Consider the following 57,671-nt stretch of genomic DNA (forward strand, 5'->3'; position numbering starts at 1 on the left):
GGCCCGTCAGGACCTGGCCGCGCACCACGAGCGGCACGGCCTGGCGCTGGCGAAGCTGGGGCGCCTGGCCGAGGCGCGCACGCGGCTGGAGTCCGCGGTGGCGCTGGCCGGCGCCGGGCGGCTCCCGCTGTCGGAGCGGGTGCTGGGCTGGGCGCGCACCGGACTGCACGTGGACGCGCGCCGCATCACGCTGGAGCAGGACCGTCACGCCTACTGGGTCGTCCGTCCCGACACCGTTCGTCCCGACATCGCCGTCGCACTTCCTCCCGTCGCCGCACCCTTGGGGTAGACCATGCCGAAAGCAGGGAAGATCCTCGCGGATCTCAACATCTCCGACTTCATCCGGGACATGGGGCTCGCCATCGCCGAGGCCCAGACCAAGCTGGACACCAACAGCGTGGATCAGACGCTGCGCATGGGGCAGACCGTCCTGCCGGGCATGACGCAGAACCTGCTGGCCCTGGGGTTGCGGCCGGCCTTCTACCACTTCCAGTACGCCGACCTGGAGGTGAACCTCAACGTCTACTACTCGACCACCATCGACGTGGGCGCCAACTTCAACTACGACAACGAGAACGAGTCGAGTGAGTACAGCCTCGAGACGTCCTCCGCCAGCGGCAGCGCCACCCTCACGGTGCAGGACGGCGAGGGCATTCCCCCCTACGCCTGTCTGGCGTTGGTGGCCAACGCGCCGGGCCACCTCACGGTGGGCACCACCAGCTACGCGCTGGACGGCGGCGTGGGCCCCAACAGCAGCGGCCTGCCCGTCACGCGCCAGGACACGCTGTGGGAGACGGCGCAGGAGCTGCTCGTGGCCCTGCGCAACAACTCCGTCTGGACCAACCAGGCCGCGGGGGACCTGCAGGGCGTCTTCATGGACTGGGAGATGCAGTCGGGCGTCACCGCCAGCACCAACCGCCCGGACCTCTACGCCATCAACCGCTCGGTCATCACCGTGCGGACCTCGCCGCAGGCGGCGCCCGGCGACAACCTGGTCATCGCGCGGCTGGGCAGCGTGACGCCCGCGCCCGCGCTGCTGCTGCCGGCCACCAACGGCACGCGCTACACCAGCACCGCGGCGACGGTGGGCGCGGCGCTGGCGGACATCGGGCAGCAGGTGGACCCGGCCGCCTTCGTCGTCGTCTCCGGCGCTGACTGCAACCGGGCCATCTACTTCGACACCGACGTCCACGACGTGCCCACCACCACCTACGGCACGGACCGCGAGCCCTCCGCCATCCTCGACGCGGTGGCGGCGCTGCTGGCGGAGCACCCGTCCGCCTCGCTGGACCTGGAGGGTTGGGCGGATCAGCGCACGCCGCCGGCCCCCGGCTACAACCAGCGCCTGTCGCAGCGGCGCGCGGACTTCGTCCTGCGGGCGCTGACGTCGCGGGGCGTGGCGGCCAGCAGGCTCAAGGCCCGGGGCATGGGCGCGACGGTCAGCTTCAGCAGCTCCGACCTGGCGGCCAACCGGCGCGTCGTCTTCCAGTTCTCCGGCGTGCCCGCGTCGCTGGTGGCCCGCACCGGTGCGGCCACGGCCGCCTTCGACCCCACGGGGACGGACCGGGAGGCCCGCATCGTGCCGCGCACGCGCGCCGCCGCGAACGCGCCCACCACGGCCGTCGTCACCTTCCGCGGCACGGACTTCACCCAGGGCACCGCGTCCCAGGGCACCACCTTCGCGGTGGGCGCCACCGCGGAGTCCACCGCCGCCAACCTGGCCCGCGCCATCCGCGACGCCAACGCCAACACCGCCTTCGGCGCCTTCGCGCGCGGGGACCGCGTCTACCTGTACGGCACCGGTGACCACGCCCTGTTCACCCTGTTCGCGCGCACGCCCACCGCGCCGGCCCTGTCCGCGGCGGGCTCCATCCGCGTGGCCCGCCGCTTCGGTGACGGCCGCCCGCCGGCCTCGCCCCAGCCGCGCGACACCGTCGTCATCGACAACGTGCAGTTGGTGGCCGTGGAGGCAGGCGTCGCCCCGCAGCCGGGGCAGTTCACGCTGGGGGTGACGGCCGCGGACACGGCGCGCAACCTGGCCGCCGCCATCACGGCGGGCTCCAGCTCCGGCGTGCTGGCCGCGGGCCTCCAGGCCCAGTCCGCGGGCAACATCGTCACCGTCTCCGGCCCCTCCGGCACCATGCTGGGCACCAGCAACCCCGCCGCCTTCCTGCTGTCGGCCAACCGCATCGCCGGCAAGCCGTCCGCGGACCGCGAGGAGAGCTCCGAGCGCGAGCTGCGCGCCCTCAACGTGGATGCGCACGCTTCGGTGAAGTACGAGATGAGCGTGTCCGGCAGCTCGACCATCAAGGCCCGCCTGGTGGCGGTGCCCGCGCCGCCCCAGTTCCTCCAGGCCATCGGCGACTACCTCGAACGCTGGTACCCGTAAGGAGTCCCCATGCCCGGAAACAACACCACGCAGGGCCAGCGCGCGATGATGACGGTGCTGGACGCGCCGCTGCCCGAGCTCATCGAGCGGCTCGGGCGCGCGGTGGCGGACGCGCAGCACGCGCTGGACGTCAACTCGCTGGACATCGCCAAGCGCATGTCCGAGCGCACCGTGGACCTGGGCGACGGGCAGTTGTGGAGCCTGCTCGCGCTCGGCTTCACGCCCACGTTCTACGCCTTCGCCGAGGCCACGCTCGAGGCGAAGCTCACCTTCACCATCCGCGAGTCCACGGAGTTCTCCGTGGGCGGCGGCGCGACGGGCGGCATGGCCGGCATCTTCTCCGTGACGGTCAACGCCGAGTACAGCCGCAAGTACGGCTTCGAGGTGCAGGGCGCCAGCTCCATCGCCGCGCGGCTGGTGTCGCTGCCTCCGCCCGCGCGCCTGCACCAGTTGCTCAACGAGATCGCCGCCCAGCCGCCGCTCCCCGCGGCCTCCACCAATACCTCCGCCTGAAGCGCGCAAGGACCCAGACACCATGCCCAACGTCGGTCAGGAACTGCTGAACGTCCCCATGGGGGACATGATTCGTGAGATGGCGACCGCCATCGCGGAGGCGCAGCTCGAGCTGGACAAGAGCGGGATGCTCGTCGCGGAGATGATGAGCGGCGAGGCGCTGCTGCGGGACGCCGACGGGAACATCCAGCTCGACGGCTCCGGCAAGCCCATCCGGGTGGACACCAAGGTGTCCTTCGCGGGCACGCCCTCGTCCATGATGGAGCTGGGCTTCGCGCCCAATTTCTACCAGTTCGTGGACACCATCATCGAGGTGAAGATCGCCATCAAGATGACGGAGAGCACGGAGAGCAAGGTGGCGACGCAGAGCACCTCGCGGACGGCCGGCGGGCTGCGCCTCTTCAAGCGCGGCGGCGCGCCCCAGGCCGTGGTGACGACCGTGGACGCCAGCTACACGCGCAAGTACGACTACAGCGTGGAGGGCTCCAGCCTGCTGCGCACCAAGCTGGTGCCGGTGCCTCCGCCGGCCCTCTTCGAGGAGCGGGTGCGCGCGCTCATCGCGTCCAGGGCCGGCACCACGCCCACCACGAAGTAGCCCGGGAGAGCGCGCACCATGCCTACCAACTCCATTGGTCAGGATCTGCTCAACGTCCCCTTCGGGGAGATGGTCCGCAACCTGGGCAACGCCATCGCGGATGCCCAGTACGCCCTGGACAGCTCCTCGCTGAAGATCGCCCAGCTCATGGCGGGCTACCGCATCGACGACAGCGGCAACGCCGTGCGGGACGGGGCCGGCTTCGTGAAGCTGGGCACCACCGAGTACCCGCTGCTCCTGCTCGGCTTCACGCCCACGTTCTACCAGTTCGTGGAGACCATCATCGAAGTGAAGATGGAGATCTCCATGCACGAGTCCACCGATGACTCGACCCAGACGCGCGACCGCAAGGTGGACCGCGACAAGGGCATCCTCACCACGCTGGTGAAGGGCCACAAGAGCCACGTCACCACCGTCACGGCCAAGCACTCGCAGAAGTACAGCTATTCCGCCGAGGGCTCGAGCCTCATCCGCACCAAGCTGGTGCCCATTCCCCCTCCGGCGGCGCTCCAGCAGATCTGCGCGGAGATCGCCAAGGGCCTCAAGGGCACCGCGGAGGGCGAGGCCGTCAGCGGGAAGATCGACACCGCCGTGGGCAACGTCACCTGACGCAGAGGGGCGCCGCGCATGTCACACGTCCGTTGGGAAGACCTGCTGGAGGAGGACGCCGCCGGGGCCTCCGACGCCGCTGGCGCGGCCGCTCCTGCTCCGGGAGCGGACACGCCCGTGCCGTCGCTGGAGCAGGTGGCCGCCAGCGACCCGGAGCTGGCGGCGCTGCTGAAGGAGCGCCGGCAGCTCGAAGACACGATGAAGGCGCTGAGCGGCGTGCAGGAGGCGCCCGTGGACGAGCGGCTGGCGAAGCAGTTCCCCGTCGTCCAGCACACGCCGGAGTCGCGCATCGCGGAGCGCAAGCAGCACGAGCGGGACACCGCGCGGCGGCTGCTGGAGCAGAAGCTGTACGCCCGGCGCCGGACGGAGGCGGAGGAGGCCGAGCGGGTGGAGGAGCTGCGCCGCGAGCGCCTGCAGGCGGGGAAGGCGGCCCGGCGTCAGGCGCAGAAGCAGCAGACGCTGCGCCAGCAGTGGGCGCGCAAGGCGCGTGAGCGCGCGAAGCTGGCCACGCGGCTGGCGGAGCGCGCCCTGGAGTCCCCGGGCCGGGGCCGCATGAAGCTGGGGGAGCTGGGGTCCGCGACCCGGCGGCTGGCGGACGCGGCGGAGGAGGCGCGCTCGGTGGCGCGCAGGCCCCTCGCGCTGGAGAAGGGCCAGACGCTGCCCTCGCTCGGGCAGGTGGGACGGGCCCTGGGGGGGCGCGGCGGGCTCACGATAGGGAAGGTGGAGAAGGGGGTGGCGGTGGCGCGCGAGCTTCGGGGGATGGATCCCCGCTCGCTGGACACCGAGGCCCTGATGATGCGCGGACTGGCGATGGCCGGCATGGACATGGAGTCCATGGAGCAGCAGATGGACATGGAGATGGAGCGCGCCGGCATGGGCATGGACGACATGGACGCGCGCGACACGGCACGTGACGCGCGGCGGGAACGCGGGCGCCAGGGAGCGCGGGATGAGTGACACGACACAGCAGGCGCAGGAGTTGTTCGGCACGCTGGACGAGTACCTGCTCGAGCTGGCCGACGGCCTGGCGAAGGCCCAGCAGGAGCTGGGAGGCATCTCCGCGGCGGGCGCGCCCGGCCGGCAGTTCACCTACTACGTGCCGAAGCTGGAGTTCGAGCTGCGGATGGACCTGCGGGTGGAGACGTCCACCACCACCACCGGACCGGTGGCCAACGGGAAGATATTGAAGATGCGGCCCGTGCGGCTGGCGGACGTGGCCTCTTCGCAGACGAAGACGGAGATCGTCAGCGTGATCCGCGGCAGCTTCGTCGCGGTGCCGGCCAACGAGGGCCTGCCTCCGGTGGTGCTCGACGCCCGCTGCGTCATCGGCGACGGGGGCGTGCCGGGCGTGGTGGTGCGCGTGCGCAACGCCGCGGGCGAGGCCCTGCCGGGCGTGGAGGTGGAGTTCAACCTGGACCGCAGGACGACGCAGTCGCTGTCCGGCGTGGCGCCGCTGGCGGGCACGGACGTGGTGCTCGCGGTGGTGAGGACGGACGCGGCGGGGGAGGCGCGGACGACGCTGCGCGTGGCGGCCGGCGAGCAGGCCCGCATCCTGGCGCTCACGGTGGACGCCGCGTCGCGGACGCTGGCGCTGTCCTGTGAGGTGGCTCGATGAAGGTCCGGGCCGTGTTCCACAAGGCCACGGGAGTCCCCGTGGCGGGAATGAAGGTGGCGTGGTGGGTCCCCGCGAAGACGGGCACCTTCGAGCTGCGCGACACCGGGGTGACGAACGAGGCGGGCGTGCTGGAGATGGAGGTCAGCAGCGCCACCTTCGGCTCCCACCTCCGGCTGGGCTCCGCCGGGGTGGCCACCTTCCCGGTGAAGATGAGCAGCACCCTCATCGACTACGGGACGATGGTCGTCCTGGAGCCCGCGAGGGAGGACGTGCGCGCCGTGTCCTCCGCCGCGGTGGAGCCCACCCAGGAGCCCGCCCTGGAGCAGGGCACGTCCCTGGTGCTGTCCGACAAGCTGAAGTCGGCGGGCCAGCAGATCGAAGCGGTGCGCGCGTCGCTGACGACGGTGCGGTTGAGCACCGTCCGCGTGCGGTGGATGGAGACGACGCCCGAGGGCGTGACGGAGGCGGAGGCCCAGTTCGTGGAGCAGTCGCCCGCCGCGCCCGAGACGGGCGACGCGCCGGCCCGCGAGGTGCCGGACTTCCGGGGGCTGACGGCCTCGGCGGCCCGGCGGCGCGCGGCGGAGGCGGGGCTGCGGGTGGACCCGATGCCGCTCTTCGTCAAGGAGCCCGGGCAGTGGGGCCGCGTGCTGCGGCAGGTGCCGGAGCCGGGCAAGCCGCTCGCTTCGGGCCCCGTGCAGTTGATCATTGGCCAGGCGATGGAGGGCTGAACCATGGCGGATTCGAATGACGTCCCGCAGTTGGAGGCGCTGAGCGCGCCGCTGGGCGCGTTGATCTCCTCGGTGGGCCGCGGCGTGGCGGAGGCGCAGCGGGAGCTGGACGCGGCGACCATCGAGCGGATCCGCGAGCTCTACGCCTCGGACGAGGACCTGGCGGTGGAGCTGCAGCGCATCGGCTACCGGCCGACCTGGTACCACATCCCCGAGGCCGAGGTGGAGATCGCCGTGGCGCTGTCCATCACCTCGGAGGAGCGGACGCAGGGGCGCACGCGCCTGAAGATGTACGGCGCGCCCCTGGACGCCAGCTACACCAACCGCTTCGCCTACAGCCTGACGGCGCAGTCGCGGCTGAAGTTCCGCGTGGTGCCGGTGCCGCCCTCGCCCCAGGCGGAGGCGCTGGTGGTGGTGCCGGCGGTGGTGGGGAAGACGGTGGGGGACGCGCGGGCGCTGCTGTCCGCCATCGGCGTGCCCCACCGGTTCCCCAGCGGCGCGGCGGACGCCGCCCTGGTCCTCTCGGCCTCGGCCGAGCCGGGGACGCTGCTGCCGCGCGGCACCGAGCTGGTGCTCACCGTGCAGACGACCGGCGGAGGGAAGCTCCCGCCCACCGGAGTCCTCACCCGCTCGCCCGTCCTGGAGACCGTGGCCGCCGAGCCCTTGAAGTGAACGGACGGTCCGTGCCGCGATGGAGGCCCCTGGCGCGATGAGTGACGCCATCGACCTGGAGGCCCTGCTGATGGACCTGCGTGAGTCGCTCGCGCGGGTCCAGGCGCGGCTCGGCGCCGGCCCCATCGTGCTGGGGCCGGTGGAGCTGGAGCTGCACGGCGCGGTCACCGCGGACGGGACGGGGATGCACTTCACCCCCGGAGGCCCCGGCGAGGTGCGGGCCGTGTTCGTCCAGCAGGGCCCCGAGGCGGCACCGCCTTCCGCGCCGGAGCTGCTGGGCCTGACGCGGAGCGCCGCCGTGCGCAAGGCCCGCCTGGCCGGAGCCTCGCTGGAGGTGACGGACGTGCCCTGCCTGTCGCCGGAGCAGGCGGGGCGGGTGTGCTGGCAGCGCCCCGCGGCCGGAGCGCCCCTGACGGAGGGTCACATCGCGGTGGGACTGTACGTTACCGGCTGAGCCGCGCGATTTTTCACGGAGCCCCGGCGCCAACCCCTAGAGTCGGGCCCGATGAGTGCCTCCGCCGACACCCGCGCCCCGCTCGCCGCCCTGCTGCCCAAGCCCGGCGAGCCCCCACTCGACGCCGACGAGATCCTCAACCGCTTCGTGAGCTACGTGGCCACGAACGGCTTGAGCCTGTACTCCGCCCAGGAGGAGGCCATCCTGGAGCTCCTGAGCGACAAGCACCTGTTCCTCAAGACGCCCACGGGCTCCGGCAAGTCGCTGGTGGCCATGGCGCTCCACTTCAAGGCCATGGCCGAGGGCAAGGTGTCGTTCTACACGTGCCCCATCAAGGCGCTGGTGAACGAGAAGTTCTTCGCGCTCTCCAAGGCCTTCGGCCCGGAGAACGTGGGCATGCTGACGGGCGACGCGTCCATCAACCGCGAGGCGCCCATCCTCTGCTGCACGGCGGAGATCCTGTCGAACCTCGCGCTGCGTGACGCGTCCGCGCGCGTGGACGCGGTGGTGATGGACGAGTTCCACTACTACTCCGACAAGGAGCGCGGGGTGGCCTGGCAGATCCCGCTGCTGGCGCTGCCCAAGACGCAGTTCCTGCTGATGTCCGCCACGCTGGGCGACACGCACGTCATCGAGCAGAGCCTGGAGAAGCTCACCGGCCGAGAGGTGGCCACGGTGCGCAGCTCCGAGCGCCCCGTGCCGCTGGACTTCGACTACCGCGAGGTGCCGCTGCACGAGACCATCCAGGACCTCATCGCGCGCGGGAAGTACCCCGTCTACCTGGTGAACTTCACGCAGCGGGCCGCGGCCGAGCAGGCGCAGAACCTGATGTCCGTGGACTTCAACACCAAGGAAGAGAAGGAGGAGATCCGCCAGGCGCTGCTGGACGCCCCCTTCGATACGCCCTACGGCAAGGACTTCCAGCGCTTCCTGCGCCACGGCATCGGCATGCACCACGCGGGCCTGCTGCCCAAGTACCGCCTGCTGGTGGAGAAGCTGGCGCAGCAGGGCCTGCTCAAGGTCATCAGCGGCACGGACACGCTGGGCGTGGGCGTGAACATCCCCATCCGCACGGTGCTCTTCACGCAGTTGTTCAAGTTCAACGGCGAGAAGCTGGCGACCTTGAGCGTGCGCGACTTCAAGCAGATCGCCGGCCGTGCGGGCCGCAAGGGCTTCGACACCGAGGGCAGCGTGGTGGCGCAGGCCCCGGAGTACATGATTGAGAACATCCGCCAGGCGGCGAAGGAGGCCGCGGGCAAGAAGAAGTCCCCCAAGGCGAAGCCGCCGCAGAAGGGCTTCGTGCAGTACGACAAGAGCACCTTCGAGCGGCTCCAGAACGGCCTGCCGGAGCCGCTGGAGTCGCGCTTCGACGTGACCCACGGCCTGCTGCTCAACCTGCTCCAGAGCGACAAGACGGAGGGCAGCGGCGGCTACCGGCGGCTGGTGCAGTTGGTGATGCGCTCGCACAGCTCCGACTACACGAAGAAGAAGATCCTGAAGGACGCGGCGATGTACTTCCGCACGCTGCGCGAAGCGGGCATCGTCAAGGTGGTGCAGTGGGAGAAGCACTCGGCGACGGTGGAGGTGGCGGAGGACCTGCAGCGCGACTTCAGCCTCAACCACACGCTGTCCCTGTACCTGCACGAGACGCTGGAGCTGTTGGACCCCACGCTGGACACGTACGCGCTGGACGTCGTCACGCTGGTGGAGTCCATCCTGGAGAACCCGGAGGTGGTGCTGTACGCGCAGTTGCACCAGTTGAAGGGGGAGAAGATCCAGGAGATGAAGGCGCGGGGCGTGGAGTACGACGACCGCATGGAGGAGCTGGAGAAGCTGGAGTGGCCCAAGCCCAACCGTGAGTTCATCTACGGCACCTTCAACGCCTTCGCGAAGAAGCACCCGTGGGTGGGCGAGGAGAACATCCGGCCCAAGTCCATCGTCCGGGACATGTTCGAGCGCTTCATGTCCTTCCACGACTACGTGCGCGAGTACGGCCTCCAGCGCAGCGAGGGCGTGCTGCTGCGCTACGTGGGGGACGTCTACAAGTCGCTGGTGCAGACGGTGCCGGAGAAGTTCCGCAACGAGGACCTGGACGACATCATCGACCACCTGCGCGCGACGCTGCGTCAGGTGGACTCCAGCCTCCTGGACGAGTGGGAGCGGATGCGCAACCCGGAGGCCCCCATCGAAGTGAAGCCGGTGGTGGACCTCAAGCCCAAGGAGCTCACGGAGGACCCCAAGGCCTTCGCCGCGCGCGTGCGCGAGGAGCTGCACCGGCTGCTGCGCGCGCTGGGCCAGCGCCGCTACCTGGACGCGCTGGGCATGCTGGACAACGCGCTGGGCGAGTGGACCGCGCCGAAGCTCGAGCAGGCCATGGCGCCGTACTTCGAGGAGCACAAGCTGGTGGTGCTCACGCCCCAGGCGCGCAAGCCGGCGAACACGCAGCTCAAGGAGTCCGGTACGCGCCAGTGGGAGGCCCAGCAGCGCATCATGGACCCCGAGGGCCATGGGGACTGGGTCATCGACTGTGAGATTGACCTGCGCGGCCGGCGCATGGACGACGGCCCCATCCTGATGCTGCGCCGCATTGGCGGCATGGCCGCCTGGTCGTAGGGCGTATCAGGCGGGCGGCGGCTTGGTGATTCCGGAGCCTTGGGCCGCCTCGCGCACGGTGCGGGCGGCGACCTCCACCTCCGCGAGGATGCGGCGCGCGTGCTGGAGCAGGGCCTCGCCGGTGGGCAGCAGGCGCATGCCCTTGGGGACGCGCTCGAAGAGGGGCGTGCCCAGCTCATCCTCCAGGGCGAGGATGTGACGGCTGAGCGGCGGCTGGGTGAGGTGCAGCCGGCGCGCGGCCCGGCCCACGTGGCCCTCTTCCGCCACCGCGACGAAGGACTGGAGGTGCGTGATGCTCACGCGCGGGAGGCTAGCGCGAGTCGTGCGCGCCGTGCACGCGGGCCGCGTGATGCCAGAACAGCATTGGACGTTCCGGACGGGCGGGTGCCACCTTGCCCGGCATGGGCATCCCTCTCTTCAAGGGCAGTGAAGTGGAACGGCTGCGGCTGGCGGGCCGCGCGGCGGCGGGCACACTGGAGCACGTGGCCTCCCGGCTCCAGCCGGGCGTGACGACGGCGGACATCGACACCTGGGTTCGCGAGGACACGGCCCGGCGCGGAGGCACCCCGAGCCAACTGGGCTACAAGGGCTATCCGGCCACGGTGTGCACCAGCCGCAACCACGTGGTGTGCCATGGCGTCCCGCGCGCGGATGAGGTGCTGAAGCCCGGCGACATCGTCAACGTGGACGTGACGACGCACCTGGACGGCTTCCACGGCGACACGTCCGCCACGTTCATGATTGGCGAGGTCTCCGCGGACGCGAAGCACGTCGTGGACGTGGCGCGGCGCTGCCGGGACGTGGGCGTGTCCGTGGTGCGGCACGGCGCGCGGCTGGGGGACATTGGCGCGGCGGTGATGGCGCTGGCGAAGGCGGAGGGGTGCAGCGTGGTGGAGGAGTTCGGGGGCCACGGCATCGGCAGGCAGATGCATGGGGAGCCGCACGTGCCGCACGTGGCCAGGGCGGGCACGGGCATCACGCTGAAGTCGGGGATGGTCATCACCATCGAGCCGATGATCAACCTGGGGCGGCCGGACATCCGGATGATGCCGGACGGGTGGACCGTCGTGACCGCGGACGGCAGCCTGTCCGCGCAGTTCGAGCACACCGTGCTCGTCACCCGCGACGGCTGCGAGATCCTCACCCCCAGCGAGCTGTCCCTGCACATCCCCGTGAGCCATCCGAAAAGCTGATGGCTCATCGCTTCTGACATCTGGTGTCCGCAGGCAGCCAGGCGCATCTCCTGGCGAATGGAAACGCCTCCACCGCTCCCTGTTGTCCGTCCCCGGGCCTGGACGGCAGGGCATGTCGTGATGCCGCTCGGCGCGGCGCTCTGCCTGCTGCCTTCCGTCTCCACCGGAGTGGCGCTGCTCGCGGGGCTGTGCGTGGCCCTGACCGTGGGGAATCCGTTCGCGGGGAAGACGCGAGCCCTGACGCCCCGGCTGTTGTCCCTGGCGGTGGTGGGGCTGGGCGCGGGCATGGACCTGCGCACGGTGCTCGCCGCGGGGCGTGAGGGGCTGGGCTACACGGTGGTGGGCATCGCGCTGTGTTTGACGCTGGGCGTGGGGCTCGCCCGGCTGCTGGGCGTGCCTCGCGTGACGGGGCTGCTCATCAGCGTGGGCACGGCCATCTGCGGTGGGAGCGCCATCGCGGCGGTGGTGCCGGTGCTGCGGCCCCAGGAGCATGAGACGTCGGTGGCCCTGGGGACGGTGTTCCTGCTCAATGCCGTGGCGCTGTTCGTCTTCCCCGTCGTGGGGCACGCGGTGGGGCTGACGCCGCACCAGTTCGGACTGTGGTGCGCGATGGCCATCCACGACACCAGCTCCGTGGTGGGCGCGGCGTTGCGCTACGGCCCGGAGGCGCTGGCGGTGGCCACGCCCGTGAAGCTGGCGCGGGCCCTGTGGATCCTCCCGCTGACGGTGGGCCTGGCCGCGTGGCGGCGGCGCGAGGGCCACACGGTGACGGGCCGGGTGCGCCGGCCGTGGTTCATCGCCGGGTTCCTCGGCGCGGCGGCGATCGTGACGGTGTTCCCGTCGCTCGCACCGGTGGGGCAGGGCGTGGCGGCCGTCGCCCGGCAGGTGCTCGTGGTGACGCTGTTCCTGCTGGGAGCGGGGCTGACGCGCGAGACGTTGAAGGCCGTGGGCCTCCGTCCGCTCGCGCAGGCGGTGGTGCTGTGGCTGATCGTGGCGGGCCTGTGCCTGGGCGCGCTGCTCCTGGGCTGGGCGTGAGCCTCCGGCTCAGGGCAGCAGCACGGGGGGCGTGGCGCGGGCATGGCGCAGGAAGCGGCCCGCGGCTCCGGATGGCTCGGCCACGGGCAGGGCCCAGGAGAAGGCTCGCGGGATTCGCAGCCCCGGGACGGGCAGCACCTGGAAGCGGCCCTGGGACAGCTCGCCGTCGATGCTCCAGCGGGACAACAGCGCCACGCCCAGGCCCAGGGACACGGCCCGCTTGATCGCCTCGGTGCTGCCCAACTGGAGGTCGCCGCGTCGCGGCCCCTTGCGCACGCCCGCCTTGCGCAGGGCCCTATCCAACACGGCGCGCGTGCCGGAGCCCTGCTCCCGCCACAAGAGCGGCACCTCCCGCAGCGCCTCCATGGTGCGGATCCGCGACCACTCGGCCGGCCCCTGGGACGAGACGACCGGCACCAGCTCGTCATCCAGGTAGCGCTCCAGCCGGATGCCGGGCGCCCTCGCGTGGCCCTCCACCAGCCCGAGCGGTACCCGGCCCTCCGACAGCCACGTCAGCACGTCGCGCGTATTGCCTACTTCCAGACGGACCTGGAGCTCGCGGTGCGTCCGCAGGAAGGACGCCAGCAGGCCCGGCACGATGGCGTTGGCCACGGTGGTGCTCGCCGCCAGCGCCAGCTCTCCCGTGAGCGTCTCCCCCGCCGCGATGGCGAGCGCCGCCTCGTCCAGCAGGCCGTGGATGCGCTGGGCATAGTCGAAGAGCACGCGCCCCGCCGCGTTCAGCCGCACCCCGCGTGCCGTGCGCACGAGGAGCGGTTGGCCGCAGTCCGCCTCCAGTTGCCGGACCTGCGCGGTGACCGCGGGCTGCGACAGGTGGAGCAGGCGCGAGGCGGCGGAGATCTGCCCGGTCGAGGCGACGACGCGGAAGGTTTCGAGCCTGCGGGGGTCGACGAACAAGGCCGTCATCCTAGACGAGACGCGAAAGAGGGGGCGCCCGCATCGCTGGGTGTTGAGAAGGGGGCGCTTGCGTCCGCCTGCCCGGCCGGGCAGGCGGTGGTTCTCGTTGGAAGCGTCAGGGCCTTTGATAGGTTGCCGCCCCATGAAGAAGATTTTGGTCGCGCTCCTCGTGCTCATCGTCCTGGCGGTCGCGGGTGCAGGCGGCGTGTTCATGCACTTCCAGAACGCCACCACCGCGCCGCACGCGGCGGCGGATCCGGCGCCCAGGGAGTTCGTGGTGAAGAAGGGCGCGTCCGCGCGCTCGCTGGGCCAGCAGCTCCAGGCCCAGGGCTTCCTGGACGACCCCAACGTCTGGCGCTTCCACCTGTGGCGCCGGGGCAGCCTCAACGTGAAGGCCGGCCGCTTCATGCTCAGCCCCACCGCCTCCGTGGCGGAGCTCGCCAACGCCCTGGAAGGCCAGCCGCTGCCGGAGGACGTGCCCTTCGCGATGATCGAAGGCTGGCGCCTGCGCGACACCGACCAGGTGCTCGCCGCCCAGGGGCTCATCAAGCCCGGGGAGTACATCGCCGCGGCCAGCCAGCCGGGCCGCTTCGCCGCGCCGTTCCCGCTGCCCACGCGCAGCCTGGAGGGCTACCTCTACCCGGAGACGTACGGAATCATCGCGGCCAACTTCAAGGTGGAGTCCTTCATCCAGCGGCAGATCGACACCTTCCGCGCGCGCTTCTACGACGAGCACAAGGAGGAGATCGCCAAGAGCGGCCGGTCGCTGCACGACATCGTCGTGATGGCTTCCATGCTGGAGCGCGAGGAGCCCGTGCCCTCCCAGCGCGCGCTCGTCGCGGGCATCCTCTGGAAGCGCGTGGACAAGGGCTTCCCGCTGGGCGTGGACGCCACCAGCCGCTACGAGCTGGCGGAGTGGAACGACCGCAAGGCGTTCCTCAAGCGGCTGCGGGACAACTCGGATCCGTGGAACTCGCGCACCCGCGCGGGCCTGCCGCCGGGCCCCATTGGCGCGCCCACGGTGGACTCGCTGCTCGCCGCGCTGCGGCCGGTGAAGAGCGACTACTGGTACTACCTGCACGACGCGCAGAAGGTCCTGCACCCGTCGCGCAACGCGCAGGAGCACGAGGCGCTCCGCGCCAAGTACAACGTGTACTGAGGCGCCACCATGACGTCCCCCCTCCTGGACCCGAGCCGCGTCTCCACGCCCCCCGCCGGCGCGGAGGCCGGCTTGCGAGAGGAGGTGGCCTTCCTGCGTCAGGAGACCGAGCGGCTGCGCCGGCTGCTGGAGACCGCGGCGCAGGTCACCTGGTCGACGGACCCCGCCAGGGAGGCGCTGACGCCCGTCTCCGCCTCGTGGACGGCCTTCACCGGCCAGACGCCGGAGCAGATGCGCGACCAGGGGTGGCTCCTCGCCCTGCACCCGGATGACCGGGCCGGGGCGCTGGCGGCGTGGGAGCGGGCCAGGGCGGGGCCGTCGCTCTTCTCCACGCGCTACCGGCTGCGGCGCGCGGATGGCGCGTACGTGTGGATGCTCGTCCGGGCCACGCCCATACCGGGGCCGGATGGCGCCGTGAGTGAATGGGTGGGCACCTGCGTCGACATCCAGGCGCAGGTCCTGGGCGAGCAGCGCTCCGCGTTCCTCGCGCGGGCCAGCGAGCTGTTCGCGTCGTCGCTGGAGGCCTCCGCCACGCTGGCGTCGCTGGCGAACCTGTCGGTGTCGGCGCTCGCGGACTGGTGCATCGTGGACGTGCTGCACCCGGACGGCCACTTCGAGCGCGCCCAGGTGGTGACGGCGGACCCCTCCCAGGCGCAGCTCGCGGCCGCCGTGCAGCGGCTGGCGCCGGTGCCCCAGGAGCCGCCCGTCTATCCTCCCGCGGTGGCGCTGGCGACGGGCCAGTCCACCCTGGTGCCGGAGGTCACGGAGGCGGTGATGCGCTCCGTGGCGCAGGACGCGGACCACCTGGAGACGATGCGCCGGGTGGGCATCCGCTCGCTGCTCACCGTGCCGCTCCTGGCCCGCGGCCACATCCTGGGCGCGCTGTCCTTCCTGGTCACCACCTCCAGCCGCCGGTATGGCGACGAGGATCTGCGCTTCGCCCAGGAGCTGGCGAACGTGGCCGCGCTCGCGGTGGACAACGCGCGGCTGCTCCAGGGCGCGCGCGAGGCCATCCGCCTGCGCGACGAGTTCCTCTCCATCGCGAGCCACGAGCTGAAGACGCCGCTCACGCCGCTGAGCCTGAAGCTCCAGGCGCTGTCGCGCGCGGTGAAGTCGCATCCGGACTCGCCGCTGGCCCCGGTCATCCAGGCCCACGTGGAGACGGGACACCGCCAGGTCCGCCGGCTCACGGAGCTGATGAACGACCTGCTGGACGTGTCCCGCATCAGCGCCGGCACCTTCCGTTTGCAGCGCGAGGACGTGGACGTCGCGGAGGTGGTGCGCGAGGTGGCCGCGAGCTTCGCGCCCCGGTTCGCCCTGGAGCACTGCGACTTCCAGGTGGAGGCCCCGGAGTCGGTGCGCGGCAGCTTCGACCGGGCGCGGCTGGCGCAGGTGTTGGATCACCTGCTGGACAACGCCCTCAAGTACGGCGCCGGGACGCCGGTGTCCGTGCGGCTGGTGGCGGACGGGCCCGTGGCGCGGCTCACGGTGCGGGACGGGGGCATCGGCGTCCCGCCGGAGCAGCGGCCCCGCCTCTTCGAGCGCTACGGCCGCGCGGTGTCCGAGCGCCACTATGGCGGCCTGGGACTGGGGCTCTACCTCACCCGCACCATCGTGGAGGCCGAGGGCGGGTGCGTGTCCCTGGAGAGCCGCCTGGGCGAGGGCGCGGCGTTCACGGTGGAGCTGCCGCTCACGCGGTCCTGAGCCGCTACGGCGCGCTCGTGCCGGGCGGCTCGGGCGACGTCTGGAACATGCCCGCGAGGATGCGCTCGGCCGCGTCCGCGAGCAGGTCCCGGGCCATGCGCGTCTCCTCGCCGAAGATGCCGCGCGACGTGTTCGCGTCCAGCACGTGCGTGGCCAGCAGCGCGAACGCGGAGGGCTCGTCGAACGTCGCCTCCGACGACAGCACGCGCTTGCCGGGCTGTTGATCCTCTTCGTGGAAGCGCCCCTCCCACGTGTCGCCCAGGGTGATGGAGAAGTACTGCGCCGCCACGTTGCCGGGCCGCGACATGTGCGACGCGGCCACCACGGCGCGCAACTGGCCGCGCTCGTCCCCGGTCATCTCGCGTTTCCACGCCTCGACCGAGGCGTGCATGGTGTCGATCTGATCCCTCGCCGCGTCCTCGGCGTTCTTCAGGAGGTCCGGCACCCGGGCGTGGATGAACTCGGAGAGCTCCGCCTGCGTCACCCGGTCCGCCGCCAGCACGCCGTCCACGAGCGCGAGCGACGCGTCGAGCAGGCGCTGCTGCCGCGCCAGCGCCTCGGCCGGAAGCCCCCGGCCCTCCAGGCTCGCGCGGGAGGCGGTGATGAGGCCGCGCAGGGTGAGGAGCCGCGTGCGCGTGTCGTCATCGAGCGCGCCCTTGCCGGCGAGCAGGACGTGGAGCGCGAGCGGCACGTGGGTGACGGCCTTGTACACGTGGTAGCGGCGCGTGCGCGCGGGCGCCTCGAAGCGCTGGCCGCCCTTGCGAAGGATGAGCACGTCGTCGATCTGCGCGATGACGGGCCCCATGCGGGACAGCACGGCGTCACGGCGCGCGGCGTACGCGTCGCGGAACGCCTGGTTGAGCACGGAGATCGGATCCGCGGGCTCGAGCGCCACGCTTCGCGCGACCTCGGACGGCGGCTCGGGAGGAGGGGAAGGGGAGGCGGGACCAGCCACGGGGCACTCGGCCATGGCGCGCACCGTAGCGTCCCGCGCGCGCCCGTCATCCCCGGCCTCGCGCCGGTGTCCGGATTCCTGCAACCCGGACGCGAAAGGCCGGCCCCGCGGCGAAGCGGAGGCCGGCCTTCCTTCACGGCTCAGCGGTGACGGCGGTCAGGTGCTCAGTCGACCGGACGCACCTGGACCTGCATCACGGTGTCGCTCTTGTTCACCGACAGCACCTCGATGATGGTGCCCGTCTTCGGGACCTTCACGCCGGCGTACGGCTGCGTGGCGTACCAGAAGGTGTTGGTGTCGTTGAACACCGGCACCGCGGGCTGCGAGGGGTACTCGCTGCGCGGGAAGCCGTTGGGCTTGAGCGACAGCGGGAAGCTGGGGTCCAGGCCGAACGTCGCGTCGTGCGTCTGCACGCGGCCGGACCAGTAGCGGCCGTCGCTGCGCTGCAGGGGCTGCGGGCGCGAGTCGATGGGCAGGATGCGGCCCTCGCCCGGGTGCTGCGACACGTTGTTGTTCGACTGGGAGGTGTCCCAGTAGGTGACGAGCAGGCCGGGGTTGTACGAGTAGCGCTCCGCCCAGTCATACAGACCGTCCGCGCTGAAGCCGAAGTTGTACGGGCCCGTGGCCAGCCCCTCGTCGTAGCCGCGGAACTGGCGCCACTCGGCGATGTAGTAGTTGTCGTAGAGGGTGTGGGTGCCGTCCGTCACGAAGAACGTCGACTTGTCCCACCACTTGTGGCCCCACTCACCGTCGTCGCCAAAGACGTAGGTGTTCTTCGCCCACAACTGCACGGCGTCCACCAGGAAGCCGGCCTGGAAGTAGGCCGCGTCCGTCTTGTAGCGGATGCGCAGCGTGACCTTCTTGCCCGCGTACGAGGACAGGTCGAACGACAGCGGCACCCAGCCCGTGGACGTGCCGGTGATGCCGTTGCCCAGGTTGTTGCCGTACGGGTTGCTGGTGCGGCTCACCGGGCTGGGCAGGTTGACGAACGAGCCCCCCTCCTCGGCGATGGAGACGTAGGCGTAGTCCCAGTCCTCCTCGATGTCGAACCACGTCTGGAAGGAGAAGGTGATGGGCGTCTTGCTCGGCAGCTTCACCGTCTTCTCCAGCACGCGGTCCAGGTTGTTGCCCTGGCCGCCCTGCCACATGCCCTGGCCCTCGAAGGGGGCGGTGGTGGGCTGCAGCACGGGCTTGCCGGGCAGCTTCACCACGAGCGCCTGCTTCGCGTTCTGCGAGGTGACCTCCGCGGGGCCCAGCCGGTGGTACGAGTACAGGCCCGCGTCCGTGGTGGCGTAGTCCAGCCAGCCCAACTGCAGCTTGTCCCAGGCGAAGAAGTCACCCGGACGGCTGCCGATGTCCGTGGTGCCGTCGTTCAGGTACGAGCCGGAGGACATGATGGTCCAGAAGCCCGTCCCGTTGTCCGCCGCGTTCGTCGTGTCGTAGTGGTCCGGCAGGCCCAGGTCGTGGCCGTACTCGTGCGCGAACACGCCCAGTCCGCCGTTCTCCGGCTGGATGGTGTAGTCGCCCACCCACTTGTCCACGCCTGTCCCGAAGCGCGCGCCGCCGTTCTGGTTGTACGCGGGACCCGCGCCATCCGGGCCCAGGCCCGTGCTGTACGCGTACCAGCGGTGGCTCCACACCGCGTTCGGACCCTGCGCGCCGCCGCCGACCTCCTCACCCATGCCGGCGTGGACGATCTGGAAGTGGTCGATGTAGCCGTCCGGCTCGTCGAAGTTGCCGTCGCCGTCGTAGTCGTACCGGTCCCACGTGTCGAACGTGTCCAGGTACGCCTTGATCTCCGCGGGCGTCTTGCCGGCGGCCTGCTGCGCGTGGGTCCACGCCTTGATGGCGTCGCTGATGAGCGGCCACACGGAGTTGGAGCAACTGGAGCTGCCGCACAGGTTGTTGCCGTAGCGCGCGGCGTTGTAGGGCACCTTCACCCACTCGGACACCGCGCCGGACACGGCGTAGCGGCCGGAGGACGCGGCCTTGTAGAAGTTCGCCACCGAGTCCGCGCCCGGAGTGGTGTCGAAGTAGAGCTTCTCGAAGTGCTCGCGGTTGTAGTCCGGCTGCCAGATGGTGGTGTTGTCCACCGAGCGGTCCGGGGCCGGAATCTCGTTGTGCAGCGGGCCGGGGATGTCGCCGCCCGGGTTGGTGGTCGGGTTGCCGAACACCGGGTGGATCTGCGTGCCGTACTCCACCAGGATGACGAAGATGCGGTCCGTGCGCTGCAGCTCCAGCTCCACGAACTTGCCGTTGGCCAGCTTCTGCACGCGGCCGGGCTGACCGCGACCCTCCAGGCGCTGCTGCAGCGCCTGCGCCTTCAGCTCCTTCTGCTGCTCCCCCAGACGGTGGGGCAGGTCATCCGTGATGTCCTGGACCACGGACTTGCGCAGCGACGCCGACGGCGGGGCGATGTCCGGTTGCGGCTTCTCGTACCACGCGCGCTCCGCGTACGCGGACGGCGCCGCGAGCGCGAGCAGGCCCACGGCCAGCCAAGACGGGTTTTTCCGCATTGCCACTCCTTAGGGTCAGGTCAGACATCCCGGCGGGGTCCGGGATTGCCCACTTTTTAGTGGAAGGCTCGTCCCCTTGGGAAGACCGGGTAGTTGAATTTTTACTGCAAGGACGGAGTGAGTCATCCGTCCGCTGGCGGTCGGAAATCCGAGAATGGGTAGGGGCGGTGGGGGGCCAAAGGACTACGGTTCCGGTCCGTGATGGCGCGTACACGTCCCGTGGATCCCCCGCTGCGGCGGGATGTCCGGCTCTTGGGCCGGCTGTTGGGTGAGGTGTTGGTGGAACAGGAGGGGCAGGCCCTGTTCGACAAGGAGGAGGAGGTCCGCCACCTGGCCATCCAGCGCCGGCGGGGGCCGGTGGCCGGACGACGCGCCGCGGCGGCGGAGCTGGCGGCGGTGTTGCGGCGGCTGCCGTCGGAGCAGGTGGAGCCGGTGCTGCGCGCCTTCTCCGTCTACTTCCAGTTGGTGAACCTGGCCGAGCAGCACCACCGCATCCGCCGCGCGCGGGCCCACGCGAGCCCCACCTCCGCCCGGCCCCAGAAGGGGTCGCTGGAGGCGACGCTGCTGACGCTGAAGGCCGCGGGCGTCAGCGCCGACAAGGTGCGTGAGACGCTGGGGACGCTGAAGGTGACGCTGACGTTCACCGCGCACCCGACCCAGGCGGTGCGCCGCACGCTGCTGGAGAAGCTCTACCGGCTGGCGCAGTTGTTGGAAGAGCGCGACCGCTGCGCGCTCACCCCGCGCGAGTCCGCCGCGAACCTCACGGCCATGCGCGAGGAGATCACCGCGCTGTGGCAGACGGACGAGCTGCGCCGCGAGCGCCCCACGGTGGGCGACGAGGTGAAGAACGTCCACTGGTACGTGGAGGAGATGCTGTCGGAGCCGGTGGCCCGGCTGCCGGAGGCGCTGGACTGGGCCTTCGAGCGCGCCTACGGCGAGCCCCTGGGCGCGCTGGACACGCCCGTGCGCGTGCATTCGTGGGTGGGCGGCGACATGGACGGCAACCCGCTGGTGACCCCGGAGGTGTTCGCGGACACGCTGCGCGCGCACCGCGCCCGGGGGCTGCGGCTGCTGTTGCGCGACGTGGAGCGGCTGGGCGGGATGCTGTCGCAGTCGGAGCGGCACGCGCGCCCCACGCAGGAGCTGGAGCGCTCGCTGGACGAGGACGCGAAGGCGCTGCCGGAGGTGGCCAGGCAGCAGGGGCCGCGCACGCTGGGTGAGCCGTGGCGCCGCAAGCTGCGCTTCATGGAGGAGCGGCTGACGCTGGCGCTGGAGCACGTGCTGGCGCGGCGCGAGGGGAGGGAGTCCACGCTGCCGGCCGGGGCGTACCGTTCACCGGAGGCGCTGGGGGATGACCTGGCGGTGCTGGAGCGGTCGCTCTTCGCGGCGAGAGCGGAGCACGCGGGCCTGCGCGAGGTGCGCCGCATGTCCGAGCGCGTCCGCGCGCTGGGCCTGGGCCTGGGCGAGCTGGAGGTGCGGGCCCCCGCGGAGGACGCGGTGAGCGCGGCGGCGTCCTTCCACGGCGGACCGGCCCCCACCGAAGGCGGCAAGCGGCTTCTGGAGGTGCTGGCGAAGCTGCGCGAGGGCCAGGACGAGGGCGGCGAGTCCGTCTGCCGCACGCTCATCCTCTCCATGGCCTCCACCGCGGACGACGTGCTGGCGGCCTTCCAGTGCCTGAAGCACGCGGGGCTCTGGGACAAGGCGCGGCAGTGCGCCACCGTGGACGTGGCGCCCCTCTTCGAGCAGTTGGGCGCGCTGGACGGCGGGCCGGACGTGCTGCGCCAGCTCTTCGCGCACCCGGAGTACCGCCAGCACCTGAAGGGCCGCGGGGTGCAGGAGGTGATGGTGGGCTACAGCGACTCCGGCAAGGAGGTGGGACTGCTCGCCGCGAGCGCCGCGCTGTACCGCGCCCAGGTGGCGCTCACCCAGGTGGCGGATGAGCACGACGTGCCCCTGCGCCTGTTCCACGGCCGAGGGGAGACGGTGGCGCGCGGCGGCGGCCCCGCCCAGACGGCCATCCTCGCGCTGCCGCCGGGCACGGTGGCCGGCGCCTACAAGGCCACCGAACAGGGCGAGGCGATGGACCACAAGTACGCGCGCCCGGAGCTCACCCAGCGCACGCTGGAGCTGGTGGTGGGCGGCGTGCTGCTGCACACGCTGGACGCGCAGCCGCGCCCGTCGCCGGAGGACGAGTCCGCCTTCCGCGCCGCCTTCGACGCGCTGGCGGAGTCCGGCCGCAAGGCGTACCGCGCGCTCGTCTGGGAGGACCCGCGCTTCGTGGAGTTCTTCATGAAGGGCACGCCGGTGGATGAAATCTCCGCGCTGCCCATCGGCTCGCGCCCCAGCAAGCGCAAGGCGGGCGGGCTGGACACGCTGCGCGCCATCCCCTGGAGCTTCGCGTGGACGCAGACGCGCGCCATCCTCCCGGCCTGGTACGGCGTGGGCAGCGCGCTGGAGGAGTCCGCGGCCACGCCGGAGGGCGCGGCGCTCCTGCAGCGCATGTACAAGGAGTGGCCCTTCTTCCGCGCGGTCATCGACAACGTGACCATGGTGCTGGCCAAGACGGACATGGCCATCGCGGCGCGGTACGCGAAGCTGGCCCCCGCGGCCACGCGGCCCCTGTGGCTGCGCATCCAGCAGGAGCACTCGCGCACGCGCCGCGCGGTGAAGTCGCTCACGGGCGAGGCGAAGCTTCTGGACAACAACCCGCAGCTCCAGCGGAGCATCGCGCTGCGCAACCCCTACGTGGACCCCATGTCCTTCCTCCAGGTGGAGCTGCTCAAGCGCAAGCGGGACGGGGACGCGGAGTGCGACCGGCCGCTCCTCCTGGCGCTCAACGGCATCGCTGCGGGCATGCGGAACACCGGTTAGAGAAGAGACCATGGCCCAGGAGACGTTCGTCGTGGAGGAGATCAACCCCAAGCACGGCTTCGCGCGCGTGCGCCCGGAAGAGGGCACGGGGTTGTTGCACACCGCCCTCTATCCGGATCCGGAGTTCACCCAGGCGCCGCCCTTCCAGCTCCGCAAGGGGGACCGGGTGACGGGCCTTCGCCGGGGCCAGACTGTGTCGGAGGTGGCCTGGCTCGAGCGCGTGGAGCCGCCCTGGGAAGAGGTGGAGCGCGTGGCGGAGCTGCTCGCGCTCCTGGAGCGCTGGGAGATCCGCGTCCCCCACGAGGCCCGCGTCCTGGCCGAGCACGCCTGGCGCGACAGCAAGGACAACCCGCTGCGCGACGAGCTCCAGGCGCAGTTGCCCACCTTCTTCGACCTGGAGGGCGCCCACCCCTTCGAGGACCCCACGCTGCTGGAGCGCCTGTCCGCCGCCATGCAGCCGTACCTGCCGGGGTTCGCCCTCCAGCCGGTGCAGGGCCAGCCCGCGGTGCGCGTGGAGCCCGGCGCCGTGGAGGTCCAGGCGGGCGTGGGGAGCTGGGACGTGCCCCAGCCCACCTTCGCCCCGATGATCGCGGAGGTGAACGCGAGGCTCGCCGCCGCCGGAGCCCCCGTGCGATGGGTGCCCACGCGCGAGGACTGGATGCTCGCGCCGCCCGCGCTGGCCGCGCTCCTCCAGAAGCACGGCCTGCTCGAAGCCGCCGCGCCCTCCGCCTGAGGGAAGGGGCCTCCGCCGCGCTGTGTCACAAGGCGGTGTGAGGTCAAAGCATTGTCTGGTACAGGACGGAGACCCGCATGCGTCTCCGTCACCTCGCGCCCCTCCTCCTGGGTCTCCTCGTCCTCGCCGGGGCCGGCTGTGAGCCCGCCCCCGAGCGGCGGCTGAACGAAGCCGAGCTCCCCCCGCCCTCCGGTCCACGTGTCACCCTCGACGGGCACGACCCGGACACGCACCGGCTGTTCGGCACGGTGTCGAGCGACGCCGGCGCCTCACGGGTGCAGGTGTTCGAGGACGGGCGCTTCCTGGGCCACGCCGACATCGACGGTGTCCGCTGGAGCCTGCCCTGGTGGCCGGGCCCGCGCGCGCTGGGGCTGGAGGTGGTGGCTCGCGACAGGCGGGGCTCCGAGGCGCGGGCCCGCGTCGACTTCCAGCACCTGACGTTCGACGCGCGGCCCGGGCTCTACCAGCCGGAGACGCTGCTGGCGTTGCCCACGGCCCGGGGGCTGCGGACGTACTTCACGCGGGACGGCTCCACGCCCACGCCCGCGTCGTCGCGCTACACCGCGCCCATCGCGCTGCTCGCGCGCTCCACGCCTCCGGCGCGGTGGTCCTTCGTCCCCACGACGCCGCTGGACGCGGTGGAGGCCTTGCGGTGGGTCGCGCCGCTGGAGGAGCCGCCCCAGGTCGCGGTGGTGCGCTACCGGCAGTTCGCGGGCGCGGAGCCGGCGGGCCCGGTCCGCACGCGCACGTTCGTCATCGGCCGGGCGCCGTACTCGCTGCCGGTGCTGTCGCTCGTCACCGACGCGGCGAACTTCTTCGACCCGGCGAAGGGCATCTACGTCCCCGGCCTCCTCGCCGAGGCCCGGCCTGACGACCCATTCGCGGCCAACTACCTGCGGAACGGCAAGGAGTGGGAGCGGCCCGTCCACGTGGAGTGGTTCGAGACGTCCGGCGAGCGCGTGTTCGACCAGGACGCGGGCGTGCGCATCCACGGCACGGGCAGCGCGGTGATGCCGCAGAAGAGCCTGCGGCTGTACGCGAAGGAGGACTACGGCCCGAAGACGTTCGCGGGCCCGGTGTTCCCCGTCTCCCCGGTGACGGAGTTCACCCGGCTGCTGGTGCGCACGTCCGGACAGGACCAGGGCATCACCAAGCTGCGCGACTGCGTGCTGCAGGGCCTGCTGGCGGAGACGCGGCTCGCGCTCCAGGCCTGCCGTCCCACGCTCGTGTTCCTCAACGGCGAGTACTGGGGCTTGCACGAACTACGCGAGCGCCTGGACGAGTACTACCTGGCGTCGCACTACGGCGTGGACCGCAAGAAGGCCGTCATCCTGGAGGGCTCCGGGGTCCTGGACGTGGGGGAGGAGGGGGACGAGCAGCCCTACCAGGAGCTCATCGACTACGTGGCGACGCACGACCTGGCGGTGCCGGAGCACTCCGCCTGGGTGCGCGCGCGCATGGACGTGGAGGACTTCATCGACTACCAGGTCGCGCAGCTCTACCTGGGCAACACGGACTGGCCGCACAACAACGTGAAGTTCTGGCGGCTGCGCACGAAGGAGCCCGAGCCGGACGCGCCCCATGGACACGACGGCCGCTGGCGCTGGCTCGTGTACGACCTGGACGTCGCCCTGGTCCACGGCCCGGCCCAGGACAGCCTGGGGCGCGTGCTGGACGGCACGTCGGACGTGGCGCCCTGGTCCACGCTGCTCTTGAGGGGGCTGCTCCAGTCGCCGGAGTTCAAGGCCCGCTTCGTCGAGCGCTTCCTCTGGCACGCCGAGCACACGTTCGCTCCGGAGCGGGTGACGGCGGCGCTGGACGCGGCGGTGGAGGCGCTCGAACTGGAGATGCCCGGCCAGGTGGCGCGCTGGAGCCAGCCGGCCTCCATGGCGGGGTGGCGCGCGAACCTCCTGGACCTGCGGGAGACGCTGCGTCAGCGGCCGGCGTTCATGCGCCGGCTGCTGGAGCAGTACCTGGGGCCTCAGTAGCCGTAGGAGCCGCTGCGCACGTCCACCAGCCGGCCGTCGCGGAAGATGGCCACCTGCATCAGCCGGTGGGGCCCGAAGTTGTAGGTCCACTCCTCCACGGTCGTGGAGGTCGTGACCTCCGTGGAGGCCTCGCCGTAGCGCGTCCGGTCCCGCGTCCCTTCCTTGACCTTCTGGGTCACGTACTCCGTCCTGCTCTGCTTCGTCACCGGCTCGCCGCACTTGGCCAGCGCGTCCGTCTGCGAGGCCCCCTCCGACACGAGCTTGTTCTCACAGCGCAGCGCGGACGCGTGGACGAGCGAGGGCAGGGCGAGGCAGGCGACGACGAGGGCGGCGGGGAGGGTGCGCATGGGGGACGCTCCGGGGAGTGGGAAGGGGCAGGGAACACGGCCAGGACGCGGCGGACCCGAAACTATTCAACCCTCCGTGCGCTTTCCCGCCGGGCAGCCGCTACAGGCCGCCCTTCGCCTTGAGGGTGCGCGCCACCTCGTCCGCCATCACGCGGTGGCCTTCCACGGACGGGTGGATGCCGTCCACCTCCAGCCCGTCGATGAAGAGGTCCACGTTGCCCGGCTGGCGCGTCACGGCCTCCAGGTCGATGAGCTGCGCGCGCGTCTGGGAGCGCAGCCACGCGTTGAACTCGTGGCGCTGGGCCTTCATCAGCTCGAAGTCCCCGCCGTCCGCGCCCATCTTCTCCTTGGGCAGCAGCGTGCTCACCCACAGCCGGCACAGGGGCTGGAGCTGATCCAGCAACTGCGTCATGCGCTGCTGCAGCTTCGGCACCGTCATGCCCTCCGCGGCCAGGTCGTTGACGCCCAAGAGGACGATGCAGTCGGTGACGCCCTGCAGGGAGAGCACCTCCTGCGGCAGTTGGAGGTTCGCGTCCCAGAAGCCCTGCCCGGACGCGCCCGAGTTCACCACCGGCACCCCGAGCTGCTTCTCCACCCGGGACGGCCACGCGTTGCGCGTGTCGTTGAACGTGCCCGTGTAGCCCTCCGTGATGCTGTCTCCAATGGCGACGAAGGCCCGGCCCGGCGCGCCCTCCACGTCCACCGTCGCCACGCCCGTGGCGTACTCCCAGGCCTGGCCGCCCAGCGCGCCCTGCGTCGTCGCGTAGGCGCCGGCCTTCATCCAACTGTCCGGGAACGCCTGGATGCGGCTCTTGCCCAGCGCGCCCTTCACCTCGAAGGAGATGGCCAGCTCGTCGCGGAAGCCCACCGGGAAGGAAACCGGATCCGACGTCACCAGCGTGCGCGTGCCCGTGGTGAAGCCCGGCTGGCCGCCGAAGGTGAGCGCCACCGGAGCGGAGTCCAGCGCGCCGTTGTTGCCCGCCTTCGCCACCGTGGCCCGCTGCAGCGTCAGGCTGCCGTCGCCGGAGCGGAAGGTGACGCGCACGCGGCTGCCCGCGCGCCCCAGGGGGACCTTGAGCCGGTACGTGGTGAAGGTCCCCACGGAGACGGATTCGCGCAGCGACTGGTGGAAGGCGGGCTGGAACTTCGTGGGCAGGGGCGCCACGGGCGGCGTGGCCTGCACCTGGTGCCCGTCATGCAGCGTCAGCGTGGGGGCGGCCTCCACGGACCCCTCGGCGGCGGGCGCGGTCACCTCCGCGTCCGTGCGGCCCTGCCCGGAGGGCTCCTCGGGCGAGCGGCCGTCATCCATGCCTCCACACCCCACCAGCACGCCCAGGGCTCCGAAGCACCCCCAGCGCAGCGCCTTCCTCAGACCCATGCCCACGACCTCCCGGCGCAAGACAATGTGCACGATCTGCCCGCGTGGCGACCCGGGGATTCATGGCGCGCGCCAATCCCAGCGGGCCATGAACATCCCCCGCCAGGGAGCGGACGGCGCAGGACTTCCCCCACGCGGTGGCGGGCCGGGCCCCTGGAGGACCCGCGCGCTCGCCACCCCGGGCAGGGGCGCGGCCTTCCGTGGGCAATCCGTTGCCTACGGGACGCAGGCCCCCACGTCGCCGTCGTTGTTGTTGATGGGCCGGCAGGTCGCGCCGTTCGCGCACCCCGGTGAGCCCGAGGGCAGGCGGCACAGCGTCCGGCACGCGCCGCCGCCGCCGCCGGTCATCACGCAGGTGCTGCCCCGTGAACACTGGTTGCTGAACTCGCACGCCGCGCCTTCCGTCCGCGACCCCTGGCCCGCGCACACCGAGCCGGTGGCGGCCGGGTAGCAGGCCAGCGGGCTCTCGCAGTCCTGCGCGAAGGCATCGCACCGCGCGGACGCGGGGCCGCACACCAGCGGCAGCTCGCGCGTGCCGGACAGCCGCAGCACGGTGTTGCACTCGCCCGTGCCGCAGTCGGAGGTCGCGTGGCACAGCTCGCGGCAGAAGAAGCCGACGCCGCCGTCGCCCTGCGACTCGTCCTTGCAGTACAGGCCCGCAGCGCACGTGTCGTACGTCTGGCCCGGAGGCGACTCGGCCAGCGTGCACGGCGCGCCCTCCGTGGCGGTGCCCGCCGCGACGCACTGGCGCTCGGTGGTGCCGGCGTCGGAGCCCACGTACGTGCACCGCTGTCCGGACGGACAGTCCTGGCGGACCACGTCGCACGCGGCCGCGAAGCACTGGCTGCCCGTGCCGCCGTCCGCCAGGTCCGTGTACAGACAGCTCTGGCCCGCGGCGCAGCCCTCCTGCTTCGTCACGTTGCACGCGAAGTCGGAGCTTCCACCGCCGCCGCCATCACCCGCGTCGACAGTCCCGGAATCTCCGGCGTCGGCCCCGGAATCCAGGGTGGTCCCGCCATCCGTTGGCGGGCGGACAGTCCCGCCGTCATCGCAGCCCGCCACCCACAGCCCCAGCATCAGGGCGCCACCCAACAACACGAGACGTGCACTCATCCGGAAACTCCTGGCGTCGAAGTAGCCTGGGACTTACACGAGCCATTCCGTTGTCCGGGGGCCCTTGAACCGGGCCTGGAAACCAGCCGACACTTCCGGTTTGAGAACCGAGGGGGTCAGGGTGCGCATGAACACGAAGTTGGATGGGCCGGTGGAGCCAGACCCGTACATGAACCGCCGCGCCGAGGAGCGCGTGGCGGCGCGGTTCGAAGTGCGTTTCGAGCAGATGGAGGACGCGGCGCGCGCGCTGCGGGCCTACTCGCTGAACCTGTCCGCGGGCGGGCTGTGCCTGCGCACGCGCAAGTCCTACGACGTGGGCGCGCAGGTGCGGCTGGCCATGGTCATCGACGGGGAGGAGTTCCACCTCACCGGCGTCGTGGCCTGGGTGCGCGACGAGGCGGAGGCCATCGGCGTGCGCTTCATCGACGTGAGCGAGGAGGACCACGAGCGCCTGCGCCGCGTGGTCGCGAGCTTCAAGCGCTGAAGCCGCATCCGCCGCGGGAGGTGCCCGGCCAGCACGCCGGGCCCTCGCGGCACCCTGCCGCTACTTCTGGGGCTCGTACTCCGAGTGGCGGAACACCCCGGAGTCACCCTCCACGTAGCCGCACGCCCGGTAGAAGGCGCGCGTCTCCTCGGTGACGTTGATGGGGGCGATGAGCTGCAACTGCTTCACGCTCAGCACCTTGCCCCGCTGCGCCACCTGCGCGAGCAGCGCGCGGCCCACGCCCCGGCGGCGCCAGCCCTCGGACACCACCAGCTCGTCCACGGTGGCCACGCGCCCGCGCAGCCGAAGCTGCGGCCGGTGGGAGAAGGACACCATGCCCACCGCGCGGTCCTGCGGGTCTCCCGCGACGAAGATCTCAATCTCCGGATGGCTGATGACCCAGTGCACCGTCTGCTGATCGGTGCCCTGGGGGTAGCCCAGCTCACGCAGCAGCTGGGCCATGACCTCGGCGTCGCCGCGACGCGCGCGGCGGATCCGGAAGGCGTTGGCGTCTGGGGCGGGGGTCATGGTGCGGACGATGGGCTGGGACACGGAAGTTGGGATTCTAACGACTGGGCCGCCGGCCTCCAAAGAGGAACGGCGGCCCGGATGTCTTTCTGCGGTGGGGGCGGAACCGGCGCCGGCCCTACGGCTGCTCGCGGCAGAGCGAGCGCAGGGCGGTGGTGATGTCGTTCTGCTGCGGCACGGACGCCATCTCCAGCGCGTCCGCCAGGCCGATGCCCGGGACGAACTTGCCGGCGACCAGCCGGGGCGGCGCGAGCAGCGAGTAGAACAGCTCCTCCACGGTGCGCCGGACCAGGTGCTCGCCGAAGTTGGTGACCTCGGTGTCCTCGTTGACGAAGAGCACGCGGCCCGTCTTCTGGACGGAGGCCTTGATCATCTCCCAGTCGTACGGCCAGAGCGAGCGCAGGTCGATGACCTCCACGCTCAGGCCTTCCTCCGCCAACTGCGCGGCGGCCTTGATGCACAGGGGCATGGTGCGGCCGTAGCTGATGACCGTGGCCTGGGTGCCCTCGCGCACGAGCTTGCCCTTGCCAATGGGGATGGCGAACGCCTCCACCAGCGGCCACTGGGGCTTCCACTGCGAGCGGTCACCCAGGGGCGCGTCGATCATCTTCGACAGCGCGCGGTCGTCGTCGGGCTCGCCCGGGATGCGCTCCTCGCCCTTCACGCGCAACAGCGCCTTGGGCTCCAGGAACATGACGGGGTTGGGGTCCTGGCACGCGGAGATGAGCAGGCCGTACGCGTCCAGCGGCGTGGAGGGCATGACGACCTTCCAGCCGGGGATGTGCGTCATCGTCGCGTCGAAGGAATGCGAGTGGTACAGCGACCCGCGGATGCCGCTGCCCACGGGCGTGCGCACCACCATGGGCACCGCCCAGTCCCCGTTGGTGGCCCAGTGCGTGTTGCCCGCCAGCTTGAGCAGGTCGATGGTGTTGTAGATGTAGTCGCAGAACTGGATCTCCGCGACGGGGCGGTGGCCCGCCATCGCCAGGCCCATGGCCGCGCCGATGATGCCGCGCTCGTCCAGGGGGCTGTTCCACGCCGTCTTCAGGCCCTGCGTGCAGGTGAAGACGCCGCCCAGCGGGGCGCCCACGTCCTCGCCGAAGATGTCGGTGACGCCCAGGTTCTCTTCCGCGTAGTGCAGGGCCATCCGGATGGCCTGTGCCATGTTCGCCATGGTTACTTCTTCTCCGCGTAGATGTGGTCCCAGATGGAGTCGCCAGAGGGCTGCGGCTCGTCGCGCACGGTGCGCGCCGCGGCGGCCAGCTCCTCCGTGTAGCGGTTGCGCGCCTCGTCCATCTGCTTGCGGTCGAGGACGCCCTCCTGCTCCAGCCGCGCCTCGAACAGGCGCAGGCAGTCCTGCTCCTCGTTCACGAAGTTGGCGCCGGACGCGGACGAGTGCCCGTACAGGCGCGACACGCGCGCCTCGATGAAGTACGGCTTGCGCTCCTTGCGCACGTAGTCCATCGCGGCCTGGAGCTCCTGGTAGGACTCCACCGGATCATTGCCGTTGATGACCTTCGCCGGGATGTTGAAGGCGCGCGCGCGGTCCGCGATGTTCGTCTCGCCGTGCTGGCCGTCCGAGGTGGTGCTGATGCCCCACTTGTTGTTCGTGACGATGATCAGGATGGGCAGCGGGTTCGCCGGGCGGCTGCTCCAGATGAGGCAACTGGCGAAATCGCCCTCGGCCGTCCCCGCGTCGCCGCCGGTGACGATGCTGATGCCGTCGCCGCCGTGGCGCTTCTGGGCCATGGCCGTGCCCGGCGCGATGGCGTACTGCACCTCAATGGGGGAGGTGACGGGCGCGATGTTCTTCGAGCGCCGGCTGAAGTGGCCCGCGAAGTTGCGGCCGCCGGAGTAGGGGTCCGTGGCCGTGTTCTTCATCTGCCGCAGCGCCCCGATGGGCTCCTCGCCCATGGCGAGCAGCGTCGCGGACTGGCGGTAGTGCGCGTGCAGGTAGTCGTAGGCCGGGCCCTCGCCGACCTTCATCAGCATGCCCAGGGGGACGTTGAACGCCTCCTCACCGGGGCCGCCGATCCAGAAGTAGCCGTGGCCCTGCTTGTACATCTGGATCAGGCGCTCCTCCAGGACGCGCGCCTTCACCATCAGGTCATGGATGCGGATGAGCTGCTCTCGGGGCAGGGAGAGCGGCGCGGAGTTTTCTTTGATCAACCGGGGCCGTGACACGGGCGGAGGACCTCGAAGGGAAAGAAAGGGACGCCCCTATACTCCGAACGCGGCCTCCCGGCTCAAGGACCTGTTGGCCGCCGTGTTCGCCAGCACCTTTCCGCCCCCGGGGTGGCGCGACGCGGCAATGAGCGGAACTCATCCATGCCCCGTGACGTGCTGTTCCAGGAGCGCTCCCGGTCCGGGTTGATCGCACGGCCGCTGGGGGACCGGCGGAGGGAGCACCCGCGAGGAATTGCCCGACAGGTGGACTCCTCGCGTCAATCAGGAAGTGCGATACAGTCCGCCCCGCCCCGACCGCGTTCGTCACGACGCGGGCTCCCCCAGGTGTGCCTTTGTCCCGTACGAACACGCGCCTCGACCCCGTGCCCGAATCACCTGATGCGTCCGATGCGGCGCCCGGCACCCCGCCTCCTCCTCCGGAGTACACCGGCACGCATTCCCGGGAGCTCACCGCGCTGCGCGGGGAGCACACGGCCACCCGGCTGACGGGGGCGCTGGGGCTGCCGGCCGTGGAGCCCACGAGCACGGTCATCGCGCCCATGGAGGCCGGCGAGCTGCCCAACGTGGCGGCCATCCGCGGGCTGCGGTTGGATCAACTGCTGCTGCTCACCACGGGCGCGCTGGTCATCGTCATCGTGGGGCTGCTCGCCGCGCTGTCCGCGAAGACGACGGAGGCGCAGCTCACCGCGACGTCGGACCGCTTCACGCAGCGGCTCCAGTCCCAGGCGCGCGAGCTGGGCCAGACGGTGAGCCACACGCTGGCGCTCACCTCCGCCACCAGCCTGCGTGACAACAACTACGCGTTCCTCACGGAGGTGGCGCGCTCCATCATCGCGGACAACCACAACATCCTGCGCGTGCAGATGTTCGACGCGGACGGGCAGCTCGTCGCGGACAGCGACCCGGCCGCGAAGCTGGGCGAGTCCTCCGGAGGCCGCACCGCGGAGCGCCGCTGGGCCAGCGCCTTCTTCCAGGGCCAGCCCGTCTTCGAGTTCCAGGAGCCGCTCGACTACGGCTCGCAGGGCGGCAAGGGCGTGGTGGTCATCAGCTACTCGCTGGAGGACCTGCAGAAGCAGCTCCACGAGCTGGAGGAGACCAACCGCGCCGCGGTGCGCGCCAACACGCTGCGCATCGTGGGGCTGGGCGTGGGCTTCGTCGTGCTGGCCGGCGTGCTGGCCGCCTTCCAGAGCCGCCGCATCACCAAGCCGCTGGGCGTGCTCACCCACCGCGTGATGCAGCTCGCCGCCGGTGACCTGGGCGCCCGCGCGGGCACGGCGCCGGGCGCGGGCCGCGAGGTGACGACGCTGGGCGTGGTGTTCAACCACATGGCGGAGCGCATCAAGGTCCTGCTGGAGGACGTGCGCGCCAAGGCGCAGTTGGAGCGCGAGGTGTCGCTCGCGCGCACGGTGCAGGAGACGCTCCTGCCGGGCCGCGAGGCCGTGACGGTGGGGCCGCTGCGGCTGGCCGGGCTGGTGGTGCCCGCGGACGCGTGCGGCGGCGACTGGTGGTTCCGCGCCGCGCTGGACGACCGGCGCGTCGTCATTGGTATCGGTGACGTGACGGGCCACGGCCTGTCCACGTCGCTGGTCGCCACCAGCGCCACCAGCGGCTTCGCCTCCGCCATGACGCTGCGCGAGCCGTCGCAGGTGCACGCGCAGATGCTCATCACCGCGCTCAACGTGACGCTGGCCAACGTGGGCCGCGGCGAGCACCAGATGTCCAGCGCGCTCGCGGTCATCGACGTGTACAGCGGCAGCATCGACTACGCGGCGGGCGCCCACCCGGCGGCGGCCATCTACAACCGGAACACGCGGCAGATGGCGTCGCTGCCGACGCGCGGTCCGCTGCTGGGCGCGAACGTGGCGTCGCAGTTCACGTCGCGCCAGGCGCAGTTGAGCCCCGGCGACATCATCGTCTGGTACACGGACGGCCTCACGGAGGCGCGCGACGGCGCCAACCGGCTCTACGGCACGCAGCGGCTGGCCGCAGCGCTCCAGACCCACGCCCACCTCCCCGCCGACGCCCTCCGCGACGCGCTCCTCGCGGACGTGCGCGCGTTCAGCGCCGGTCAGCCCCAGCGCGACGACATCACCGTCATCGTCGCCGAATTCAGCCCCGCCCCCTCGCCGTGACGAACCGCATGCGCCCATTCATCCGCTCCCCGCGCCGCGTCTCCACCGCGCTCGCCCTGCTGGCCACCCTGGCCGGCCCTCCGGCGGCGCTCGCCCAGTTCCGCCCGCCGCCCGCCACCGAGGCGCAGCGCATGACGGAGCAGGGCGAGCAGGTCCTCGTGTCCGCCAACGCCGCGCTCGCGAAGGGCGACAAGAAGGAGGCCGAGGAGAAGTTCAAGAAGGCGCTCCAGCTCTTTGAACAATCGCTCGCGCAGGAGCCGCAGTCCGTGTTCGCCGCCGCGGGCCTGGGCAGCGCCGCCAACGCGCTCCAGGACTTCCAGCGCACGGCGACGCGCCTGGCGCCGGTGTTCGCGCAGAACCCGCGGGACCTGTCGCTCGCGTACCCGCTGGGCACCGCGTACTTCAAGCTGCGCCGCTTCCAGGAGGCGGTGCCGGTGCTGGAGCAGGTGGCCGCCGCGGATCAGCCGGACCACCTCATCGTCCACTACTACCTGGCCAGCTACTACCTGTACGTCCAGGACGGGAACCGGGCCGTGACGCGGCTGCAGCGCTACCTGGTGCTGCGCCCGGAGAAGCTCGCGGGCAACGACTTCCAGATCCACGAACTGCTGGGCAAGGCGCACCTCATCCGCCGGGACGCGGCCGCCGCGCGCGCCTCGTTCGAGAAGGCGCAGGCCGGCCGGGCCGAGTCCGCGACCGCGCAGATCGGCCTCGCGGCCGTGCTGGAGATGGAAGGCAAGGTGGCGGAGTCCCGCGCGCTCCTGGAGCGGCTGGTGACGAAGTTCCCGCAGGTGGCGGAGCCGAAGGAGCGCCTCGCGCGCCTGTACCTCGCCGCGGGCGACGTGCCGCGCGCGGACCTCCAGGCCACCGCCTTGATGAAGCTGGGCTCCACGCCCGCCGCGCACCTGTTGCTGGGTGACGTGCGGCTCGCGCAGAAGCAGCCCGCGCAGGCGGAGGCGGAGTTCCGCAAGGTGCTGGAGCTGCAGCCGGGCCTGCTGATGGGGCAGATCGCCGTGGGCAAGGCGCTCCAGGCGCAGGCGCGCCACGAGGAGGCCATCCAGTTCCTGGAGTCCGCCGTGAAGTCGGGCGGCGGCAGCCTGGAGCTGTGGGCGACGCTGGGCTCCGTCAACCGCCGCGCCGGCCGCTACCAGCGCGCGGTGGAGGTGCACCGGCGCGTGGTGGAGATGGCCCCGCGTCAGGCGCTGGGGCACATGCTGCTGGGCGCGGATCACTTCGCCACCGGCCAGTGGGACCAGGCCATCGAGGACTACGGCAGCGCGCTCCAGGCCGAACCCGGCCACCCCGGCGCGAAGCAGTGGCTGGCCCGGGCCCTGGCCCACCGCGCGCGCGACCGCGCCGGCACCCAGCGCCTGGAGGACGCCGTGCGCGACCTGCGCCGCGCCTATGACCTGGACCGCTCCGTGCCCATGGCCCGCCGGCTGGGCGCGGCGCTCCTGGACAGCCACCAGTTCGCGGAGGCCCGCAAGGTGCTTGAGGGCGCGGTGACGCTGCCGGGCGTGAGCTGGCGCGAGCACCTGCTGCTGGGCTACGCCCGGCTGGGCGGTGGCGACCCTCAAGCAGCGCTCGCCGCCTTCACCCAGTCCGGCGAGGCCACGCAGGAGCCGGATCAGCGCGCGGAGGCGTCCGCGGGCGCCGCGCTCGCGGAGGTGGAGCTGGGCCAGGTGGACGCCGCCGTGCAGCGGCTGACGGACGCGGGCCCCTCCAAGACGGCCGCGAAGGTGGCGGAGGCGAACCTGCCCCGCGTGCTGGTGCGCCGGGCCCTGGCGAAGCTGGAGGCGGGCGACGCCGCCGCGGCGAACCGGGACCTGGACGCCGTGGACCGCCTGGGCACCGGCAAGCGCGCGGACCTGGCGAAGCTGGCCGCCTTCGCCCGGGCGCTCACGCGCGCGGAGGAGGGGAGGTTCGCGGAGGCCACCGCCGGCATCAAGCGCTCCCTCACGCCCGCGCCGGAGTGGGCGTGGCCCAACACGCGCGCGCTCGCGGACGCGTGGGTGCTCTACCGCCAGGGCAAGGTGGCGCCCTCGCGCAAGCTGCTCACCGCCGCCCAGAGGAAGCCCATGCCCGGGCAGCCGAAGTGGATGGGCAACCTCACCGGCGCGCTGCTGCGGCGTGAGGCCGCGCTCGCGTACGCCTCCGGCAACATGAAGGCGTCCCAGAAGGCGCTGAAGGCCGCGCTCGCCGCGACGCCGGACGACGTGCTGGTGCAGCACAACCTGGCGTGCGTGGACTGGCGCCAGGGCGACAGCGGCTCGGCGCTCGCGACGTGGAAGCGCCTGGAGACGTCCGTGCCCGTCGCCTCGCTCAACCTGGGCATCGACGCGCAGGAGCGCCGGCATGAACCCGCCGAGGCCGTGGACGCCTGGCGCCGCTACCTGGCCTCCGGCGCGGGCCTCCGCGCCGCCCAGGTGCGGGAATGGAAGGACCGCCTGCAGGGCCTCTATGGACTGGGTGACGCGCAGGGCGTCACGCCGGCCGCCGGGGTCGCGGAGGAGACGCCGTGAAGACGCCATCCCTTGTCGCGCGGGGGAGCCTCCTGCTCGCCGCCGCGCTGTTCGCTGTTTCCGTCGCCAGCCCCGCCTCCGCCGCGCCGAAGAAGGCCACGCTGGGCGTGTTCCTCGCCACCACGCTGTCGGACGGCCAGGAGCGCTTCCAGTACGCGGAGGCGCTCGCCCAGAAGCTGGAGGCCAGCCTGGGCCGCCCCGTGGGCGCCAAGAGCTTCGGCCGCTACGAGGACTTCTCCAAGGCGGTGGGGGAGGGGCAGATCGACTTCGCCGTGGTGGACGGCTGGGCCGCGGTGCAACTGGGCGCCAGGGCGGAGGCGGTGGCGTACGCCCCGCGCGCCGGTGAGACGCAGCAGCGCTGGGCCATCATCTCCCTCCAGAAGGGCACCGTGAAGGACCTCGCCGGCAAGCGCATGGCGCTGGTCAAGGGCGCGGGCTCCTCGGACCCCAAGTTCGTCTCCCACGTGGTGCTGGGCGGCGACCTGGACGCCCAGAAGCACTTCAAGCTGGTGCCGGTGCCCAACGTGGAGTCGGCGGTGAAGATGCTGGAGGCCAAGGGCGCGGAGGCCGCGCTCGTGCCGGTGGCGCACGTGCCCAGGGACATGCGGGTCCTCTTCAAGAGCACCCGGGTGCCGGGCGCCGTCCTGGTGGACCTGAAGGGCGGGGGAGACGCGTTGTCCCAGTCCCTGTCCTCCGTGGGTGCGGTGGCCCCGTTCGACGCCTTCACCCGCATCCAGGGCCGCGAGTTCGAGGACTTCCGCAAGCTCGTCACCCAGGGCCCCCCGCGCCGCCAGCCCGTCTTCGCGGACACCCCCGACCTGAGGGTGGAGACCCCCGTGCTCGTCCAGTCCGAGTCGCTGGGTCCCGCGCTCCCGCCCTTCACGGACGACCTGGCCGTCTCCGCCGAACAGCCCGATGACTGATTGCGCCGTGAGCTGATCCGCGTGGGGCGCCCCCGCCGCCCCGCGCATGTTTCAGCGCGATCGACAGCCATGACTTGGCCTAAGGCGAGTTATTGCGGTAATTTGAGAAGTCGAGCGGAACGCCACCGTTCAGGGGTGGAAACTCGTCCCTGAGAACGATTGCCAGTCGCACCGGCTCTGGATCCTGGCGCAACGACCGCGGACATCCCTGCTTCCCCCTCGTGGAATTGAGAACGATGGACTCGACTGAGTACGGTGGGCCGCGCACCAACGCGGTGAAGGGGTTTGCCGGTAGGCTGGGCGCGCGCGCCTGCCTCACCCTGGTGGTCTGCGCACTGTCCCTCTTCGCGGTGGAGACGGCCCAGGCCCAGGAGGCCCAGGAGCCTGCCCCGAAGACGCGGACCAAGGCCGCCCGCAAGCGCGCGGCGGCCGCCGCGGGCGCGAAGGCCACGACGCCGGGCGCGAAGGCCGCCACGCCGGGCGCGAAGCCTCCGCGCACGGCGAAGACGCGCCGGGGCGCGAAGACGCCGCCCCCGCCGGTGGAGCCGGAGGTCATCCCGGCGGATGAGCCCACCCCACAGGAGCCGGCGCTCGCCACCGAGCCGCCGCCCGCGACGCCTCCCGCCCCCGTGGCCGGCCCCGGTCCGTCCGTGGCCGATCCGCTGCCCGTGGCCTCGCCGGCCTCCGCGTCGCCGTCCCCGTATGACGGGCCGCTGACCACGGACATCCCGTCCAACCCGCCGCCCGCGCCCGCGCTGGGTGCCGGCGCGGTGCTGCCGGCGTCGCAGCCGCGCATGGCGGACAACGTCCCGGACCGCGCGCCCTTCACGGAGCCCGCCTCCGACCGCGCGCTGCCGCCGCCCTCCAGCCTCTCCGGCCTGGACGGCCCGGACCTGGGCGGGGGCGACGACCTGGAGAAGAACATCAACATGGCGCTGAGCGAGGCCGTCGTCACCACGGCGTCCAAGCGCAGCCAGCGCATCTCCGACGTGCCCCTCACGGTGTCGTGGATCCCGGCGGAGGAGCTGGAGGGCACCGGCCAGTTCTCGCTCTGCGAGGCCATCCAGTACTTCCCCGGCATGGAGTGCCGCCGGGGCTCCATGCGCAAGGCGGCGGTGAGCGCGCGCGGCCTGGGCTCCAACTACCTGTCCAACCGCCTGCTGCTCCTCAAGGACGGCCGTCCGCTGACGGACCCCTGGACGGGCCAGTTCTACGCGGATGAGACGACGCCGCTCACCAACCTGAAGCAGGTGGAGGTGATTCGCGGCCCGGGCTCCTCGCTCTACGGCTCCAACGCCTTCAGCGGCGTCATCAACATCATCGAGCGCCAGCCCGCGGACCTCATCGCCAAGGGCCAGAACGTGGGCGCCGACGCGCGCATCCTCGCGGGCCAGGACAAGACCTGGCGCCTGCAGACCAACGTCGCCGGCCGCGGCGGCCCGGTGGAGGCGCTGCTCGGCTACTACGGCTTCGGCTCGGACGGCCCGCAGCTCTTCAACAACCAGCAGCTCGGCCAGACGGACACCAATGAGGACTCGCTGGTCCACCAGGTGAACGGCAAGGTCCGCGTGGGGCCGCTCGCGCTGGACGCGGACTTCACGGACGGCAACATCGGCCGGCCCGGCGGGCAGAACATCTCCACCGTGGGCAACTGCGGCCGCTGCCACTACACCGCGCAGGACAACGAGCACGTCCAGAACCTGAACGCCGCCCTGCAGTTGGATCAGCAGGTGACGGACAACGTGCGCGTGTTCGCCCAGGGCTACGCCTTCTTCAAGCGCCGCAACGTGACGCTGGAGAATGAGATCACCGGCGCGCTGGAGGACACGCTGGGCAAGCGCAGCCGCCTGGGCGGTGAGGCGCGCGCGCTGTTCTCCCTGGACAAGCTCTCCGTCACCGTCGGCGGCGACGTGAAGGCCGACCAGGTGAACAACCAGAACATCCTGCCCGGCCTGACCCTGGACGACACGAAGCAGACCATCCTGGGCGGCTTCGTGGACGCCGAGTACCGCGTCACGGACCGGCTGGTGGTGGGCGCGGGCGCCCGCTACGACAACTACCAGATCCCCTCCAGGGTCTGGGAGGCGAAGACGGATCAGATCTCCCCGCGCGCCAGCGTGGTGTTCCACGCCATCCCGGAGCTGCTCACGCTGCGCACCAACTACGGCCGCGCCTTCCGCGCGCCCACCCTGGCGGAGCTGGCCATCAACCAGCAGATGTACGCCGCGACGCTCTTGGGCAACCCGGCCCTGCGCGCTGAGACGCTGGACACGGTGGAGGCGGCGGTGGACTTCTGGCCGCTGGACCGCAGGGTGCGCCTGACGGGCACGGGCTTCTACAACCGCGCCCGCAACTTCATCAACCAGGAGCTGCTCTTCGGCTCCACGTCCCAGTTCAAGAACCTGGGCGACGCGCGCGTGGCGGGCTTCGAGGCCGAGGCCGCGGCGCAGGTGCCGTCCATCAACTCGTCCTTCGACGTGGCCTACCAGTTCCTGGACGCCCAGGCGCTGCCGGTGGGCGGCGGGGCCGGCTACCCGCTGGACTACGCGCCCACCCACCGCGTCTACCTGCGCGGCCGCACCAACATCGGCAAGTTCGCCTTCGTGGAGCTCTACGGCCTGTTCGTGGGCGCCCGGTATGATCCGGGCTTCGTGGTGGACGAGAACGCCGGCACCACCACCCGCGTGAAGCTGCCCAGCTACATCACCGCGACCGCGCGCGTGGGCTTCAACGTCCACGAGCGCGTGGCGGTGTCCCTGCTGGGGACCAACCTCTTCAACGCGAAGTACGAGGAGTCCCACGGCTTCCCCGCCCCGCCGCTGGGCGTCTTCACCGAAGTCCGGCTCCATTATTAGGGCCCTGTTTGGATACCGTCGCCGCCGTGAAGGATGCTCCCCTGAAGTTGACGCCGGACACGACGCTCACGCCGGAGGCGCTGGAGAAGGCCTCCGGGGTGCTGGCCCGGGACGGCCTGTTGTTGGGGCGCGGTGACGACGCGGCGCCGCGGCTGGTGCTGTTCGACGGGCGGTTCACCCCCGCCCACGCCGAGCTCCTGGAGCGCCGTCCCCCGGCGCTGCTGCTGGCCACCCGCGAGGGCGGCCAGCCGTCCGCCTGGGAGGCGCGGTTGCTCAGCGCGCTCCTGCGCGGCGAGCCCATGATCCCCCAGGAGGCCGCCACGTCCGTGGCGTGGCTGGGCAGCGTGGCGGAGGTGACGGCCGTGGGCGAGCGCGCGGCCGAGGCCGTCCTCCAGGCCGGCGGCTCCAAGGGCGCGGCCAGCCGGGTGGCGGATGTCGTCCATGAGATTGGTGTGAACGCCCTGCTCGACGCGCCAGTGGACGGAAGCGGCGAGCCGAAGTACGCCCACCGGCGTGGCCAGGTGCAGTCGGTGGCGGAAGAGGATCGCTGCCTGGTGTCCTGGGCGGTGGCGGACGGCCGGGCCTGGCTGGAGGCGACGGATCGCTTCGGCCGCCTGTCGGTGTCACCGCTGGTGCGGGTGGTGAAGGCGTGGGGTGAGAAGGCGCAGGTGGATGCTTCGGGTGGTGGCGCGGGCCTGGGCCTGCGGCGCATCCTGGAGCACAGCGACGCAGTGGCGGTGCGGGTGAGTCCGGGAAAGCGCACGCAGTTCGCCTGCGGGGTGGATCTGGGAGACGCTCGCCGCCGGGCCGCGCAGCCCAAGTCGCTGCTGTTCTGTCTGGAACGAGGGTAGGCGGGTGGAGAGCCAAACTTCCAATGCCAGCATCACCTCCCTGCGCGTGGGCAGTCTGACCCACGTGCGCGTGGCCGGGGTGATCGACGAAACCTTCCCCCTCTCCCCAGCCTCCAAGGGCCTCCAGGGCCTGGTGGTGGTGGACCTGGGCCTGGTCGAGCGCATCAGCTCCTTCGGCGTGCGCCGGTGGATTGAGTTCGCCGGCCACCCGCCGCAGGGCGTGTCGGGGCTGTACGTCGTCAACGCGCCGCCGGTGGTGGTGGATCAGCTCAACATGGTGGAGGGCTTCGCGGGCGTCGCGCGCGTGCTCTCGCTGCTGGCGCCGTACTCGTGCCGCTTCTGCAAGGAGGACCGGCTGCGGCTGGTGCGCCTGGTGGAGGAGGCGAAGGTGCTGGAGCAGGGCGGGGCCCCGCCGCACCAGTGCCCCGTGTGCGCCCAGCCGCTGGAGTTCGCGGACGAGCCCACGGAGTTCTTCGACTTCGCGCGCCGCCAGCAGTTCTCCGCGGTGGACCCGGCGGTGCTGCGCTACCTGCGCTCCGGCATCCCCTCGGAGCCGTCCGAGCTCTCGTCGCACCTGAAGATCATCCAGGACGACATCACCTTCATCACCCTGGCCAGCACGCTCAAGGGCGACCTGAACGTGCGCCGGCTGGCGTCCGGCCTGGAGGGGCGCGTCGCGTTCGACTGCTGCCACGTGAGCGTGGTGGAGCCGGAGGCGCTGCCGCGCATCGAGCAGGTGCTGGAGGTGGCGTCGCAGGGCGCCCAGGTGGTGCTCTGCCGCGTGCCGCCGCCGCTGTTGGCCGTGCTGGCGAAGTCCACCAAGACGCTGCCCGCGAAGCTGGCCACGCTGTGGCTGCCGTGCGACTGCCGCAACTGCGGCCAGGTCACCCACCAGCGCATCCAGACCTCCGAGTACCTGGAGGTGCTGCGCTCCAAGGGCACCATGGAGCGCGTGTGCCCCGTCTGCGGCGGCAGCGCCCGGGCTCCGGCGCTCTCGCAGTTCCAGGGGCTGCTCGCGCGCACGCCGCTCACCGACAAGCCGCTGGACGACATCGAGGCGCTGGAGCAGCGCGCCCTCAGCCAGTACCTCTTCGGCTCCACCAACCAGGACCCCGGCGCCAAGGGCACGTCCGCCACGGACACGCACAACAGCGGCGCGCGGCTGCAGATCATCCGCCGGCTGGGGCAGGGCGGCATGGCGGAGGTCTTCCTCGCCAAGCAGCAGGGCGTGAAGGGCTTCGAGAAGTTCGTCGTGATGAAGAAGATTCTCGCGCAGTTCGCGGAGAATCCTGAGTTCGTCGACATGCTCTTCGCGGAGGCCCGCGCCAACGCGCGCCTCACGCACCCCAACGTCGTGCAGACCTTCGACGTGGGCGTGACGGACGGCGTGGCGTACATCCTGATGGAGTACGTGCGCGGCCCGGACCTGAAGCGCCTGCTCACGGAGCTGCGCCGCAAGGGCATGGCGCTGCCGCTGGAGCACGCGCTGCGCATCGTGGCGGAGGTGGCCGCGGGTCTGCACTACGCGCACAGCTACGTGGACCCGTCCGGCACGGCGCACCCGGTGGTGCACCGCGACGTCAGCCCCCACAACGTGTTGGTGTCGCTGGACGGCGCCATCAAGCTGTCGGACTTCGGCATCGCCAAGGTGCAGGGCGAGGAGCACACGCAGGCGGGCGTCATCAAGGGGAAGATCTCCTACCTCTCCCCGGAGGCCGCCAGCGGCCGCCCGCTGGACTGGCGCAACGACGTGTTCGCGCTGGGCGTGGTGCTCTTCGAGCTGCTCACCGGCCAGTTGCCATTCCGCCGGGACCACGACGCGGCCACGCTCGCGGCCATCGTGCGCGAGCCCGCGCCGGTGCCCTCGCAGCTTCGGCCCCACATCCCGCAGGACGTGTCGGACCTGATCCTCCGCGCGCTGGTGAAGGACCCGGCGCGGCGCACGCCCTCCGCGGCGGCGATGCGCGAGGAGATCGAAGCCGTCATCGCGCACCACCGGCTGTCCTCGTCGCCCGCGTCGGTGGCGCAGTTCTTCAAGGAGGCGCTGGGTGACCGGCTCTCCGAGTACGCGCCGTCGTCCATCGCCGGCTCGGGGACGGGCTCCAACCCCCGGGCGCTGATGCCGGGCACGGGCTCGCACTCGCGCAACCTGGGCACGGGCTCCGGCAGCGACATGCGGGCCCCGTCGGACCTGTCCCGGCCGCCCGTGCGCGGCGGCTCCGGCAGCATGCCCCGCATGGAGCCGCCCCCGGTGGCCTCCCCGCCGGAGCCCGCCGAGCGCGGGACCGAGGTCGTCTCCGTCTCCTCGCCGCCCGTGGCCTCGCCTCCGGTGGCCCCGCCCGTGGCCGCCGCGCCCCGTCCGTCGCGCCCGGCCGCGGCTCCGCCCACGTCGCCGCTGCCGCCGCCCTCCGCGGTGCGCCCCGCCGCGTCCGCCAACGTGCCCACGCGCGTGGGCCCCCCGCCGCAGGCGCCCGCGCGCCCATCGGTGTCGGTGCCCTCCGTCGCCCCCATGACCGCGGCCCCGCCGCCGCCCCCTGTGTCCGCCATGCCGCCCCCGCCGCCGCATGGGGGCACCCACGCGCAATACGGGGTCGCCCACGTGCAGCAGGGAGGCGCCCCGCAGCCTCAGGCAGGTGCCTACGCACCCCAGGGAGGCGCCTCGCAGCCGCAGGCGGGTGCCTACGCGCAGGGAGGCGCTTCGCAGCCGCAGGCAGGTGCCTACGCGCCGCAGGGAGGCGCTTCGCAGCCGCAGGCAGGTGCCCACGCGCCGCAAGGGGGCTCTCCGCGGACGTCAGGCACCCACGCGCCGCCGACGACGGGCACCCACGCCGCCTATGGGGGGAGCCATCCCTCGTCCGTGGCCGCGCCGCCGCCGCCTGTCTCGGCGCCCATGGCCCCGCCCACGCGGGCGCCAGCGGCCCACGTGGCCCCGCCGCCGGCTCCCGTCCACGCGGTCTCCCCCACGGCTCAAGCGCCCGCCGCCGAAGCGACGGCGAAGGGGCTGACGCCCGGCCAGCGCAAGGGGCTCATCGTGGGCGGCGTGGCCCTGGTGCTCGCGGGGCTCGCGCTGGTGTTCCTGCTGCCCAAGGGCGGCGTGGAGGTGCGCAACGCCCAGGAGGGTGAGCGCGTCTACGTGTCCGGCGTCCTGCTGGACGCGAACCAGGGCCTGCCCGAGGGCAACGCCGGCTGGCTCATCTCCACGGCCGTGGACGGCAAGCTGCACCGCTTCGGCAAGGTGCCGAGGTCGGAGCACATCGACCTGCGCACGCTCGCGGACGCCCCGCCCCAGGCGGAGGCCCGGGGCACGCTCAGCGTCACCGGTGCGCAGGGCTGCCGCGTGGCGCTGGGCTCGCAGGTGCTGGAGGGCCAGACGCCCCTGTCCAGCCAGATGCCCGCGGGCCGCGAGTTCGAGGTGCGCGTCACCTGCGGCGGCAAGCCGGACCTCGTCCGCTGGGTGATGGCCGTCCCGGGACAGGGCGTCGCGCTGGACGTGCCCTGAGCCGGACAGGATGACCCGGGCCGGGGGGAACGCCGCTGACACAGCGGCCCCTCCGGTCAGTCGTGGGTGCCCACGTGCAGGTCGCCGTGGCGCACGCAGACCCAGTGGAAGGCGCAGGAGCACGCCACCGCGCGCGCGTGCGTGCAGCAGCGCCCCCCGAAGTCCTCCGGCAGCAACTCGCGCTCCATCGCCGGCGGGGCCGGCAGCTCCCTGGGGGCGCCCCTCCCGGAGTCCGCGGGCGCGCTGCCGCAGCAGCCGCGCTGGAGACAGCCGGGGCACAGGGACAATTCGCAGTGCGCGCACCAGTCGAACACCTCTCCGGCGGTGCCACGGCGCTCACAACCTCCACAGGCGTCGAACATGGACGGCCTCCTCGCTTGCTTGTGAAGGACGGTAGAGCAGGGGTCCGACATCACGGGTCGTGCGGGGACGTCTGGCGCTCCGGGAGGAGGGAAGCGATGGCTGGCCGACGCTCGCGCCACGCACCTTCCACGGGTGGACGGGAGGGAGGACGCACGCCGGTCCGTGAGCCCTTGCGGCGTTGGCCGGGGATTCGCATGGAACAGGGGCTCACGTAGTTCCAGTTTTTCGGGGAGGACGCAGTCATGCGCAGACACCGCCGCATCATCGGAGTGTTCGGCTCCGGGGCGCACTCCCACGAGGAGTGGGTCGTCCCCCTGGCGCGGTGGATCGCGGAGGCCGGGTTCGACCTGCTCACCGGCGCGGGCGGCGGCGTCATGAGCGCGGCGGCGGGCGCCTTCGTCCAGGTGGAGGGGCGGCGGGGGGCGGCCATCGGCATCATCCCCGGCACGGTGGGCCCGGACGGCCGCTACCAGCCCCGGCCCGGCTACCCGAACACGGACATCGAGATCCCCATCTACACGCACCTGCCGCTCAGCGGAGAGCAGGGCACGGACCCCATGAGCCGCAACCACATCAACGTGCTGACGCCGCACGCGCTGGTGGCGCTGCCCGGGGGCGCCGGCACTGCGGCGGAGGCCTCCCTGGCCTTGCGCTATGGCAAGCCGCTCATCCTGCACGGCCCAACGGAGGTGTTCCGGCGCTTCCCGGCGGAGGCCGAGCGCACCACCTCCCTGGAGCGGGTGGCCGAGTTCCTCCTGGCCGCCACCCGGTAGGCGGCAGGCGGGCTGAAGCAGGGCCTGGCCGGGGGGAAGCCACCCCACGGGGTGGCAAAAGATTCTAGGATGGACGGCACGGGGAAGGGCGTGCACCGCGCGCGCACGCCCGGCACCCGTCACGTCCGCCATCATGCTCATCAACCCCGACTATCCGCTGGCCAGTTGGTTCCTCGCGGTCTCCACCTCGGTCTTCCTGGTCGTCTACGCGCTGCCGCTGCTGTTCATCCCGCTGCGCTGGGCGCGCTGGTTCGGGTGGGAGCTGCCCACGGGCAACAACGACTTGACGGTCTACTTCGCGCGCTGCCTGGGCGGCCTGGCGCTGTCCGTCATCATCGCGGTGGTGCAGTTCATCCCGGACCCCAGGAGCCACCTGGTCATCTTCGAGCTCATCGGCCTCATCGGCGGCCTGATGACGGCGGTGCACATCTGGGGCGCGCTGAAGAAGCAGCAGCCCTGGCTGGAGACGGCGGAGATCCCCCTCTACGGCGCCATGTGCCTGGGCGCCCTGTACCTGCGCTACGCGCACCTGTCCTGAGCGGAAAGCCCTTCAAGGATGCCCTCCACGCAGCCCATTGATCCCGCTGTCGCGATGCTGGCGCCATACATGCCGGCGGCCATCCTCGCGCGGCTCGGGAGCCAGGAGGCGGACGCGCTGCCCCGGGCGGAAGGGGTGCGCGGCGCCATCCTGCTGCTGGACATCGCGGGCTTCACGCCCATCGTGGTGGGGCTGAGCGGCGCGGGCCCGCGCGGCATCGACGCGCTCCAGCGCCTGCTGACGAACTACTACACGGAGATGATCGACGTGGTCCGCGACCACGGCGGGGACATCTACCAGTTCGCCGGTGACTCCATCCTCGCGTGCTTCGAGGCCGCGCCCGGGGAAGCGGACGCGGACGTCGTGCAGCGCGCGGCGGTGTGCGCGCTGGGCGTGCAGCGGCGGCTGGCGCGCTTCGCCCGGCTGGAGCTGCTGGGCCAGCGCTTCGGCGTGTCGTCGCGCATCGGCATCGGGTTCGGGGAGGCCACCCGCATCGTGATGGGCGCCACCGGCCTGTGGATGCACCCGGCGCTCGTGGGAGAGCCGCTGGCGCAGGCGGTGGGCGCGGAGAAGCAGGCCACGGTGTCGGAGGTCGTCCTGAGCCCGCGCGCCTGGGCGGCCCTGCCGGAGTCCGCGCGCAAGGGCGAGCCGCGCGAGGGCGGCAACCACCGGCTGGCGCTGGACGCGCCGGTGGAGTCGGTGAAGCGCCCGCTGCCCGCGCCCACGGGCGGCGCGGAGCTGGTGGGCCGGTGCGCGCTGCTGCTGCACCCGGTGCTCTTCACGAAGATCACCACCGCGCACCAGGAGTTCGCGGGCGACTTCCGCGACGTCACCTGCTTCTTCGTGCGCTTCACCCACGCGCAACCGGACGCGGATCCGGACACCTTCACCCGCGACCTCAACGCCTACTACGAATATGTCCAGCGCGAGTCCGCCCACCACGGCGGCGTGCTGCTGATGACGGACTTCACGGACAAGGGCAACGTGCTCTACGTCCTGTTCGGCGCGCCCACCGCCCAGCAGAACAAGGAGGTGCTGGCGTGCCGGCTGGCCTGCAAGCTGCTCAAGGCCCGCGAGCAGTTCCCCTTCCTGGACGAGCTGCAGATCGGCATCGCCACCGGCCACGCCTACTGCGGGGACATGGGCTCGCCCACGCGCAAGGGCTACTCGGCGCTGGGCGAGGTCGTGAACATGGCCGCGCGCCTGATGACGCACGGCGGACGCCAGGACGGCGTGCACCTGTGCGCCAACACCCAGGCGCGCTCGCAGCAGGGCGGCTTCGCCACCGAGTTCGTGGAGGACGCGAAGCTCAAGGGCGTCTCGCGCTCGGTGCCGGTGTACCGCCTGCTGGGAGAGACGCGCCGCGGCCTCTTCATCAAGGGCCGGGGCGACATCATCGGCCGCAGCCGTGAGCTCAACGTGCTGCACGCGTCGCTCAACGCGGCCTTCGCCGGCCAGGGCCGCGTGTGCGTGGTGTCCGGAGAGGCGGGCATTGGCAAGTCGCGGCTGGGCGCGCGCGTGCTGGAGGACGCGGAGGAGGGCGGCGCCCGGGCGCTGTACGGCGTCTGCTACTCCTACGAGGCCTTCACCCCCTTCTTCCCCTGGAAGGAGGTCCTGCTCCAGGCGTTCGGCCTGCACGACTCGGACGACACCGACGCGCAGCTCGCGCGCCTGCGGCAGGGGCTGGAGGGACTGGAGGACGTGGGGCCGGAGTGGATCCCCGTGGTCGCGGGCATCCTCGGCATGTCGCTGGAGGAGACGTCCGCCACCGCCGGGATGGACGCGCGGCGCAAGCAGCAGAAGGTGTTCCAAATCGTCTTCCAGCTCCTGGAGAAGCTCAGCCGCGCGCAGCCGCTCCTGCTCTTCTTCGAGGACCTGCACTGGGCGGACTACATCTCGTTGGACCTGCTCCAGTACCTGGCGGTGCGCGTGGGCTCGCACCGCATCATGGTGCTGGCGACCATGCGCCCGGGCGACCAGCTCCGCGGGCTGCGCGACCTGCCGGAGTTCATCCCGCTGGACCTGGTGAGCCTGGACGACGAGGACACGCGGGCGCTGTTGCGCGTGCACCTGCGCCTGTCGCCGCCGGACGTCGCGCTGGAGGACCGGCTGCTCGCGAAGGTGCAGGGCAACCCGTTCTTCATCGAGTCCATCGTGGAGGGCCTGGCGGAGCAGGGCTACCTGGGACCGGTGGAGCCCGGCTCGCCGCGCATGGAGTTGAAGCGCGGCCTGCAGGACCTGCTCCTGCCGGACTCCATCCAGGACGTGGTGCTGTCGCGCATCGACCTGCTCAGCGAGACGGAGAAGCTGGTGGTGAAGGTGGCGTCCGTCATCGGGCGCATCTTCACGCTGGACGCGGTGGCGGCGCTGGTGCCCACGCTGGGCCACGCCATGCTGCGCGAGGCCATGGACACGCTCCAGCGCCTGGGCCTCATCCTGCTGGAGACGGAGGAGCCGTACACCTGCCTCTTCAAGCACATCGTCATCCGCGACGTGGCCTACAACACGCTGCTGGTGTCCGCGCGCGAGGACCTGCACCGCCGGCTCGCGCGCTACCTGGAGGCCCGCGCCAACGACAACCTCGCGGGCTCCGCGGGTCTGCTCGCGTTCCACTTCCTCGCGGGCAACGTGGAGGACAAGGGCCTGGAGTACACGCTGATGGCGGCCCGCAGCGCGCGGGCGCAGTACGCGAACGACGACGCGCTCTACCACTACAACCGGGGCCTGGAGCTGCTGGGCACCGTCGTGCCGGTGGACCCGGAGGCGACGCTGCTCCAGACGCGCCGGGTGATGCAGGAGCTGGCGGAGACGCTGCTCCAGGCGGGCGACTACGCCAACGCCATCCTGATGTTCGAGCAGTGCCTGGTGGACGAGGAGGAGCCTCCCCGCCAGGCGGAGCTGCACCTGGGCCTGGGCCGCGCGCACCAGGAGAAGGGCGAGTCCGCGCTCGCCACGCAGCACCTGGAGAAGTCGCTGGTGCTGCGGGGCCGCAGCCTCCCGGGGAACCTGGCCACGCTGGGCCTGCGCACGCTGGCGAACCTCCTGCTGCGGGGGCTCGCGTCGCTTTTGCCCTTCATCCTGCGCCCGCTGCCGGCGGCGCGGCTGGGCAACTACCTGCAGCAGTTGTCCACGCTCAACTCGCTCATCCGCATCTACTACTTCGCGGACATCACCAAGCTCACCTGGGCGACGCTGGTGTCCACCAACATGGCGGAGCGCTCGCGCAGCGACTACGCCAGGAGCCTGGCGCGCGGCTACTACGGCACGCTCCTGTTCGGCGCGGGGCTGCTCGGCCGCGCGCGCTACCACTGCGAGAAGGCGCTGGAGTACGCCCGGCGCTCCAAGGACCCCGTGGCGGAGGGGCTCGCGCTCAGCCGCCTGGGCATCCAGGCCTTCTTCGCCAACGAGCTGGAGCGCGCGAGAGAGTTCCAGGAGGAGGCCGTCTCCACGCTGCGCCAGGTGGGCGAGCGCTGGGAGCGCCAGACGTCGCTGATGATGCAGGCCACGGGCGAGTTCCTCCACTCGCGCTTCCGCGCCGCGGTGGCGCTCTACGAGCAGATGGGGGCCATCGGCGTGGAGCTCAACGCGCTGATGCACCAGGGCTGGGCGCACTCGTGGGCGCCCATGTGCCGCTACCTCATGGGCGAAGGCGACGTGGGCGAATTGTGCGCGGAGCTGGAGCAGGGCCTGCGCATCAGCGTGGAGGTGGCGGACCTGGCCAACCAGTGCGCCAGCCTGAACCACCTGGCCAACGTCACGGTGCGCGAGCACCAGGTGGAGGAGGCGGCGCTCGTCGCGGTGCGCTGCTTCAAGAGCATCTGGAGCTACCAGGTGATGGTGCCCTTCCTCCAGGTGGGGCTGGTGGACGCGGCGGAGGCGGCCCTCTTCGCGCTGGAGGAGGGCGCCACGGTGGTGCCGCGCAAGAAGCTGCTGAAGATCGTCAAGCTGGCGTGCATCAAGGCGCGCGTCATCGCCCGGCTCTATCCGTACCTGAAGGGCCCGGCGCTGCGCGTGACGGCGCGCTCGCTGGCCCTGCGCAAGGGGCCGAAGGCCGCGGAGCCGGTGTTCCTGGAGGCCATCGCCGTCCTGGAGCAGAGCCCCAACCGCTGGGAGACGGGCGTGGCCTACTTCGACGCGGCGGTGGCCCTGCCGCACCGGCGCGAGGACTTCCTCGCCCGGGCGCGCGCCATCTTCACGGAGGTGGAGGCCCGCGCGGAGCTGCGCCGCGTGGACCGCTTCCAGGCCACGCTCCAAGCCCCGCCGACCCCGGCGCTCGTCGCCGTGCCCCAGGCCTCCCAGGTCCGTGACGCTCGCGTGATGTGACGCGCCGGACGCGCATTCCTTGTCCCGTCAGGCGGGGCCCCTAGACTGCGTGCTTCTTCCTCGACCTCCGCACCGGGCTCATGAACACCGCGCCGCTCCGCTTCCAGCTCAGTCCCGTCATCGTCGTCTACATGCTCGTGGTCCACGGCCTGGCCGCGCTGGCGTTCATCCTGCCCTGGCCGCCGTACGCGCTGCCGGTGGCGCTGGCCGTGTACGTGTCCATTGGCCTGGGCACGACGGTGGGGCTGCACCGGCTCTTGTGCCACCGCGCCTTCGCGTGCCCCCGCTGGGTGGAGTACGCGCTGGTGACGGTGGCCATGCTCACGGCGCAGGGCAGCCCGCTGCTCTGGGCCGCCAACCACCGGCTGCACCACGCGAAGGCGGACGCGGACGGGGACGTGCACTCGCCGGTGCGCGGCTTCTGGTACGCGCACATGGGGTGGATCCTCAACGAGGCCTCCACGGAGGAGGACGGCTGGCGCACCTGGTGCCGCGACATGGCGGACGACGGCTACTACCACTGGCTCTTGCGCTACCGCATCGCGCCGCAGGTGCTGGCGGTGCTCTTCGTGGGGCTGACCTTCGGCTGGCGTACGGTGCCCGCGTACTTCTTCCTGCCCGTGGTGTGCTGGATGCAGAGCACCTACGCGGTGAACTCCGTGTGCCACGCCGCGTTCGGGCACCGCGACCACGACACGCGCGACCACAGCCGCAACGTGTGGTGGGTGAGCGTGCTCGCGCTGGGCGAGGGCTGGCACAACAACCACCACGCCTTCCCCGCGTCCGCGCGGCACGGCTGGGTGTGGTGGCAGTGGGACCCGGGCTGGCTCTTCATCCGGGCGCTCCAGGCGCTGGGGCTGGCGTGGGACGTGCGCCTGCCGTCCCGGCTCAGGTCAGGACCTGCGGCGTGAGGCCCAGCGCGGGCATCCGCTCCGCGTCCCACGCCTCGATGGCGTCCAGCCCCGCGATGTAGCGGCGCTCCGGGTTCTTCACCGGGTTGCGGATGCTGACGATCTCGGGCCCGGAGAAGAGGATGGTCTGCTTGTAGCGGGGCAGGTCGCTCATCATCAGCTTGGACGCGTAGTGCCGCGCGATGTTGGGCAGGCTGCCCAGCGTGCGGCACAGCCGCTGGAAGTGCTCCACCACCTCCGACGCGTGCATCTGCTTGGGCCGGTGGCACAGCGTGTAGCCGTCGTAGTCGCGGCTGGTGGTGCCGGGCAGGAGCCGGTCCTCGGCCTTCAGTTCGCGGAAGAAGGGCGTCTCCGGATACGGGCACACGATGCCCAGGAACGTGACGGAGAAGTACTTCAGGTCCGCCAGGTAGTCCGGCAGCCGGTGCAGGTACTCGTTGGTGTCGCCGTCCGAGCCAACGATGAGCCCGAAGGACAGCAGGATGCCGGCGGAGAAGACGCGGCGGATGACGGCGTCCACCTCCGACAGCTTGTTCTGGCCCTTGTTCATCGCCTTGAGCGAGTCCGGGTTGAGCGACTCCAGGCCGGTGTAGACGTAGCGGCAGCCCGCCTTCGCCATCAGCTTCACCAGCGACTCGTCCTTGAGCACGTTGAAGGTGAGCGCGCAGCCCCACGTCTTCTTCAGGGGGATGAGCGCCTCGCACAGCGCGCGCAGGTACTTGGGCGAGCCGCCCAGGTTGTTGTCCAGGAAGACGAACGCGTCCCCCATCAGCCCCAGGAAGTTCGGGTTCCAGCGCATGCGCGTCTGGATTTCGTCGATGACCTCCGGGATGGGCCGGAAGCGGTAGCGCTCGTGGCCGGTGAGCACGCAGAAGTTGCACGTGAAGGGGCAGCCGCGCGACGCCTCGATGCCCGGCAGGCGCACCTTGTTGTGCGTGAAGTCGATGAGCTCGTAGCGGTACGGCCGGATGGCCGCGGCGCCCTGCGACGGCAGGCTGTAGCGGGGCTTGAGCTCACCCTTCTCGAAGTCCGCGATGAGCGCCGGCACGTTGGACTCCGGCTCCCCGGTGATGACCGCGTCGAAGTACTTCGCCGCGTCGTCCGGGAAGTGGCTCGCGTGCCGGCCTCCCGCCACCGTCGTCATTCCGCGCTGACGGAAGAGGGTGGAGAGCACCTTGGTGTGCTCGTAGTACGAGTGCAGGTACGAGAAGAAGACCAGGTCCCAGTGCCGGTCCAGCGGCAGGTCCGCCTCCTTCTCGTTGAAGATCTCCACCTCGGCGTGCTCCGGGCACAGGCCCGCGATGAGCTCCGGCACGGAGGACTGCATGATGGAGGGTTCCTTGATTCGCAGCCGGGTCGGATGGGTGTACGTGGCGATGATGGCGATGCGCATGCGAGCGGGCCCGGCGGCGCACGCGGCGGAAACGGGCGCGCGCGTTCGTGTTTTCACCTGCCGGACCGCGTCCCCCTTCGTCGGTGGAGGATCACCCGGAGTCCGGGCGGTGGCAAAGGATCTCCGTCGCGAACACCGCACGCTCCGCGTGTTTCCGGTGGCAGCGGACGACCCAGGAGGACCTATCTCGCGTGGGGGGCGTACTGATAGATCTTTGAAACATGGATACTTCTCCTTCGCCAGCCGCCCCGGGTTGGCCGTTTAAGCGTTACTTCTGGATTTCCATCGTGCTCGCGGTGGCGCTGGGCGCGACGGCGTTGCGCTCGGGGTTCATGCCGGATGACTTCATCTGGCTGGGCGTCTGGGACAACATTCCGCCGCCCGCGCCGCTGGGCAACACGCACCTGGACGTGTACCGCACGGCCACCGGCATCCCGGAGCACACGCTGCGTCTGGCGGAGGTGGGCGTCTTCCCGTGGTGGGTGGAGCCCACCGTGCGCGTCGCGTTCTTCCGGCCCCTGGGCAGCCTGCTCTACGGACTGGACCATGTGCTCTACAACCGCGTCGCCGTGGCCTACCAGTTCCACTCGCTGCTCTGGTACGTGGGCCTGGTGGCGGTGGCGGGCCTGCTGCTCAAGCGCGTGCTGCCCACGGCGGTGGCGGGCGTGGCGATGGTCCTCTTCGCCCTCTGGGGCTCCCACGCGGCGGTGCTGGGCTGGCTGTCCTACCGCAGCGTGGTGATGTCGCTGCTCTTCGGCATCCTCGGCATCTTCCTGCACGTGAAGTGGCGCGAGGAGAAGCGCACGGGCGCGCTGGTGGGCGCGCTGGTGTCCTTCGCGCTCGCGCTCCTCTGCGGTGAGACGATGGTCATCCTCAGCCCGTACGTGCTGGCCTACGAGGCCTTCTCCGGCCCGGGGCAGGCGAAGGACAAGCTCAAGGGGCTCATCCCGTTCGGCGTGCTGATGGCCCTCTACTTCGCGGCGTACCGGGCCATGGGCTACGGCGCGGGCGGCTCGGACATGTACCTGGACGCGCTGGGGACGCCGGTGGCGTGGTTCCAGGCGATGCTCGGGCGCGTGCCGGCCGCCATCGCGGGGCTGACGCTGAACGCACCGCCGGACTTCATCTTCGATCAATCCCTGGTGCCCCTCTTCACCGTCCTGGGCGCGGTGGGCTTCACGTTGTTCGCGCTGCTCGTGTGGGGCGTGTGGCCCCGGCTGGAGGCCGCGGAGAAGCGCACGGTGGGCTGGATGCTGACGGGCGCGTTCGTGTCCACGTGGCTGTCCAACTCCGCCTTCGCCGGCTCGCGCACGCTCATCGTGCCCAGCCTGGGCATGGCGGTGGGTTTGGCCGTGGTGCTGCGCCACGCGTGGAAGGGGCGGGCGCTCAAGCTCCGCGCGGGCGCGGTGGTGGCCGGCGCGGCGGTGATGGCCCTCATCCACGTCGTGGGCTCGCCGTACCTCTGGTGGCAGACCATGGAGCAGTACTCGCAGGCGGACGCGCTCATGGGGCGCGTGCAGGCGCGCTACGAGGAGGCGTTCGATCAGACGAAGCTCCCCAACCAGCGCGTGGTGGTGCTCAACGCCCCCAACGGCATCATCGGCATCTACGGCTCCGTGCGCTGGTGGTCCTCGGGCAACCCCCTGCCGAAGGCCTGGTGGGTGCTGTCCTATTCGCTCCACGAGCAGAAGGTGACGCGCACCGGCCCCAACTCGCTGGAGCTGGCGCTCACCCGGGGCGGCCACTTCCTGGACTCCGTGGAGGAGCGCATCCACCGCGCCGCGCGCCACCCGGTGCGCCAGGGCGACGAGTTCGACATGAAGGGCATGAAGGTGCGGATCGAGGAGGCGGACGCGCAGGGCCCCACGCGCATCTCCTACACCTTCGACGTGCCGCTGGAGGACCCGTCGCTGAAGCTGGTCCAGTGGCAGAACAAGAAGGTGGTGCCCTGGGTGCCGCCGGCCGTGGGCGGGCCGCCGTCCGCCCTCAACGTCCGGGCCGTGCAGTAGGCAGCCAGGTGGCGCGGGGGAAGCCTCCCCCGCGCCCGGGCCTGCTTCAGCCCACCATCCGCACCACCGCCAGCGTGAGTCCGTAGACGATGACGGACACCAGCGCGGCGGCGGGGATGGTGAACACCCACGCCCAGATGATGCGGCCGGCGGTGCCCCACTTCACGGCCCGCCAGCCGCGCGTGGACCCCACGCCGACGATGGCGCCGGTGATGGTGTGCGTGGTGGAGACGGGGATGCCCAGCTCCGCCAGCGCGATGATGGTGACGCCGCCGCCCGTCTCCGCGCTGAAGCCGCCAATGGGCGCCAGCTTCGTGAGGCTGTGGCCCATGGTGCGGATGATGCGCCAGCCGCCGAAGAAGGTGCCCAGCGCGATGGCGGCGTGGCAGGAGATGATCATCCACCAGTCGATGTGGAACGGCCGGTCGCGCCAGATGGTGCCGAAGAGCACCACCGCGATGATGCCCATGACCTTCTGCGCGTCGTTGGTGCCGTGGCTGAAGGAGAAGATGGCGGACGACACCAACTGCAGCCGGCGGAACCAGGTGTCCACGCGCAGCGGCGTCTGACGGTGCACCGCCCAGGTGCTGGCCAGCATCATCCCGATGCCCAGCGTCATGCCGATGAGCGGCGACAGCACGATGAAGGCCGCGATGCGCGCGATGCCGCTGCCCACCAGGCCCTCGAAGCCCAGCACGGGGAGCGTGGCGCCAATCATCCCGCCCGCCAGCGCGTGCGACGACGACGAGGGCAGCCCCCACCACCAGGTGAGCAGGTTCCAGACGATGGCGCCCATCAGCGACGAGAAGATGACCATCAGCACCGCGGTGGGGCCGGCGGCGCGGAGCATCTCGAAGTTGATGATGCCCTTGCCCATGGTGTTGGCCACGTGCACGCCGCCCGCGAAGGCCGCCACGAAGTTGAAGAACGCGGCCCACGCCACGGCCAGGTTCGGCGACAGCACGCGCGTGGACACCACGGTGGCGATGGAGTTCGCCGCGTCGTGGAAGCCGTTGATGAAATCGAAGATGAGCGCGACGACGACGATGGTGACGACCGCTGCGAGCAGCATCTCAGCTATGCTCCAGCACGACGCCTTCGATGACGTTGGCCACGCCCTGGCACTTGTCCGTGGCCGTCTCGATGAGGTCGTAGATCTCCTTCCACTTGATGATGGTCAGGGTGTCCACGCCGCTCTTGAACAGCCGGCCCATGCCCGCGCGCAGGACCTCGTCCGCCTGGGTCTCCAGGTGCTTGATCTCCTTGCACCCCGCGAGGATCTGCTCCGGCTTCTTGATGAGCCGCAGCGCCGCGACGACCTCCTGCACCTTGCGCGTGGAGAGCACCAGCAGCCGCGCCAGCTCCGTGGCGTCCTCGCGGCTGGACTCAATCTCGTAGTAGAGCAGCCGCGCCGCCGCCGCGTTGGTCAGGTCCAGCACGTCGTCGATGCGCGACAGGAGCGTGTGGATCTGACCCCGGTCGAACGGGGTGATGAACTGCTGGTGGAGCCGGTTGAAGGCCGTGTGGGTGACCTCGTCGCCCCGGTGCTCCACGTCCTTGAGGGCCTGGACTCGCGCGGGCACGTCCCGGAAGTCGCTCAAGAGTTCGTGCAGGAGCTTCGCTCCCTCGACAGTTCTGGCGCATTGCGCGTCGAAGTCGTCGAAGAACTCGTCCGACTTCGGCATCAGCTTTTCGAGCATGGGGATCTCCCTCGGCGCCTGGAGGGACAGGAGCTGTCCGCCGCGGGAGGTGGGTGGCGCCTCTGGAGGGGTGACACTCCCGTGACGCGGGAGTGAGTACCCTACCTGGAGAGATTCGCCAGTGTTCCGTGCGAAAACGTACGGATTCCGAGGGGTTGTGCTTGACGCGAGGCGCCGCTCAGACGACGCGGTTGCGCAGCTCCTCGAAGAATCCCACCCACAACTGCCACATCTCCTCGGCGCCGCGCGTGATGGTGGCCAGCTCCGCGTCCGTGTACTGGAGGCCCACCGTGTGGCCGGCCGTCTCCACGTGGTCCGGCTCCTGCTTCACGTGGATGTCCACCCAGGGCAGGGCCTTGAGGCCCGTGGTGCGGCGCACCAGCTTGCCCAGCTTGGCCACCATGGTGAGGTCCGCCACCTCCGTGCCGTAGAGGAAGCCCAGGCCCGTGAGGTGGCTGTCCGTGGAGCGCTGGTAACCGTCGATGAGCCGGCGCGTCGCGGGCGTCATGTCCGCCTCGGACACGCCCGCCTTCGTGAAGCCCGCGTCCGTCATCGTCTGGATGAAGAAGCGCTCGTGCGCCCTCGCCGGGTCTCCCTCGCCCACCTCCTGGTTGAGGATGTGCGTCACCGCCGTCTTCATCTCCATCTGCGGACAGACGGCGATGAGCTTGCCCAGGAAGGTGGGGAAGTAGTGCAGGGGGTGCCACCACTGACCCAGCACCATCTCCGCCTGTTCGCGGCTGAAGGCCTTCTCATCCACCACCTCGAAGAACCGGTGCTTGATCAACTGCTCTCGGTGGGAGTTCTTCGCCAGTGCCGCCTCGATGGTCTGGTTCCGCATTGCCGCCTCCAGGTGGGTCCAAAAGGGCTGGGTCGGCGTTTATCACAAAGCAGGACTGAGATTCTTGGAAATGTAGAAAGACAAGTTCAACACGACTACGTGGTTTGCCGTCAGTGTGGAACGTGCAGGCAGGCGAGGGTGGGCTGTTCGGCGTGGGGGCTGACAGCCTACAGTTGGAAAATCGGCATTTTCTCCCTGGCCCCCTTGTACGGAAGACGCATGACCCTGTTCCGGCACCCTGAAGATCGCATCCCGGTCCTGATGTTCCTTGGCGTCTTCGCGCTCGACATGACGGTGTTCCTCACGGCGCGAAGCTGGTGGGTACCGGTGCTGTGGTTCGGGCTGGGCATCATCCCCAAGGGGTGGATCTGCTCGTGGAACCACCACCACCAGCACCTGTCCTTCTTCAAGCACGCGCTGCCCAACCGGCTCCTGGAGATCGTCTTCGGCTTCCAGACGGGCGTGACGTCGCAGGCGTGGTTCCTCCACCACGTGCTGGGCCACCACAAGAACTACCTGGACCAGTCGCAGGACGAGTCGCGCTGGAAGCGGGAGGACGGCTCGACGATGGGCGAGGTGGAGTACTCGCTGGGCACGGCGCTGACCGCCTACCCGCGCGCGTTCCAGGTGGGCCGGAAGCACCACCCCAAGGCGCTGCGCACGTTCGTGGTGATGGCCGCGCTCCAGGTGGTGCTGCTGGCGGGCCTGTTCTGGGTGAACCCCTACAACGCGCTCTTCGTGTTC

At 71.3% G+C, this 57,671-nt stretch carries 46 protein-coding genes (2 of these 46 running past the window's edge); 31 read left to right on the plus strand and 15 right to left on the minus strand.

The window, feature by feature from the left end:
- The 11 genes in view from K8612_RS12540 to K8612_RS12590 are tightly spaced (at most 51 nt apart) and all read left to right on the plus strand, a layout consistent with a single transcriptional unit that may run on beyond the window.
- Window positions 1–289, plus strand: partial view of a hypothetical protein gene (locus K8612_RS12540; RefSeq protein WP_223762425.1) — the 3' portion only. The gene continues 260 nt to the left of window position 1, outside the view; the window shows 289 of its 549 coding nt (coding positions 261–549); its start codon lies beyond the left edge, outside the window; it ends in the stop codon at window positions 287–289.
- A 3-nt stretch (window positions 290–292) separates the two neighbouring features.
- Window positions 293–2,389, plus strand: coding sequence for an OmpA family protein (locus K8612_RS12545; RefSeq protein ID WP_223762426.1), 2,097 nt, complete (start codon window positions 293–295; stop codon window positions 2,387–2,389).
- Window positions 2,390–2,398: 9 nt separating this feature from the next.
- Window positions 2,399–2,902 carry a hypothetical protein gene (locus K8612_RS12550; RefSeq protein ID WP_206793351.1) on the plus strand — a complete coding sequence of 168 codons (504 nt, stop codon included), beginning with the start codon at window positions 2,399–2,401 and terminating at the stop codon, window positions 2,900–2,902.
- A gap of 22 nt (window positions 2,903–2,924) precedes the next feature.
- Window positions 2,925–3,497: a hypothetical protein gene (locus K8612_RS12555; RefSeq protein ID WP_128797756.1), complete on the plus strand. Its 573-nt coding sequence runs from the start codon at window positions 2,925–2,927 to the stop codon at window positions 3,495–3,497.
- Window positions 3,498–3,515: 18 nt separating this feature from the next.
- Complete coding sequence (locus tag K8612_RS12560) at window positions 3,516–4,106, plus strand: hypothetical protein (RefSeq protein WP_206793355.1); 591 nt, start codon at window positions 3,516–3,518, stop codon at window positions 4,104–4,106.
- Between the two features lie 18 nt (window positions 4,107–4,124).
- Entirely contained in the window at window positions 4,125–5,063 is a 939-nt protein-coding gene (locus K8612_RS12565; protein ID WP_223762427.1) for a hypothetical protein, read from the plus strand.
- Window positions 5,056–5,721: a hypothetical protein gene (locus K8612_RS12570; protein ID WP_206793359.1), complete on the plus strand. Its 666-nt coding sequence runs from the start codon at window positions 5,056–5,058 to the stop codon at window positions 5,719–5,721. Before K8612_RS12565 ends, K8612_RS12570 begins: the two co-directional genes overlap by 8 nt.
- Entirely contained in the window at window positions 5,718–6,449 is a 732-nt protein-coding gene (locus K8612_RS12575) for a PASTA domain-containing protein (RefSeq protein ID WP_223762428.1), read from the plus strand. The genes K8612_RS12570 and K8612_RS12575 overlap by 4 nt, the downstream gene beginning before the upstream one ends.
- A gap of 3 nt (window positions 6,450–6,452) precedes the next feature.
- Window positions 6,453–7,121, plus strand: a complete 669-nt coding sequence (locus K8612_RS12580; RefSeq protein WP_223762429.1) for a PASTA domain-containing protein — start codon at window positions 6,453–6,455, stop codon at window positions 7,119–7,121.
- A 37-nt stretch (window positions 7,122–7,158) separates the two neighbouring features.
- Entirely contained in the window at window positions 7,159–7,575 is a 417-nt protein-coding gene (locus tag K8612_RS12585; RefSeq protein WP_223762430.1) for a hypothetical protein, read from the plus strand.
- A gap of 51 nt (window positions 7,576–7,626) precedes the next feature.
- Window positions 7,627–10,188: an RNA helicase gene (locus K8612_RS12590; protein ID WP_223762431.1), complete on the plus strand. Its 2,562-nt coding sequence runs from the start codon at window positions 7,627–7,629 to the stop codon at window positions 10,186–10,188.
- 6 nt (window positions 10,189–10,194) lie between these two features.
- Here K8612_RS12590 and K8612_RS12595 read toward each other — a convergent pair whose 3' ends face one another.
- Window positions 10,195–10,488, minus strand: coding sequence for a LysR family transcriptional regulator (locus K8612_RS12595; protein ID WP_223762432.1), 294 nt, complete (start codon window positions 10,486–10,488; stop codon window positions 10,195–10,197).
- A 101-nt stretch (window positions 10,489–10,589) separates the two neighbouring features.
- Between K8612_RS12595 and map the strand changes: the two genes are divergently transcribed.
- Both map and K8612_RS12605 read left to right on the plus strand, forming a co-directional pair.
- Window positions 10,590–11,381 (plus strand): type I methionyl aminopeptidase, encoded by a 792-nt coding sequence (gene map / locus K8612_RS12600; protein WP_223762433.1) that lies wholly within the window; start codon window positions 10,590–10,592, stop codon window positions 11,379–11,381.
- A 120-nt stretch (window positions 11,382–11,501) separates the two neighbouring features.
- Window positions 11,502–12,416, plus strand: a complete 915-nt coding sequence (locus K8612_RS12605; RefSeq protein WP_223762508.1) for a YeiH family protein — start codon at window positions 11,502–11,504, stop codon at window positions 12,414–12,416.
- A 9-nt stretch (window positions 12,417–12,425) separates the two neighbouring features.
- On the opposite strand, the gene K8612_RS12610 is transcribed toward K8612_RS12605, so the two are convergent.
- On the minus strand, window positions 12,426–13,340 hold the full coding sequence (locus tag K8612_RS12610; protein WP_223762434.1) for a LysR family transcriptional regulator: 915 nt from the start codon (window positions 13,338–13,340) through the stop codon (window positions 12,426–12,428).
- A gap of 133 nt (window positions 13,341–13,473) precedes the next feature.
- Between K8612_RS12610 and mltG the strand changes: the two genes are divergently transcribed.
- Window positions 13,474–14,490, plus strand: coding sequence for an endolytic transglycosylase MltG (mltG, locus tag K8612_RS12615; RefSeq protein WP_223762435.1), 1,017 nt, complete (start codon window positions 13,474–13,476; stop codon window positions 14,488–14,490).
- A 9-nt stretch (window positions 14,491–14,499) separates the two neighbouring features.
- Window positions 14,500–16,194, plus strand: coding sequence for an ATP-binding protein (locus K8612_RS12620; RefSeq protein ID WP_223762436.1), 1,695 nt, complete (start codon window positions 14,500–14,502; stop codon window positions 16,192–16,194).
- Window positions 16,195–16,198: 4 nt separating this feature from the next.
- On the opposite strand, the gene K8612_RS12625 is transcribed toward K8612_RS12620, so the two are convergent.
- Together K8612_RS12625 and K8612_RS12630 are read right to left on the minus strand one after the other, a co-directional pair.
- A complete protein-coding gene (locus tag K8612_RS12625) occupies window positions 16,199–17,149 on the minus strand; it encodes a hypothetical protein (protein WP_223762437.1) in 951 nt (316 codons plus the stop codon).
- 164 nt (window positions 17,150–17,313) lie between these two features.
- Window positions 17,314–19,665 carry an immune inhibitor A domain-containing protein gene (locus K8612_RS12630; protein WP_223762438.1) on the minus strand — a complete coding sequence of 784 codons (2,352 nt, stop codon included), beginning with the start codon at window positions 19,663–19,665 and terminating at the stop codon, window positions 17,314–17,316.
- Between the two features lie 201 nt (window positions 19,666–19,866).
- Between K8612_RS12630 and K8612_RS12635 the strand changes: the two genes are divergently transcribed.
- The 3 genes from K8612_RS12635 (at window position 19,867) to K8612_RS12645 (ending at window position 25,257) form a co-directional block, all read left to right on the plus strand.
- A complete protein-coding gene (locus K8612_RS12635) occupies window positions 19,867–22,536 on the plus strand; it encodes a phosphoenolpyruvate carboxylase (RefSeq protein WP_223762439.1) in 2,670 nt (889 codons plus the stop codon).
- A gap of 10 nt (window positions 22,537–22,546) precedes the next feature.
- Window positions 22,547–23,269 (plus strand): hypothetical protein, encoded by a 723-nt coding sequence (locus K8612_RS12640; RefSeq protein ID WP_223762440.1) that lies wholly within the window; start codon window positions 22,547–22,549, stop codon window positions 23,267–23,269.
- Window positions 23,270–23,346: 77 nt separating this feature from the next.
- Window positions 23,347–25,257: a CotH kinase family protein gene (locus K8612_RS12645; RefSeq protein WP_223762441.1), complete on the plus strand. Its 1,911-nt coding sequence runs from the start codon at window positions 23,347–23,349 to the stop codon at window positions 25,255–25,257.
- Here the strand turns inward: K8612_RS12645 and K8612_RS12650 are convergent.
- The 3 genes from K8612_RS12650 to K8612_RS12660 all read right to left on the minus strand — a co-directional run bounded on the left by K8612_RS12650 (window position 25,251) and on the right by K8612_RS12660 (window position 28,095).
- Window positions 25,251–25,604: a DUF2845 domain-containing protein gene (locus K8612_RS12650; RefSeq protein ID WP_223762442.1), complete on the minus strand. Its 354-nt coding sequence runs from the start codon at window positions 25,602–25,604 to the stop codon at window positions 25,251–25,253. The genes K8612_RS12645 and K8612_RS12650 overlap by 7 nt on opposite strands.
- A gap of 100 nt (window positions 25,605–25,704) precedes the next feature.
- Window positions 25,705–26,982, minus strand: coding sequence for an SGNH/GDSL hydrolase family protein (locus K8612_RS12655; protein ID WP_223762443.1), 1,278 nt, complete (start codon window positions 26,980–26,982; stop codon window positions 25,705–25,707).
- A 216-nt stretch (window positions 26,983–27,198) separates the two neighbouring features.
- Window positions 27,199–28,095 (minus strand): hypothetical protein, encoded by an 897-nt coding sequence (locus tag K8612_RS12660; RefSeq protein ID WP_223762444.1) that lies wholly within the window; start codon window positions 28,093–28,095, stop codon window positions 27,199–27,201.
- A gap of 127 nt (window positions 28,096–28,222) precedes the next feature.
- Here K8612_RS12660 and K8612_RS12665 point away from each other — a divergent pair, with 127 nt between their 5' ends.
- Window positions 28,223–28,579, plus strand: coding sequence for a TIGR02266 family protein (locus tag K8612_RS12665; RefSeq protein ID WP_223741492.1), 357 nt, complete (start codon window positions 28,223–28,225; stop codon window positions 28,577–28,579).
- Between the two features lie 60 nt (window positions 28,580–28,639).
- Here K8612_RS12665 and K8612_RS12670 read toward each other — a convergent pair whose 3' ends face one another.
- The 3 genes from K8612_RS12670 to K8612_RS12680 all read right to left on the minus strand — a co-directional run bounded on the left by K8612_RS12670 (window position 28,640) and on the right by K8612_RS12680 (window position 31,291).
- On the minus strand, window positions 28,640–29,041 hold the full coding sequence (locus tag K8612_RS12670; RefSeq protein ID WP_167594432.1) for a GNAT family N-acetyltransferase: 402 nt from the start codon (window positions 29,039–29,041) through the stop codon (window positions 28,640–28,642).
- 184 nt (window positions 29,042–29,225) lie between these two features.
- Window positions 29,226–30,281 (minus strand): alpha-ketoacid dehydrogenase subunit beta, encoded by a 1,056-nt coding sequence (locus tag K8612_RS12675; protein WP_223762445.1) that lies wholly within the window; start codon window positions 30,279–30,281, stop codon window positions 29,226–29,228.
- A gap of 2 nt (window positions 30,282–30,283) precedes the next feature.
- Entirely contained in the window at window positions 30,284–31,291 is a 1,008-nt protein-coding gene (locus tag K8612_RS12680; RefSeq protein WP_223741494.1) for a thiamine pyrophosphate-dependent dehydrogenase E1 component subunit alpha, read from the minus strand.
- Between the two features lie 335 nt (window positions 31,292–31,626).
- Between K8612_RS12680 and K8612_RS12685 the strand changes: the two genes are divergently transcribed.
- The 6 genes from K8612_RS12685 to K8612_RS12710 all read left to right on the plus strand — a co-directional run bounded on the left by K8612_RS12685 (window position 31,627) and on the right by K8612_RS12710 (window position 44,076).
- Window positions 31,627–33,426, plus strand: coding sequence for a PP2C family protein-serine/threonine phosphatase (locus K8612_RS12685; protein ID WP_223762446.1), 1,800 nt, complete (start codon window positions 31,627–31,629; stop codon window positions 33,424–33,426).
- An 8-nt stretch (window positions 33,427–33,434) separates the two neighbouring features.
- Entirely contained in the window at window positions 33,435–35,948 is a 2,514-nt protein-coding gene (locus K8612_RS12690) for a tetratricopeptide repeat protein (protein ID WP_223762447.1), read from the plus strand.
- Window positions 35,945–36,871, plus strand: a complete 927-nt coding sequence (locus tag K8612_RS12695) for a PhnD/SsuA/transferrin family substrate-binding protein (RefSeq protein WP_223762448.1) — start codon at window positions 35,945–35,947, stop codon at window positions 36,869–36,871. Before K8612_RS12690 ends, K8612_RS12695 begins: the two co-directional genes overlap by 4 nt.
- Before the next feature lie 236 nt (window positions 36,872–37,107).
- Window positions 37,108–39,726, plus strand: coding sequence for a TonB-dependent siderophore receptor (locus K8612_RS12700; RefSeq protein ID WP_223762449.1), 2,619 nt, complete (start codon window positions 37,108–37,110; stop codon window positions 39,724–39,726).
- Window positions 39,727–39,752: 26 nt separating this feature from the next.
- Window positions 39,753–40,577, plus strand: coding sequence for a hypothetical protein (locus K8612_RS12705; protein ID WP_223741499.1), 825 nt, complete (start codon window positions 39,753–39,755; stop codon window positions 40,575–40,577).
- A 4-nt stretch (window positions 40,578–40,581) separates the two neighbouring features.
- A complete protein-coding gene (locus K8612_RS12710; protein WP_223762450.1) occupies window positions 40,582–44,076 on the plus strand; it encodes a serine/threonine-protein kinase in 3,495 nt (1,164 codons plus the stop codon).
- A 56-nt stretch (window positions 44,077–44,132) separates the two neighbouring features.
- Here the strand turns inward: K8612_RS12710 and K8612_RS12715 are convergent, their stop codons facing one another.
- Complete coding sequence (locus K8612_RS12715) at window positions 44,133–44,438, minus strand: hypothetical protein (RefSeq protein ID WP_223762451.1); 306 nt, start codon at window positions 44,436–44,438, stop codon at window positions 44,133–44,135.
- 243 nt (window positions 44,439–44,681) lie between these two features.
- Here K8612_RS12715 and K8612_RS12720 point away from each other — a divergent pair, with 243 nt between their 5' ends.
- The 4 genes from K8612_RS12720 to K8612_RS12735 all read left to right on the plus strand — a co-directional run bounded on the left by K8612_RS12720 (window position 44,682) and on the right by K8612_RS12735 (window position 50,984).
- Window positions 44,682–45,212, plus strand: coding sequence for a molybdenum cofactor carrier protein (locus K8612_RS12720; protein WP_223762452.1), 531 nt, complete (start codon window positions 44,682–44,684; stop codon window positions 45,210–45,212).
- A gap of 133 nt (window positions 45,213–45,345) precedes the next feature.
- Entirely contained in the window at window positions 45,346–45,750 is a 405-nt protein-coding gene (locus K8612_RS12725; RefSeq protein WP_223741503.1) for a hypothetical protein, read from the plus strand.
- An 18-nt stretch (window positions 45,751–45,768) separates the two neighbouring features.
- Window positions 45,769–50,073 carry an AAA family ATPase gene (locus tag K8612_RS12730; RefSeq protein WP_306799644.1) on the plus strand — a complete coding sequence of 1,435 codons (4,305 nt, stop codon included), beginning with the start codon at window positions 45,769–45,771 and terminating at the stop codon, window positions 50,071–50,073.
- Between the two features lie 80 nt (window positions 50,074–50,153).
- A complete protein-coding gene (locus K8612_RS12735) occupies window positions 50,154–50,984 on the plus strand; it encodes an acyl-CoA desaturase (protein ID WP_223762453.1) in 831 nt (276 codons plus the stop codon).
- Here the strand turns inward: K8612_RS12735 and K8612_RS12740 are convergent.
- A complete protein-coding gene (locus tag K8612_RS12740; RefSeq protein ID WP_223762454.1) occupies window positions 50,962–52,377 on the minus strand; it encodes a radical SAM protein in 1,416 nt (471 codons plus the stop codon). The two genes, K8612_RS12735 and K8612_RS12740, sit on opposite strands and share 23 nt — an antisense overlap.
- Before the next feature lie 221 nt (window positions 52,378–52,598).
- Here K8612_RS12740 and K8612_RS12745 point away from each other — a divergent pair, with 221 nt between their 5' ends.
- A complete protein-coding gene (locus K8612_RS12745) occupies window positions 52,599–54,386 on the plus strand; it encodes a hypothetical protein (protein WP_223762455.1) in 1,788 nt (595 codons plus the stop codon).
- Between the two features lie 46 nt (window positions 54,387–54,432).
- Here the strand turns inward: K8612_RS12745 and K8612_RS12750 are convergent, their stop codons facing one another.
- From K8612_RS12750 to K8612_RS12760, 3 genes are all read right to left on the minus strand, one after another.
- Complete coding sequence (locus K8612_RS12750; RefSeq protein ID WP_223741508.1) at window positions 54,433–55,458, minus strand: inorganic phosphate transporter; 1,026 nt, start codon at window positions 55,456–55,458, stop codon at window positions 54,433–54,435.
- A gap of 1 nt (window position 55,459) precedes the next feature.
- On the minus strand, window positions 55,460–56,086 hold the full coding sequence (locus K8612_RS12755; RefSeq protein ID WP_223762456.1) for a DUF47 domain-containing protein: 627 nt from the start codon (window positions 56,084–56,086) through the stop codon (window positions 55,460–55,462).
- A 178-nt stretch (window positions 56,087–56,264) separates the two neighbouring features.
- Entirely contained in the window at window positions 56,265–56,927 is a 663-nt protein-coding gene (locus K8612_RS12760; protein ID WP_223741510.1) for a TenA family transcriptional regulator, read from the minus strand.
- A 219-nt stretch (window positions 56,928–57,146) separates the two neighbouring features.
- Here K8612_RS12760 and K8612_RS12765 point away from each other — a divergent pair, with 219 nt between their 5' ends.
- Window positions 57,147–57,671, plus strand: the 5' portion of a protein-coding gene (locus K8612_RS12765; RefSeq protein WP_223762457.1) for a fatty acid desaturase. It continues 360 nt past the right edge of the window; 525 of the gene's 885 nt are visible here — the first part of the coding sequence; its start codon is at window positions 57,147–57,149; its stop codon lies beyond the right edge, outside the window.

Origin of the sequence: Corallococcus sp. AS-1-6 (assembly GCF_020037015.1) — a bacterium.
Taxonomy (GTDB): domain Bacteria; phylum Myxococcota; class Myxococcia; order Myxococcales; family Myxococcaceae; genus Corallococcus.

Bases quoted from the DNA above. Each gene is read 5' to 3' on its own strand.
- K8612_RS12655 (WP_223762443.1), bottom strand. From the start codon at position 26,982: ATGGGTCTGAGGAAGGCGCTGCGCTGGGGGTGCTTCGGAGCCCTGGGC.
- K8612_RS12715 (WP_223762451.1), bottom strand. From the start codon at position 44,438: ATGTTCGACGCCTGTGGAGGTTGTGAGCGCCGTGGCACCGCCGGAGAG.
- K8612_RS12675 (WP_223762445.1), bottom strand. From the start codon at position 30,281: ATGGCGAACATGGCACAGGCCATCCGGATGGCCCTGCACTACGCGGAA.
- K8612_RS12750 (WP_223741508.1), bottom strand. From the start codon at position 55,458: ATGCTGCTCGCAGCGGTCGTCACCATCGTCGTCGTCGCGCTCATCTTC.
- K8612_RS12740 (WP_223762454.1), bottom strand. From the start codon at position 52,377: ATGCGCATCGCCATCATCGCCACGTACACCCATCCGACCCGGCTGCGA.
- K8612_RS12670 (WP_167594432.1), bottom strand. From the start codon at position 29,041: ATGGCCCAGCTGCTGCGTGAGCTGGGCTACCCCCAGGGCACCGATCAG.
- K8612_RS12665 (WP_223741492.1), top strand. From the start codon at position 28,223: ATGAACACGAAGTTGGATGGGCCGGTGGAGCCAGACCCGTACATGAAC.
- map (WP_223762433.1), top strand. From the start codon at position 10,590: ATGGGCATCCCTCTCTTCAAGGGCAGTGAAGTGGAACGGCTGCGGCTG.
- K8612_RS12585 (WP_223762430.1), top strand. From the start codon at position 7,159: ATGAGTGACGCCATCGACCTGGAGGCCCTGCTGATGGACCTGCGTGAG.
- K8612_RS12610 (WP_223762434.1), bottom strand. From the start codon at position 13,340: ATGACGGCCTTGTTCGTCGACCCCCGCAGGCTCGAAACCTTCCGCGTC.
- mltG (WP_223762435.1), top strand. From the start codon at position 13,474: ATGAAGAAGATTTTGGTCGCGCTCCTCGTGCTCATCGTCCTGGCGGTC.
- K8612_RS12545 (WP_223762426.1), top strand. From the start codon at position 293: ATGCCGAAAGCAGGGAAGATCCTCGCGGATCTCAACATCTCCGACTTC.
- K8612_RS12745 (WP_223762455.1), top strand. From the start codon at position 52,599: ATGGATACTTCTCCTTCGCCAGCCGCCCCGGGTTGGCCGTTTAAGCGT.
- K8612_RS12720 (WP_223762452.1), top strand. From the start codon at position 44,682: ATGCGCAGACACCGCCGCATCATCGGAGTGTTCGGCTCCGGGGCGCAC.
- K8612_RS12630 (WP_223762438.1), bottom strand. From the start codon at position 19,665: ATGCGGAAAAACCCGTCTTGGCTGGCCGTGGGCCTGCTCGCGCTCGCG.
- K8612_RS12570 (WP_206793359.1), top strand. From the start codon at position 5,056: ATGAGTGACACGACACAGCAGGCGCAGGAGTTGTTCGGCACGCTGGAC.
- K8612_RS12650 (WP_223762442.1), bottom strand. From the start codon at position 25,604: ATGCGCACCCTCCCCGCCGCCCTCGTCGTCGCCTGCCTCGCCCTGCCC.
- K8612_RS12700 (WP_223762449.1), top strand. From the start codon at position 37,108: ATGGACTCGACTGAGTACGGTGGGCCGCGCACCAACGCGGTGAAGGGG.
- K8612_RS12550 (WP_206793351.1), top strand. From the start codon at position 2,399: ATGCCCGGAAACAACACCACGCAGGGCCAGCGCGCGATGATGACGGTG.
- K8612_RS12565 (WP_223762427.1), top strand. From the start codon at position 4,125: ATGTCACACGTCCGTTGGGAAGACCTGCTGGAGGAGGACGCCGCCGGG.
- K8612_RS12660 (WP_223762444.1), bottom strand. From the start codon at position 28,095: ATGAGTGCACGTCTCGTGTTGTTGGGTGGCGCCCTGATGCTGGGGCTG.
- K8612_RS12640 (WP_223762440.1), top strand. From the start codon at position 22,547: ATGGCCCAGGAGACGTTCGTCGTGGAGGAGATCAACCCCAAGCACGGC.
- K8612_RS12690 (WP_223762447.1), top strand. From the start codon at position 33,435: ATGCGCCCATTCATCCGCTCCCCGCGCCGCGTCTCCACCGCGCTCGCC.
- K8612_RS12575 (WP_223762428.1), top strand. From the start codon at position 5,718: ATGAAGGTCCGGGCCGTGTTCCACAAGGCCACGGGAGTCCCCGTGGCG.
- K8612_RS12620 (WP_223762436.1), top strand. From the start codon at position 14,500: ATGACGTCCCCCCTCCTGGACCCGAGCCGCGTCTCCACGCCCCCCGCC.
- K8612_RS12590 (WP_223762431.1), top strand. From the start codon at position 7,627: ATGAGTGCCTCCGCCGACACCCGCGCCCCGCTCGCCGCCCTGCTGCCC.
- K8612_RS12635 (WP_223762439.1), top strand. From the start codon at position 19,867: ATGGCGCGTACACGTCCCGTGGATCCCCCGCTGCGGCGGGATGTCCGG.
- K8612_RS12580 (WP_223762429.1), top strand. From the start codon at position 6,453: ATGGCGGATTCGAATGACGTCCCGCAGTTGGAGGCGCTGAGCGCGCCG.
- K8612_RS12645 (WP_223762441.1), top strand. From the start codon at position 23,347: ATGCGTCTCCGTCACCTCGCGCCCCTCCTCCTGGGTCTCCTCGTCCTC.
- K8612_RS12760 (WP_223741510.1), bottom strand. From the start codon at position 56,927: ATGCGGAACCAGACCATCGAGGCGGCACTGGCGAAGAACTCCCACCGA.
- K8612_RS12555 (WP_128797756.1), top strand. From the start codon at position 2,925: ATGCCCAACGTCGGTCAGGAACTGCTGAACGTCCCCATGGGGGACATG.
- K8612_RS12725 (WP_223741503.1), top strand. From the start codon at position 45,346: ATGCTCATCAACCCCGACTATCCGCTGGCCAGTTGGTTCCTCGCGGTC.
- K8612_RS12560 (WP_206793355.1), top strand. From the start codon at position 3,516: ATGCCTACCAACTCCATTGGTCAGGATCTGCTCAACGTCCCCTTCGGG.
- K8612_RS12730 (WP_306799644.1), top strand. From the start codon at position 45,769: ATGCCCTCCACGCAGCCCATTGATCCCGCTGTCGCGATGCTGGCGCCA.
- K8612_RS12605 (WP_223762508.1), top strand. From the start codon at position 11,502: ATGCCGCTCGGCGCGGCGCTCTGCCTGCTGCCTTCCGTCTCCACCGGA.
- K8612_RS12755 (WP_223762456.1), bottom strand. From the start codon at position 56,086: ATGCTCGAAAAGCTGATGCCGAAGTCGGACGAGTTCTTCGACGACTTC.
- K8612_RS12735 (WP_223762453.1), top strand. From the start codon at position 50,154: ATGAACACCGCGCCGCTCCGCTTCCAGCTCAGTCCCGTCATCGTCGTC.